The organism is Stieleria tagensis (assembly GCF_024129865.1).
Taxonomy (GTDB): Bacteria; Planctomycetota; Planctomycetia; order Pirellulales; family Pirellulaceae; genus Stieleria; species Stieleria tagensis.
Window position 1 is genome coordinate 1 of record NZ_JAMYFE010000073.1, and the last position, 57671, is coordinate 57671.

The 57671-nt window shown below is 56.3% G+C and carries 37 protein-coding genes (1 of these 37 running past the window's edge); 22 read left to right on the plus strand and 15 right to left on the minus strand.

The annotated features are described in order from the left end of the window. Positions 1 to 97: 97 nt before the first annotated feature. The 7 genes from NHH03_RS17815 to NHH03_RS17845 all read right to left on the minus strand — a co-directional run bounded on the left by NHH03_RS17815 (position 98) and on the right by NHH03_RS17845 (position 9375). Positions 98 to 367, minus strand: coding sequence for a hypothetical protein (locus tag NHH03_RS17815; RefSeq protein ID WP_253158344.1), 270 nt, complete (start codon positions 365 to 367; stop codon positions 98 to 100). Positions 368 to 438: 71 nt separating this feature from the next. After that, entirely contained in the window at positions 439 to 3540 is a 3102-nt protein-coding gene (locus NHH03_RS17820) for a valine--tRNA ligase (RefSeq protein ID WP_253158345.1), read from the minus strand. A 3-nt stretch (positions 3541 to 3543) separates the two neighbouring features. Further along, a complete protein-coding gene (cimA, locus tag NHH03_RS17825; protein WP_253158346.1) occupies positions 3544 to 5139 on the minus strand; it encodes a citramalate synthase in 1596 nt (531 codons plus the stop codon). A 465-nt stretch (positions 5140 to 5604) separates the two neighbouring features. Next, positions 5605 to 6012, minus strand: a complete 408-nt coding sequence (locus NHH03_RS17830) for a hypothetical protein (RefSeq protein ID WP_253158347.1) — start codon at positions 6010 to 6012, stop codon at positions 5605 to 5607. A gap of 102 nt (positions 6013 to 6114) precedes the next feature. Further along, a complete protein-coding gene (locus NHH03_RS17835) occupies positions 6115 to 7425 on the minus strand; it encodes an ABC transporter permease (protein WP_253158348.1) in 1311 nt (436 codons plus the stop codon). Continuing rightward, positions 7425 to 9143 carry an efflux RND transporter periplasmic adaptor subunit gene (locus NHH03_RS17840; RefSeq protein ID WP_253158349.1) on the minus strand — a complete coding sequence of 573 codons (1719 nt, stop codon included), beginning with the start codon at positions 9141 to 9143 and terminating at the stop codon, positions 7425 to 7427. Before NHH03_RS17840 ends, NHH03_RS17835 begins: the two co-directional genes overlap by 1 nt. Before the next feature lie 40 nt (positions 9144 to 9183). Continuing rightward, a complete protein-coding gene (locus tag NHH03_RS17845) occupies positions 9184 to 9375 on the minus strand; it encodes a hypothetical protein (protein ID WP_253158350.1) in 192 nt (63 codons plus the stop codon). 299 nt (positions 9376 to 9674) lie between these two features. On the opposite strand from NHH03_RS17845, the gene zwf reads away from it, so the two are divergent. Continuing rightward, positions 9675 to 11132 carry a glucose-6-phosphate dehydrogenase gene (zwf, locus tag NHH03_RS17850; RefSeq protein ID WP_253158351.1) on the plus strand — a complete coding sequence of 486 codons (1458 nt, stop codon included), beginning with the start codon at positions 9675 to 9677 and terminating at the stop codon, positions 11130 to 11132. Positions 11133 to 11345: 213 nt separating this feature from the next. On the opposite strand, the gene NHH03_RS17855 is transcribed toward zwf, so the two are convergent. Then, complete coding sequence (locus NHH03_RS17855; RefSeq protein ID WP_253158352.1) at positions 11346 to 11576, minus strand: FmdB family zinc ribbon protein; 231 nt, start codon at positions 11574 to 11576, stop codon at positions 11346 to 11348. 277 nt (positions 11577 to 11853) lie between these two features. On the opposite strand from NHH03_RS17855, the gene NHH03_RS17860 reads away from it, so the two are divergent. Continuing rightward, positions 11854 to 12516 (plus strand): NAD(P)H-hydrate epimerase, encoded by a 663-nt coding sequence (locus tag NHH03_RS17860; protein ID WP_253158353.1) that lies wholly within the window; start codon positions 11854 to 11856, stop codon positions 12514 to 12516. A gap of 371 nt (positions 12517 to 12887) precedes the next feature. Continuing rightward, positions 12888 to 13856: an SMP-30/gluconolactonase/LRE family protein gene (locus NHH03_RS17865; RefSeq protein ID WP_253158354.1), complete on the plus strand. Its 969-nt coding sequence runs from the start codon at positions 12888 to 12890 to the stop codon at positions 13854 to 13856. A gap of 109 nt (positions 13857 to 13965) precedes the next feature. Here NHH03_RS17865 and NHH03_RS17870 read toward each other — a convergent pair whose 3' ends face one another. Both NHH03_RS17870 and hisA read right to left on the minus strand, forming a co-directional pair. Next, positions 13966 to 16035 (minus strand): prolyl oligopeptidase family serine peptidase, encoded by a 2070-nt coding sequence (locus tag NHH03_RS17870; RefSeq protein WP_253158355.1) that lies wholly within the window; start codon positions 16033 to 16035, stop codon positions 13966 to 13968. A gap of 1 nt (position 16036) precedes the next feature. Continuing rightward, entirely contained in the window at positions 16037 to 16765 is a 729-nt protein-coding gene (gene hisA, locus NHH03_RS17875) for a 1-(5-phosphoribosyl)-5-[(5-phosphoribosylamino)methylideneamino]imidazole-4-carboxamide isomerase (RefSeq protein WP_253158356.1), read from the minus strand. 235 nt (positions 16766 to 17000) lie between these two features. Here hisA and NHH03_RS17880 point away from each other — a divergent pair, with 235 nt between their 5' ends. The 5 genes from NHH03_RS17880 to NHH03_RS17900 all read left to right on the plus strand — a co-directional run bounded on the left by NHH03_RS17880 (position 17001) and on the right by NHH03_RS17900 (position 23030). Next, a complete protein-coding gene (locus NHH03_RS17880) occupies positions 17001 to 18089 on the plus strand; it encodes a LacI family DNA-binding transcriptional regulator (RefSeq protein ID WP_253158357.1) in 1089 nt (362 codons plus the stop codon). 238 nt (positions 18090 to 18327) lie between these two features. Beyond that, positions 18328 to 19347 (plus strand): ribokinase, encoded by a 1020-nt coding sequence (gene rbsK, locus NHH03_RS17885; RefSeq protein WP_253158358.1) that lies wholly within the window; start codon positions 18328 to 18330, stop codon positions 19345 to 19347. 247 nt (positions 19348 to 19594) lie between these two features. Continuing rightward, positions 19595 to 20557, plus strand: coding sequence for a sugar ABC transporter substrate-binding protein (locus tag NHH03_RS17890; RefSeq protein ID WP_253158359.1), 963 nt, complete (start codon positions 19595 to 19597; stop codon positions 20555 to 20557). Continuing rightward, entirely contained in the window at positions 20554 to 22077 is a 1524-nt protein-coding gene (locus NHH03_RS17895; protein WP_253158360.1) for a sugar ABC transporter ATP-binding protein, read from the plus strand. The genes NHH03_RS17890 and NHH03_RS17895 overlap by 4 nt, the downstream gene beginning before the upstream one ends. Positions 22078 to 22085: 8 nt before the next feature. Beyond that, positions 22086 to 23030: an ABC transporter permease gene (locus NHH03_RS17900; protein ID WP_253158361.1), complete on the plus strand. Its 945-nt coding sequence runs from the start codon at positions 22086 to 22088 to the stop codon at positions 23028 to 23030. 217 nt (positions 23031 to 23247) lie between these two features. Here NHH03_RS17900 and uvrA read toward each other — a convergent pair whose 3' ends face one another. Continuing rightward, on the minus strand, positions 23248 to 26175 hold the full coding sequence (gene uvrA / locus NHH03_RS17905; protein WP_390895589.1) for an excinuclease ABC subunit UvrA: 2928 nt from the start codon (positions 26173 to 26175) through the stop codon (positions 23248 to 23250). Between the two features lie 1468 nt (positions 26176 to 27643). Between uvrA and NHH03_RS17910 the strand changes: the two genes are divergently transcribed. From NHH03_RS17910 to NHH03_RS17960, 11 genes are all read left to right on the plus strand, one after another. Beyond that, complete coding sequence (locus NHH03_RS17910; RefSeq protein WP_253158363.1) at positions 27644 to 29404, plus strand: GspE/PulE family protein; 1761 nt, start codon at positions 27644 to 27646, stop codon at positions 29402 to 29404. Between the two features lie 521 nt (positions 29405 to 29925). After that, a complete protein-coding gene (locus NHH03_RS17915) occupies positions 29926 to 31047 on the plus strand; it encodes a type IV pilus twitching motility protein PilT (RefSeq protein WP_253158364.1) in 1122 nt (373 codons plus the stop codon). Positions 31048 to 31157: 110 nt separating this feature from the next. Further along, positions 31158 to 32870 carry a GspE/PulE family protein gene (locus NHH03_RS17920; RefSeq protein WP_253158365.1) on the plus strand — a complete coding sequence of 571 codons (1713 nt, stop codon included), beginning with the start codon at positions 31158 to 31160 and terminating at the stop codon, positions 32868 to 32870. Between the two features lie 103 nt (positions 32871 to 32973). Then, positions 32974 to 34416, plus strand: a complete 1443-nt coding sequence (locus NHH03_RS17925; protein WP_253158366.1) for a type II secretion system F family protein — start codon at positions 32974 to 32976, stop codon at positions 34414 to 34416. Positions 34417 to 34588: 172 nt separating this feature from the next. Continuing rightward, positions 34589 to 35803 carry a type II secretion system protein gene (locus NHH03_RS17930; RefSeq protein ID WP_253158367.1) on the plus strand — a complete coding sequence of 405 codons (1215 nt, stop codon included), beginning with the start codon at positions 34589 to 34591 and terminating at the stop codon, positions 35801 to 35803. A 78-nt stretch (positions 35804 to 35881) separates the two neighbouring features. Then, positions 35882 to 37357 carry a prepilin-type N-terminal cleavage/methylation domain-containing protein gene (locus NHH03_RS17935; RefSeq protein ID WP_261364341.1) on the plus strand — a complete coding sequence of 492 codons (1476 nt, stop codon included), beginning with the start codon at positions 35882 to 35884 and terminating at the stop codon, positions 37355 to 37357. Continuing rightward, positions 37357 to 38913, plus strand: a complete 1557-nt coding sequence (locus tag NHH03_RS17940; protein ID WP_253158369.1) for a pilus assembly FimT family protein — start codon at positions 37357 to 37359, stop codon at positions 38911 to 38913. Before NHH03_RS17935 ends, NHH03_RS17940 begins: the two co-directional genes overlap by 1 nt. Positions 38914 to 39011: 98 nt before the next feature. Beyond that, positions 39012 to 40469 carry a PulJ/GspJ family protein gene (locus tag NHH03_RS17945; RefSeq protein ID WP_253158370.1) on the plus strand — a complete coding sequence of 486 codons (1458 nt, stop codon included), beginning with the start codon at positions 39012 to 39014 and terminating at the stop codon, positions 40467 to 40469. Between the two features lie 349 nt (positions 40470 to 40818). Next, positions 40819 to 48078, plus strand: coding sequence for a hypothetical protein (locus NHH03_RS17950; protein ID WP_253158371.1), 7260 nt, complete (start codon positions 40819 to 40821; stop codon positions 48076 to 48078). Positions 48079 to 48157: 79 nt separating this feature from the next. Continuing rightward, positions 48158 to 50647, plus strand: a complete 2490-nt coding sequence (locus NHH03_RS17955) for a PulJ/GspJ family protein (protein ID WP_253158372.1) — start codon at positions 48158 to 48160, stop codon at positions 50645 to 50647. Positions 50648 to 50773: 126 nt separating this feature from the next. Next, positions 50774 to 51286, plus strand: a complete 513-nt coding sequence (locus NHH03_RS17960) for a hypothetical protein (RefSeq protein ID WP_253158373.1) — start codon at positions 50774 to 50776, stop codon at positions 51284 to 51286. Between the two features lie 203 nt (positions 51287 to 51489). Here NHH03_RS17960 and NHH03_RS17965 read toward each other — a convergent pair whose 3' ends face one another. The 3 genes from NHH03_RS17965 to purE all read right to left on the minus strand — a co-directional run bounded on the left by NHH03_RS17965 (position 51490) and on the right by purE (position 54086). Next, on the minus strand, positions 51490 to 52119 hold the full coding sequence (locus NHH03_RS17965; RefSeq protein ID WP_253158374.1) for a hypothetical protein: 630 nt from the start codon (positions 52117 to 52119) through the stop codon (positions 51490 to 51492). A gap of 279 nt (positions 52120 to 52398) precedes the next feature. Beyond that, positions 52399 to 53556 (minus strand): 5-(carboxyamino)imidazole ribonucleotide synthase, encoded by a 1158-nt coding sequence (locus NHH03_RS17970; protein WP_315861466.1) that lies wholly within the window; start codon positions 53554 to 53556, stop codon positions 52399 to 52401. A 5-nt stretch (positions 53557 to 53561) separates the two neighbouring features. Continuing rightward, positions 53562 to 54086, minus strand: a complete 525-nt coding sequence (gene purE, locus NHH03_RS17975; protein WP_253158375.1) for a 5-(carboxyamino)imidazole ribonucleotide mutase — start codon at positions 54084 to 54086, stop codon at positions 53562 to 53564. A 1097-nt stretch (positions 54087 to 55183) separates the two neighbouring features. Between purE and ubiE the strand changes: the two genes are divergently transcribed. Genes ubiE through NHH03_RS17990 form a run of 3 tightly spaced genes read left to right on the plus strand, consistent with a single transcriptional unit; the run spans position 55184 to position 57638 of the window. Beyond that, the gene (gene ubiE, locus NHH03_RS17980) at positions 55184 to 55990 is read left to right on the plus strand and encodes a bifunctional demethylmenaquinone methyltransferase/2-methoxy-6-polyprenyl-1,4-benzoquinol methylase UbiE (RefSeq protein WP_253158376.1); all 807 of its coding nucleotides are present in this window, start codon (positions 55184 to 55186) and stop codon (positions 55988 to 55990) included. Beyond that, the gene (locus NHH03_RS17985; protein ID WP_261364338.1) at positions 55987 to 56703 is read left to right on the plus strand and encodes a UbiX family flavin prenyltransferase; all 717 of its coding nucleotides are present in this window, start codon (positions 55987 to 55989) and stop codon (positions 56701 to 56703) included. The genes ubiE and NHH03_RS17985 overlap by 4 nt, the downstream gene beginning before the upstream one ends. Beyond that, on the plus strand, positions 56700 to 57638 hold the full coding sequence (locus NHH03_RS17990; protein WP_253158377.1) for a UbiA-like polyprenyltransferase: 939 nt from the start codon (positions 56700 to 56702) through the stop codon (positions 57636 to 57638). The genes NHH03_RS17985 and NHH03_RS17990 overlap by 4 nt, the downstream gene beginning before the upstream one ends. Positions 57639 to 57650: 12 nt before the next feature. Here the strand turns inward: NHH03_RS17990 and NHH03_RS17995 are convergent, their stop codons facing one another. Next, on the minus strand, positions 57651 to 57671 hold the final stretch of the coding sequence (locus NHH03_RS17995; RefSeq protein WP_253158378.1) for an NUDIX hydrolase. The gene runs 423 nt beyond the window's last position; the window shows 21 of its 444 coding nt (coding positions 424-444); its start codon lies beyond the right edge, outside the window; its stop codon occupies positions 57651 to 57653.

Sequence of the window (57671 nt, forward strand, 5' to 3'; positions counted from 1 at the left end):
CGAAGCTGCACGACCTCCCCGAGGGGTTGGGCGAGTGAATCGCAAGAACGCCGCTTCCAAACTCTCGCCGCGGTTGGCGCTGCTTTTTAGCCCTGCACTACCACTGCAGTTTCCAGGTGTCGGGGTGGGCATTTAAGTCATACCAGCCGTCAAAGTCGGCGAGACTTTCGCCGGCTGCGAGTTCGATCGCGCCTTGGTCGGCCAGCGAGTGAATGAATTCACCCAGCGATCGGCTTGATCCGAACTCCCAGGCCACCAATTCCTCTTTGCCATTTTCGGCAAAGTGATCGACCGCCAGTTCCAGTAGCACCCGGCAAACACCTTCGGCACCGACATGACCGCGCTGAGTGAGCGCGCGGTCTTTCATCGTGACACGGATCGTGTGGCGTACAAACTCCACCCGTTCGTCGTGGCCGGATTCAAACTCCGGTGCGTGATTTAGTTTGATGACACCTTCTCCTTGAGTTTGCCGATGTCGGCGGTGACGGTGTCACGTTGCTGGACCAACTCGGCCAGTGAACCGCGCTCATTTTCGACCACGTCGGCTGGCGCCCGAGCGACAAAGTTTTCGTTTGACAGCTTTGCTTCTTTACCGGTGATTTGTTTGTTCAACTGGTCCAACAGTTTTTCCAGTCGCGCCAATTCCGCTTCGACATCGATAAACTTTTCGAGGTCCAAGTGGACTTCGACGTCGATCGAGGGCAAGGCCAAGGGGGCATCGGTGGCAAAGCCCTGTGCGTCGGGGCCGATCGCGACAACGTCGGCACCGGTTAGCGCTTCGAAATAGGTCTTCATCGGATCCAGCAACGTTTGGCTGGATGGGCTGCAGCGGATGGCAACGGGCACGGTTTCGCGCGGCGGAATGTTCTGGCTGGAACGGATCCGGCGAATCGCACCGACGACTTCTTGGAATTCGGCGAACTGTCGCTCGATCGTTTCGTCATGGTGCTCGGGCACAGCGGTCGGCCAGTCGGCTGTCATCACAAAGGGCGATGCGGCGGTCGGTTCCAGCCCGCGCTCGGCAGCGAGTTGGCCCAGGTAGCCCCAAATCGATTCGGTCACGAACGGCATGATCGGATGCAACAGTCGTAGCAGGGTATCCAATCCGTGCGCGATCACATTTTGCGTCATCGCACGCTGTGATTCGTCGGCCAACCGCGGCTTTGCGATCTCCACGTAGAAGCTACAGAATTCGTTCCAAGCAAAGTCGTACAAGACTTTTGAGACGTCGGCGAATTTAAACTGTTCGATCCCCGCGGTGACTTGCTCGGTGACCGTTGCTAGTCGACTCAGCAACCAGCGGTCTTCGACCGGCAGGGATGCCACGTCGATCGGCTGGCTTTGGTAGTCTTCCAGATTCATCAACACAAATCGCGCGGCGTTCCACAGTTTGTTGACAAAGTTCCGGCTGGTCTCGAATTTTTCGCTGACCACTGCGGCTTTGGGATGCGCCGTGTCGGCGGCGTTTTCGGCCCACTGCGTCGAGAACGTTTTCTTGCAACCCGGACATTTCACGGTGGTTGCAGTTCGGTTCTTTTTGGTTTGGTCGATCAGTTTTTCACAGTGCGGGCATTCATACTGAACCGGCAATCGAACGTCTTGGGTTTCAGTCGCGATCCGCGCCAAACCAAACCGCAGCGAGTCGGGACCGAATTTGTCGATCACGTCGATCGGGTCAACGCCATTGCCTTTACTCTTGCTCATCCGTTCCCCGTTGCCATCCAAGATGGTCGGGTGAATGAACACTTCGTCAAACGGAACTTCGCCCAGATTGTTCAGACCCATCAACACCATGCGGGCAACCCACAGCGTGATGATGTCGCGCGAGGTGCAGAGGGTGGATGTGGGGTAGAAGTACTCCAGTTCTTTGGTTTGTTGCGGCCAACCAAGCGTGCTGTGTGGCCAGAGGGCGGACGAGAACCAGGTATCCAAGACATCGGGGTCACGCTGCAGTCCCAAGGCTTCGATCTGGGGTTCCAGCGGTGATTCTTCGTCTCTCAGGCAGACAAAAACGTCGAATCCAGCGGCTTGTCCTTCGTCATCGCCGGCGGCCTGGATTTTGGTCGACACGACATCCGGTCCGCCCAGCGCGGTGGCTTTTTCCGCAACCTGTTCGGCTTCGGATTGGCTGGTGAACGTTGCCGTCCAGATCGGAATTCGGTGTCCCCACCACAGTTGTCGACTGACCGGCCAGTCGCGTTTTTCACCCAGCCAATCCAGGTAGCCTTTGCGATACCGGGTTGGAAAGATTTTCACGCGTTGGTCGGACACGGCATCCATGGCCGATTGAGCCAACTGGTCCATGGCGACGAACCATTGGTCGGCCAAATAGGGTTCGATCGCGGTTTTGCTGCGGTCGGACAACGGCATCTCGATGTCACGGTCTTCCACGTCGCCCAGCAAGCCGGCTGCTTCCAAATCCTCAACGACTTGTTTTCGAGCCTGGGGGATCGTCAGCCCTTGATAGGCCGGCACGGTGGCATTCAGAGTGCCATCGGCGTTTAGCAGGTTGATCATCGGCAGCGATTGCCGCTTGCCGACTTCGTAGTCATTCGGATCGTGGGCCGGAGTGATTTTCACGCACCCGGAACCGAGTTCTGGTTTTGCCCAAACGTCGGTCACGAGCGGAATTTCTCGATTGGCCAGTGGCAGCATCAACTTCCGCCCATCGGCCGCCATGTCACGCAACTTTTCCAGTTTAGGCAACATCTCGCTGCGGCGTTTGGCGAGCGCATCCAGCTGGGCTTGAACGTCGGCATGTTCTTTCGTGCTCAACGAGCGACGTTTTTCGATCAGGTCCGCGGCGACTTTGTCCAAGGCGGCTGTCGGGTCGGGGTGCACCGCAACGGCGGTGTCACCAAGCATCGTTTCAGGGCGCGTGGTCGCGATTTCGACGAATTCCGGCTCGCCCGGTTTGGGGTCGATCACGGGATAGCGGAAGTGATAGAAGTGGCCTTTCTTGGTCACGTTTTCCACTTCGTCGTTGCTGACAGCTGTTTGCAAGAACGTGTCCCAGTTGACCAACCGTTTGCCACGGTAGATCAAGTCTTTTTGGAACAGATCGAAAAAGGTTGCGCGGACCGCTGCGCCACAGGTTTCGTCTAGCGTGAACCGCAGCCGCCGCCAGTCGCAGCTGCATCCCATGCGTTTCAGTTGACCCAGAATTCGTTTTTCGTACTGGTCTTTCCAGTCCCAGATCCGCTGCACCAACGCTTCGCGACCGATGTCGTGACGCGACAGGTTTTCCTGTTCCTTCAACCGTCGTTCGACGACGGCTTGGGTGGCGATGCCGGCGTGGTCGGTTCCCGGCAACCACAAGGCTTCGAAACCCTGCATCCGTTTGGTGCGAATCAAGATGTCTTGCAGGGTATTGTTCAACCCGTGCCCCAGGTGCAACGCGCCGGTCACATTGGGTGGTGGGATGACAATCGTGTAAGGCTTTTTATCCGGGCGAACTTCGGCGTTGTTACAACCGGCGTCGTCCCATTTGGCGACAATCTCGCCCGCCTCGGTGGCATAATCAAATCGAATCGGAATCATCTTTTAGGTGGCCGGTGTAACGTCGTCTTTGTGCAATTTGTATTCAAAGGAATCCACCAAGGCGTTGAAACTGGCCTCGATGATGTTGTCGCTGACGCCGATCGTCCCCCAGGACTCGTCTTTGTCACAGCTTTCAATGTTGACGCGGGTGCCCGCGGCAGTGCCGGCACCGTTGTCGACGACACGTACTTTGTAGTCGACCAGTCGCATGTCGCGCAGTTGAGGGTAGGACGGCAATAACGCAGCACGCAGTGCCGAATCGAGTGCATTGACCGGCCCGTGACCTTCGGCTGCATTAAAGCAGTCTTGGTCCCCGATCCGAATTTTCAGGATCGCTTCGGCATAAACGTCTTTCTCGTCCGCCGAGGTTTCGCCGGCAACGACGCGGTATTTTATCGGGCTAAAATGGGGCGCAAAGGATCCGACCACGCGTTTGATCAGCAGGTCAAACGAGCCGCCGGCATTTTCGAATTGGAAGCCTTGGTTTTCCAGACGCACGACTTCGGCCAAGATTTTGTCTTGAACCTCGCGATCGTCTTCGATGCTGTGGCGTGTCGCCACGGCAACAATGTTGCTGCGTCCCGAGAGCTCGCTGACCAAAATCCGTCGTTCGTTGCCGACCAGTGCGGGATCGATGTGCTCGTAGGTCGCCGCCGCTTTGTTGATCGCATGCACGTGCATTCCACCCTTGTGTGCGAATGCGCTTTGCCCGACGAATGCCTGGCCGCCACGCCATTGCAGGTTGGCGGTTTCGTAGACGAATCGGCTGAGTTCGGTCAGTGGCTGTAAACCGCGACCGTCTAGCACGGTGTAGCCCTGTTTTTTGAGCGCCAGATTGGCCATCACGGAAATCAAGTCGGCGTTGCCACAGCGTTCGCCGATCCCGTTGATCGTGCCTTGGACCTGTGTCGCGCCGGCGTCGACAGCGGCCAGCGAATTGGCGACAGCAAGTTCCCCATCGTTGTGGCAATGGATGCCGAAGGTCACGGCGGGGAAATCTCGCAGCGATTCAATCGCAGCCTGGGTGATTTGCGCGATCTGTTCTGGCAGGGAGCCGCCGTTGGTATCACACAGTGACATCACCGTCGCGCCGCCCTGGGCGGCGGCCCGCAACGTTTTCAGGGTGTATTCCGGGTTGGCAACGAAGCCGTCAAAAAAATGCTCGGCGTCGTAAATGACTTCACTGTGAGCGGCCAAAAATTCGACGCTTTCGCCGATCATCGCCAAGTTCTCTTCCAACGAAACCCGCAGGACTTCGGTGGCGTGGTAGTCCCAGGTCTTGCCGACGACCGTGATCACCGGGGTTTCCGCTTTGACCAGAGATTGCATTCCGGGGTCATCCGCCGCTTTGACGCTGCGGCGACGTGTCATCCCAAAGGCGCAAATCTTGGTTTTGCCCAAATCAAACTTGCGGATCTGTTCAAAAAACGCGACGTCTTTTTCATTGCTCAGCGGGTAGCCACCCTCGACAAAATCGATGCCCGTTTCCGCCAATCGGCGGGCAATTTGCAATTTGTCATTGAGCGAAAAACTAACGCCTTCGCCCTGTGAGCCGTCGCGCAGCGTGGTGTCGTAGATTTGGATCGGTGTAGAGGTCATGTCGGGCTTCATTTACGAAAAAACCCCCGAAGCCGGATAGCCACGGGGGAATGACAGGTCGATTTGCACAGGGATTTCAATCGGTGCGAAAGGTTTCAATTGCGTTGGCGAGAGAATAAGGGGTCACCCATCACCCGTCAATCACGCCCTCCGGCCGACCGAGTTGTCCGTCGGTCGCGGTGTTGGTGTGGAGGATTTATCCGACCAGTATTGATGTTTCGAAGTTGCGATTTTATGGCAACCCGACGCGTCGCGGGCTGTTGCTTTAATCTTCGAAGGCAAATTAGCGTGGGAATGGTAACCCGACGCGTGAGCGAGGGACTTCATCAGATCCCTCGCTCACGCGTCGGGTTGCGAAAAACCCATGCCTGACGCGAAATCGCGACTTCAAAAGCCACCCATCGGGTTACGAAAGACCAACGGCTCTGCCAAATACGAAAGCTTCAACGCGCCGTCTCGCCCCAGCTATTTTCCGCCAGGTGCTTTCAGATTCTGGGCGTGCTGGCCGTAGCGGGATCGCTGGGTCACCAACAGATTCCAGCCATAGACGGCCAGAAACGCCACGCAGATCGTCACCATCAAACAGACGATTCGGGTGTCGTGCAGGTTCACCGCGCCGGCGTGTCGCCACAGTGACAAGAAATGGGCCAGCTGGCCAAATCCAATCAGGCAGCCGATCGCGCCGATGGTGGCGGCCGATCCGAGTGCCTGGCGGCGGCGGTGTGGGTTCAACGCCACCACACCAAAAAACAGAATCGGGATGCCCAGCATCATCGGCAGAAACAATAGCGGTGCCTTCTCCAGCGATCCGAACAGCGCCATCGCGGTATCAATGCACAGCAATAGACCAGAGACAATGCCAAATCGAGCCATGTACGTTATCGACACTTATACGCTATCGAGACTTTCGAGGGATTCGACCAACCACCAATTCAATCTATCTATCAACTGCGTCAGATGTCAGGCCTATCCGCATCACTGTTTTCGCAGCGCTTCGATCGGACTCATCGATGCCGCTTTGTAGGCGGGATAAACGCCAAACACGATTCCGATTGCCACCGAGATACCGAATGCCAGACCGATCGAAACCAGGCTGGTATCGGTCTTCATTCCCACGGCCAGTGTCACTACGATCGGAATGCTGACACCCAAAACGATGCCAAAAACTCCGCCCATGGCCGATAAAACCGTGGTTTCCAACAAAAACTGGCGGATGATGTCACGCCGCTTGGCTCCGATCGCGCGGCGGATGCCGATCTCGCGGGTCCGTTCGGTGACAGTGGCCAGCATGATGTTCATGATGCCGATCCCACCGACCAGCAGAGAAATCCCGGCGATCGCCCCCAACACCATGTTCCAGATCCGTTTCTCATGCTCGGCTTGGGCCATCAGTTCGACCGGAACCAGCACCTGGTAATCCGCTTCGGGGTGTTTCTTTTCTAGCAAACCACGCACCATTCCGGCTGTTGCTACCACCCGATCGGTGGCCTCGTCACCTCCGGCGACCGCCAGCGTGACTTCGCTTAATTCCACACGCTCGTACTCGCGACTGCCGCGGGCACCTTTTCGCGACAGAAAACCGAATCTGGCGCGGCCGGTATCGAGAGGAATGAAGATGTCTTGGTTGGCATCGCTGCCCTCGGACTGTGACGCTGTGGCCAATCCACTGTCGCCGGCATCCAAAATCCCGACCACGCGGAACGCAATGCCATCGATCAGGATGGGTTCATCCAGTGGATCAGTAAACCCGAACAACTGCGACGCAGCCGACGCGGCTAGCACGCAAACGTTCGACATGGATTCCAGATCATGCGGCTGTAAGAAACGCCCGCGATGGACCGTCATGTTGCGGACGTCCTGCAGTCCTGGTGTCGTCGCCAACACCCTGGCTTGGTCGATTCGATTGCCCTGCCGGGCCACGTTTTGCAGTTTCATCATCACTGGCACCACGCGATCGTTGGTGGGGATCGATTCCAGTGATCGCAAATCGGCATAGGTCAATCCGAACGCGTTCACTTTGTAGCGGCTGTCGGTGACCATCGCAGGCTGCGTTCCTGATCCGGCATCGCGCCCGGTCTGGCCGCTTGGTTTGACCGTTCGCACGATCACGTTGTTGGCGCCTAGCTGGCGAATCCGATCCAGCGCGTCTTGTTTACTGCCTTCACCGATCGACAGCATCGCAATCACGGACGCCACACCCAAGATAGTGCCCAACAGTGTCAGTGTGCTGCGCATTTTATGCAGCAGCAGATTGCGAATGGCTAGCTTCAGTGTCGACCACCACATCAGGAATCGCCACTCAACAGTTCGTCGATGAAGCCGCGGGGGTTCAGGGTGACCGATTCACCGGTGTCCAAGCCGCCGACGACTTGCACGACCGAATCGTTTTCGCGTCCGATGTCGACCGGGCGTGGCACCAGTTGTTGATTCTGGTGAACAAGCACCCAGTTCTGGTCATTGCGTTCGATCACGGCTTGGCGCGGCACGGCCAGGGCGTCATCAATCGAATCGATCAGGATTTCCGTGACGGCGGTCATCCCAGGTTTCAACTGCTCGACTTTGTCGTCAATCGTCACGATCGTGCGATAGACTTTGGTATCGCTTCCCCGCCAGCCGTTTTGATCTGGCAGCACGGCGATCGAGTGCACCGTTCCGGTGTATTTCTTTTCCGGGAACGCGTCGACAGAAACCCGGGCTTTCATGCCGATTTGAATTTGGTCCATGTCCGATTCATGGACCGCGGTCTGGACCTGCATCTCTTGCAGCGACGGCAGCGACATCAGGTGTTGGCGATAGCGGACCGGCACACCCTCGCGGACTTCGTCGTTGGCATCCGAGGCATAGGCCACCATCCCCGCTTCGGGGGCGTAAACTTTACAGGCGGCCAGTTGTGTCTTGTAGCGTTCGAGTCGTTCCTCTTCCTTCTTCAGCGATTCGGTGCGGGCACGCAGGATCGCTTGCACCTGAGCCATTCGGGCTTCGTTGTTTCGCAGGGTTTGTTCGAGCGCTCGTTCAGCGGTCGCCATCTTGCCACGCAACGTCAGCAATTCCATCTCACGTTCGTAGTTCTCTTTCTTGGCCAACGTGGCGAGTGAGGTTTCCAATTTATTCAACTGGGCCGCGTATTTGCCTTCGGCCTGCAGGAACGCCAATTCGCTTTTGCGAAGTTCGTTGCGGTTGGCATAGCCCAGTTTGTACAGCGAATCGATTCCGCGGCGGTCATCGCGACGCAGTTCGAGCGTGGCCTGGGCTTCCAGGATCTGGTTATTCACATCGTCGATCGAACGCTTGATTTCCTCAACGGCCAACTTGTGCGTTCCGCTTTCCACATCGCTAAACATTTCCAATTCCAGTCGAGCGAGTTGGACCTTCAATCCGGCCTCCGCCTTGCTGGTTTCGTTTTGCACAATTTGGTTGCTGTAGTTCGCTTCGGCTTGGATTTTGGTCGACCGCGCGTCTTCAGTGTCCAAAATCTGTTCGTCATAAGCTTCACGCATCGGAGCGGACTCCATTTCGACCAACAAGTCGCCTTTTTCGACGCTGCTGCCGTTGGGGATGATCCACAAGATTGGCGTGCCGTTGATCCCGTCACGCTGCACGTCTTCCACCATGCAGTGGATTTCGCGATTGAGCTGACTTTCCAAATTGCCCCGCTCGATCACCGTGACCTCCATGTCTTGGCGGTCAACCAGGTGCAGTAAATCGGTCTGCTGAAAAGTTTTCTTGCCGTTTCCCGGCAATCCGAACCAGGCGGTCGCCAACACGCAAACCACCGCGATCGCACTGACGACCGGCAACCAGCGGCCGCTGCCAGGTTTGGCGGCTAACCGAAAGGGTCTGGATTTCAGCTTCACGGGCGGCTTGTCATAGTCGTCGGCCGGCCGCTGCGGCACGGCGTCGTGTGACTGATTTTGGGAATTGCTGCCGTGTTGGGGCGAAGGTGCGAGTGCGACTGAAGACGGCGTTTGGGTCGCTGGGCTTTCTGGTTCGAGCAGAGCGGACATGTGCTATCTCGGTAGGGCAAAGGCGGGAAGTTTCGCGTTGTCAATGCAGTAGCGACGTCGTCCGGTCCGCCAATGCAATCAATTGCAATGGCGATTGATGGGGCAGATCGCTGGGGATCACACCGGCAAACATGTCCACAACCCAAACGGTGGTTGAGATCGGGGCATATCCAGGGCCGGTCAAAATGCCGGAGCGACAAATCGTCAAAGGTGGGATGAATCGGTGGGACACCAGACGTTGGTGCCGACGTGTCTTCCGGCTCGCTTGAGCGTGCGGAATGGGGATCGTCGGCCGACGGTGCAACTGTAGTGTACTCGACTGTGCAGTGTCTGTCTGTATCGCCTAACTTGGCCTGCTGCTGCGATCCGAACAGCCGCTACGGATGTGTTGTGTGGATAAAACGGAACGCGCCGATCGTGGGCCCGGTGGTGAGTGCCCCTAGCGACCAATGGCCGAGCGGGCTACGCTTCGTCCAAGCGATGGCGGCTTCGCGAAATGACCCACTTCATGCTTGAAAATCGCCCGATTCAATGGCCTACACGATCGTAATTTTTGGCGCTTCTGGGGACCTTACCAGTCGCAAACTGATTCCCGCACTCTACAGCTTGTTCAAGAAAGACAAGCTGGACCAACTGGTTCGAATTGTGGGGGTTTCTCGATCGCCATTCGGGCACGATGAATATCGCCTGGCGCTGCGCGAAACGACGAAGAAATTTGCCGGAAAGTTGTTCGACGAAGCCAGTTGGGACGCTTTTTCCGAAAACATCTATTACCAGCCCGGCGATATCAAACAGTCCGCCGACTTTGACGCACTCGCGGGCTTTCTGAGTGAGATCGAAGAGGGCCAACCGGCTGGCCGTGTGTATTACCTGTCGACCATGCCGCAGTTGTACGAAGAAGCCATCGTGCAATTGGGGGGCGCCGGATTGGCGGACGACAGTGACGGTTTCCGCCGCGTGATCATCGAAAAACCGTTTGGCACCGATCTGGCAACCGCGCAGGCACTTAACGAATCGATCCACAAAGTCTTTCGCGAAGACCAGATCTATCGCATCGATCATTATCTGGGCAAAGAAACCGTCCAAAACATTTTTGCACTGCGATTTGCCAACTCTATCTTTGAACCCCTGTGGAATCGCAACTACGTCGACCACGTGCAAATCACGGTGGCCGAAGAAGTGGTGATCGGACGCCGCGCGGGCTACTACGACAGCGCCGGCATCCTGCGTGATATGTTCCAAAACCATATCCTGCAGCTGATGATGATCACCGCCATGGAACCCCCGGCGCGGTACGACGCTGCACTTGTCCGAGACGAAAAAGTCAAAGTGCTGCACAGTGTGCGGAAAATGACCGGCGCCGATTTTGCCTCCAATACCGTGCGTGGGCAGTACCATGGTTACCTGCAAGAGGAAGGCGTGCCGCCGGGCAGCCAAACCGAAACCTACGCCGCGCTGAAACTGTACTGTGACAACTGGCGCTGGAAAGGTGTTCCGTTCTACCTGCGCAGCGGCAAAGCCATGTCGTGCCGGACCACTCAAATTGTGATCCAATTCCGTCAGGTCCCGCACATCCTGTTCGGCGAAAAGACTCGCACCCCGGTTGGCAACCGATTGGTGATCCAAGTCCAACCGGCCGAGGGCATTCAGCTACACTTTGAAGCCAAGGTGCCGGAAAGCGAAATGAAAACGCGGACCAGCACGCTGGACTTTGATTTCAACGAAACCTCGGGCGGGACGATGCCCGATGCCTACCAGCGACTGCTGCTGGACGCGATCTTGGGTGACGCCAGTTTGTTTGCTCGCAGTGATGAAGTCGAACTGGCATGGGGGATCATCGATCCGATTCTGGCCGCCTGGCGCAGCCCAGCCGCGCCACAATTATTCCCCTATGAACCCGGTTTCTGGGGGCCTTCGGAAGCCAACGGCTGGATGGGCGACCAGAAACGCGAATGGTTCGACGTCTGCCCCGTCCTCACCAAAAGCTAGCAGTAGGCCAGGTGCAACCTGGCGATCTGTTTCGACAGCTGAGTTTCCAACGTCATAGCAAGCGGAAATCAGCCGAGTGCAGTCATGCAGGGTTGCGATGGGGCCGGACGCTACCACGAACCGGCTGATTCGGTGACTGGTGGGTGGATTTTCAGCGGGGGCAGGCGGAAATTTTGCCACTTCAAAAGGTGTCCGATGGCCCCGATGGGTTATCTAACCACAGGTGCCGCCGCCACAGCAGCGTGGCGCGCCGCATGATTCTCCGCGGGCAGCGACCGGCAACGACGACGAACCGCCTTTCATGCTGGGCGCCGACGGCGCGCTCATTAGCCGCGTCAATTGATCGTTACCACAATCAGGACAAACAGCAGGTTCCTCCGGCGACCGCACCAACAGTTCCACGCTGTGTTGGCACCCGGGACATTCGAATTCGTACAGCGGCATCGTCTCACCTTGGTAATCACTGTAAACAACCGCTACCTTTCAGCGGTAGCAACATTGCATTTTTAGCCGTTCGTCTTCCCCTGGCAAGCGCCCTCGGCCGGAAGTCTTAAAGTTGCGCTTTTTATCACAACCCGACGCGTGAGCGAGGGATTCTGGGTGTGAACGGGATCCCTCGTTGACGCGTCGGGTTACCAAAAACCAATGTCTGACGCGAAAGCGCTGGCTTCAAGAGCCCCGTCCAGCCACCTGCGACAGACACGCCTCCATGGTGAACCGAATGAAACGAGATCAAGTCCGACAAATCGACCAGATTGCGATCGACGAATTCGGTCTTAGCGGATTGGTGTTGATGGAAAACGCCGGTCGCGGCGCCGCCGATCGAATCGTGACGCATTACCCAGCGGAAAAGTCGGTCGGCATCCTGTGCGGAACCGGAAACAACGGTGGCGACGGCTATGTGATCGCCAGGCACTTGCAATGTTGTGGCATGGATGTCCGCATCATCTCCCTGGTCCCACTGGAAAAGCTCACGGGAGATGCTCGCAGCAATGCGGAAATTGCTCAGCGGGCTCAGTTGCCGATTGCAATCGCCAGCGGTGCCGGCGACCTGCGGAGTTGGATTCCAGCCAACCGGTTGGTGGTCGATTGCATGCTGGGAACCGGTGCTTCCGGAGCACCGCGTGGCCTATACGCGGATGCCGTCCGAATCGCCAACGGAAGTGATGTGAAACGGATCGCAATCGATCTGCCGACGGGCCTCGATTGCGACACCGGACAAGCTTACGAGCCGACCTTTCAGGCCGAGTTGACGGTGACCTTTGTGGCTGAGAAAGCCGGTTTTGCAAACGCAGCTGCCCGGTCCGTGTTGGGACGAGTCGAAACGGTCGGCATCGGAGTGCCTCAGATCCTGCTCGATCGCTTTGGCGTCAAACCCGCCTAGCGAACCACCAGACGCACGTTTCACATTGGCAGGTTGATCACAAACGCGACGCGGGAGTCTTGAAGCCAGCGTTTTTATGGTAACCCGACCGGGCTGTTGATTTAATTAGCCGGTCGCTAGTTGGTGTGGAGGATTTATCCGACCGGCCTGATTCTTCGCAGAAAACCCTCACCCGAGTCGGATAAATCCTCCACACCAGCGCCGTTGAAGTGACGCGTCGGGTTACCAAGAAGATCGATACCCCACGCAAAAACGCAGTTTCCAAACGGCCTGGGCAGGGGTGTTTTGATTTGCTGGGGTTCGCTGTAAGGTGCTGATCGCCGTACTTTTCCGATTCATCGACGATCAAACTAACATTCAAAGGTTCTGTCGTGGCCAACGTCATCGAAGCAACTCCGCTTAGCGTTCCCGATTCCGATGCGCTCCGTTTCTTGCCTGAAGGCCCCTACCAGATTGCTCCCGGCCAGTTCTCCTGGGTCGGCATTCAGCATGGCAGCGATGCCAACCACGGCAGCTTGAATCGCTACGATTTTCAAACCGGCCAAAACATTTCGATCGACCTGCCCGGTCGGCCCGGGTTTGCGTTCCCGTGCAGCCCCAATGCCGGCGCTGCCCTGGACCGATTCGTGGTTGGTTGCGAACGATCGCTAGGGTTCGTTGATCTGGAATCCAAACAATTCACACCGTTCTGTGAGGGTGTCGATGGCGATGTGACGGGAACGATTATCAACGACGGTTTGGTGATCGACGACAACCTGATTTTTGGGACCAAAGACTTGGAGTTTGCGACCAAAAAGGCGGGCCTGTATTTGTATCGCGGCCGGGATCAGAAATTGATTCGTTTGCGCGACGACCAGATTTGCAGCAACGGCAAAGCCACGTTATCGCAAGACGGTCAGTTGTGGTTAGTGGACATCGATTCGCCGACGCGACAGGTCGTGCGGTATCAACTGGACATCGACGGCGGTTCGCTGGGACCGGCCGAAGTCGTGTTGGATTTGACCGCGGATCCGGCCGTACCCGATGGAGCCATTTTGACGCCGGACGGCAGCGGATTGATCGTGTCGATGTTCTTGCCCCAGGCTGCCGCCTATGGGGAAACCCGACTGTACGATCTGACAACCGGCCAATGCCAAACCATCTGGCGGACGCCGCTATCCCCACAGAACACCTGCCCGGCATTGGTCGCCGAGAATGGGACGTTGAAGCTGGTGATCACAACCGCGGTTGAGAACATGACGGCTGATGATCAAGCGGTCTGCACCAACGCCGGACGTATCTTTGTCGCCGACAGTGGACTGGCCGTTGGTTCTTGGAACCCACCCCAGTACCGCGGCTGATCACGCCGGGTGTTTGTGTTGGTGTGGAGGATTTATCCGACCGGGTACTAAATCAAAACCGGCACAACAATCAGTCGGATAAATCCTCCACACCAACGCCGCAACAGGCTTATTCCGCGTTTGGCAGTTTCCATTGCTCGTCGAAAAATCCTTGCGCGGCGATCTCGCCGGCATAGATCGAGTCGTCTTCGCTGGTCACATCCAAGACTGCCCAATCGGGCAGCATCGCAATTTGGCGGGAATTGCTGACGTTGGAAAAATCGCGAAAGGTCATTCCACTGTTCACGACGATGTAACGCTGGGGATTCAGCGGGTTCGGGTAACAAAAAACGGGCGCATGTCGAACCGGATCAAATTTCTGGTCGCCGACTTGCAATGTTTCTCGCGTCCACTGAATCGGCAGTCGACCGGCAATGTCGAATAGAAAACGATTGCTGGAGAAATCGCCGAAACAGATCAGGTTGCAGGTTTCAATCTGGTCGTCGGTCAGATCTCGGTCCATCACCACCGTCACATCGCCTCGCATCAGTCGTGTCCAGCGCTGACGCGCGTACTGCGTTTCACGATCGATCCATCGCTGCACGCGGCCATGTCGCGCAGGTCGACTCGGCAGCACGATGACAAAGCGATCGCAGAACGCGTCGTCGATCGGCCCCTGCAATCCGGGTCGCTTACGCGGCACCCCGGCATCATCCGCTTCATCGACCGCCCATTGTCCTGCAGCGGTCTGCACCAATCGGCACTGGAATCCCCGCAGGTTTCCCGAATCTTGCACCTCAGACGTCTCGCCATCGATCGTGATCGTCACCGGGCCTTTGCGTCCGGGCCAACCAATATCGGAAAAATCAAGCTCCAGGTGGGTGATGCCGTCGGTTTCGATCGCCAGTGACTTTGCATTGTCATCCAAACGGGCTTTGACCGTTGACGCATTCCAGTGTTGTTGCAGTCCGGTGATGCGAATCCAATCGGCGACGTTGTATCGCAGTGTGTAGGTGACGAAATCGATGTCTTGCTTCGGACCGGATTCGCGCTCATCCGCCCATGCCGCGATTTGGGCGTCGATCGTCTGCTTCGACGACTCGTCGACTTTGTGTCCCATGTCTTTGCCAATCACATAGGGAAACTCAATTCCCATTGATTGGGCTCGCTCGACGACGCGATCCGCCGCCTGTTTTTGTTTATCGACCTCGCCGCTGTAAGCAATCGTTTTGGTCAGTCCAAGGTTTTTGGTCCAGGGCAACACGTCGTACCAACGCAGCAATTTCTTGGCCTCCGGCGTGATCTCAAACGGCGTCTGTTCGGTCCATCCCTGGTATTTCAATGTGTCAACAAACCCGGCTCCAGGATTGGCAGCCAACCAATGGCTCGGATCGTGGACCGCCAAGTGCCAACAACCGGCTCCTCCCATCGAAAAGCCACGGATCGAGACGCGAGTCTGGTCGATGGCAAACAAACGCTGCGCTTGCTCCATCGCTTCATAAACATCGGTTTCCCCAGCAAACTTGAACGCGTTGCAGTGCCGTCCAAATGGGTGCAGCACGAACGTTTCGTCGGGAGCGTACAAGCCGACTTTGCTCATTCGCTCGCTTAAAAATGGGATCTCCGTCTTGGTGTCGCCGCGACCGTGCAGCCAGACATCCATGCGATGTGGGTCCTGGACGGTAGCGAGCGTGAATCCGGCTGGAACCACAATGCCAAACGGCTGGACCGAATCGTCGATGCGGGACACAAATCCGCCGACCAGCGGTTGCGGCTCGGAATTTTTGGCCGGATCAAAACCCAGCAACTCCAACCCTCGCGTCCCCGCGCCGACTGCGTCCAGACGGCGCCGGGCTTCGTCCAACAATCGACCGGCGTGATCGATCTCGGACTGCTTGTAAAACAGGTTCTGGTGAAGCGCCAATCGAACCGCGCGGACCAAGACATCGATGTCACTTCGCCAGGCTGCCGAATCGGGGGAATGGGTGGCGGCGTTTTCAATCGCCGCGCTGATTTCATCCACACGTTGGGTCAGCGCCAGGCGTTGCTGTGCATCGATTTTTATTCCTGGTGGCGGTAGTTGTTTGAAACTCGAAGTGGGACTTTGGGCGGAAACATCGCTCAAAACGACCACCGACGGACACAACATTGATCCCAGCAACAATAGCAGCGTCAGCGATGAAAAACGTGGCAACGGCATCTTATTTGTCTCCGGCGATCTCAATGACTTCTTCCAATTGCATCACGCCATCATAAATGGAGCGACCGACAATTGCCGCCGGCATTTGCATCTGCACCAATTTGCGAACGTCGTCGTAGGTTGTCACACCGCCGCTGGCAACCAACGGGATATCGGTCGCCGCCGCCATCTGGGCGAGTCCTTCAAAATTAGGTCCGCTCATCATGCCATCACGCGCGATATCGGTATAGATAATCGCTGCGATGTTCTCTGTCCGGCCGCGTAGATCTTGTGCTAATTCGATCGCCGGCGTCGAACTGGTTTCCAACCAACCGTCGGTGGCGACCATCCCGTCGCGGGCATCAATCCCTGCAGCAAGTTGTTTGGGATAGGCGTCACACATCGATGCAAACCAATCGGGTTGCTTGAGCGCCGCCGAACCCACGACCAAACGGTTCAATCCCAGCCCCAACAGGGACTCAATCGCCGCTTCGTCACGAACGCCGCCACCCATTTGACAAGGCAGACCTGTCTCGGCGACGATCCTGGCAACGGCTTCGCGATTGGCCGTCGGATCATCGCCTTTGGCCGCATCCAAATCCACTAAATGCAACCGTTTGGCGCCGGCGGCTTGCCATCGTTTTGCAAATTCCACCGGGTCGTCGCCGAACACCGTTTTCTGGTTGTAATCGCCTTGGCGCAGACGGACGGGTTTTCCATGTCGAAGGTCGATTGCGGGCCAGATTTCCATATCGCTGGTAGGTTCCGGGTGAGAGTGTCGGTGGTGAACAGATCGGTGCACTGAATCGGGTATGCTAACGCGAGTTGGCCGCGCGCGTGCAAGCGTGTGCCGTCAGCCACAATGTATCGGCGACCGGGAAAGCCTTGCCAAGGGAGGCAACGATGGTAGACTCCGCACAAACGTTTGTGCACGTGGAAAACGGTCGCGACACTCGTTCCAGGATCACGCTAGGAAGTTGAATTTGATGCCGTCACCGGAGCCACTCAAGAGCGGGCCGATCACGTTGCGAATCGTCGCCGAAGCGGCTGGCGTTAGCATTTCGACGGCCTCACGCGCGCTCAACGGCCAAGCCCGCGAGTATCGCATCAGCAAAGCCACCGAGGAAGCGGTCCAGCGGGTCGCGGCGGAATTGGGGTTTCAACCCAGCCAGGTCGCTCGATCGCTGCGGCTAAAACGCAGTGGATTGGTGGGCGTGATCGTGCCGGACATTTCCAACCCCTTTTTCTCGGCCATCGCTCGCGAGGTCTCGCTGGGCGTCGAAGCGGCCGGCTATTCCGTTCTGCTGGGTGATAGCCGCGAAGAAACCACCATCGAAAAACGTTTGGTGGCTCAGTTACAGGCGCGACAGGTCGAAGCCCTGTTGGTTTGTCCAGTGGGATTGGAATCGCAGCACCTGGTCCAACTGGATCAATCGGGTTTGCCGGTGGTGGTCGCCGACCGGGTGTTCGAAGACATCCAATTATCCAGTGTCACCAGTGACAATGTGGCGGCCGGCCGGATTGCCACCCAAGTGCTGATTGATCATGGTCATCGCCATTTCGGAGTCGTGTCGGGAGTGCGGGAAAGTTTGCCGACGCGGCATCGATTGCAAGGCATTCGGCAAGCGATGCTGGCCAACGGTTTGGAATTGGACGCTTCATCGATTGCCGGTGATTCCTACACCAATGAAACAGGTTACCAATCCACACGGGAATTGCTCGGGCGCCATCCCGAAATCACGGCCTTGTTTGCGATGTGCGCACCGCTGGCCGCCGGGGTCCTGCGAGCCCTCTCGGATTTGGGCTATGCCATCCCCATGCAAATGTCGGTGGTGTCGATTGACGATCATCCCTTTGCCGAACTGATGAAAACACCGTTGACGGCTGCGGCGCAGAACATCGAGCAACTTGGTCGAGTCGCGGCGGAAGTCTTGCTGGAGCGACTGAAGCAAAAACGCGCCAAAGACAAAACGCTGTCCACCGGCCCTGGGCGCGGTCCAGTCTGTCATCAAGTCCCCGCGTCGTTGTTGGAGCGAGCTTCGGTTGCCGCACCGCGCCCGACCAGTGAGTTTTGAAGCCAGTGTGTTCGCGTCAGGCACTGGATTTTGGTAAGCGCGACGCGTGAGCGAGGGATCCCCCCAACACCCTAAATCCCTCGCTCACGCGTTTTGAAGTTGCGCTGACGCGTCGGGTTACCATAAAAGCGCAACTTCAAGACATGCCGTGTCGGCACTGAAATTGATTCTCTCGCGCACAACGCCGTGGTAGTCACTTTCGCACCAATCGTTCGTCTTCCCCAACCCTGTTAAACCGATGCCATCCGATCCCGCAATCCCTCCCGGCCAACCGATCGTCACGGTGCTTGGTTCGGTCAACATGGACCTGGTGATTCGTTGCCAGCGTTTGCCGGCGCCGGGGCAAACGGTGATGGCGCGTTCGATGATCGAAGTCCCCGGCGGAAAGGGGGCCAACCAAGCGGTTGCGGCGGTTCGCAGCGGTGGCAACGTACGGATGATTGGGCGCGTCGGCGATGACGGTTTTGCTCCCAAATTGATGCAGACATTAATCGACGAATCAGTTGATTGTCGGCGGTTGCTGGTGTCGGCAAACTGCGAATCCGGGCTGGCCCTGGTCGGTGTCGAAGACAGCGGAGAGAACTCCATCATCATTGTTCCCGGCGCCAATGCACGGGTCACCGCCCAAGATGTCCTTGAATCGAACGAATTGATCCAAACCAGCGCGGTGCTGATGGCTCAATTGGAAACGCCGACGGAGGCCGTGATTGCTGGGATTCGAATCGCTCGACAAGCGGGTGTAAAAGTGATGCTGGACCCGGCACCAGCCAGCGAGGTTTTGCCGCGTGAGCTGTTTGATGTGGATTTGATTTGCCCCAATGAAACGGAAGCCACCACGATCGTCGGCGGAACATTGGAAACAATCGATGACGCCGTCGTGGTTGCCAAAAAACTTCATGCCTTGGGACCCCGTGCGGTCGCGATCACCCTCGGTGCACGCGGCACGCTGCTCTATAATGGCAGCACCAGCGAATTGATCGAATCCATTCCCATCAAATGCGTCGACACCACGGCGGCCGGTGATGCCTTTGCCGGCGCGCTGGCGGTGCGCTGGGCGGAGACTGGCGACCTGGTGCAATCGATTCGCTGGGCCAATGTCGCCGGCGCCCTAGCAACCTCCAGTTTAGGGGCCCAACCCAGCCTGCCGACTCGCTCCCAAATCGATACCGCCATGGGCGTGAGCCCATGGGTGACCTCAAGCGATAGGCCGGAGGCCGACACAACCTCTGCCGGTGGCGTCAGCCACCGGAAAGAGTGACAATGAGATCGCAAGCCCCGGAGGGGCGACACAGATGGACAACTGTGTCGCCCCCTCCGGGGCTTGGCGGGTTCGTTAACCAACCCCTTTGGTGCCAAAGTAGATGGCATTGGACTGACGCCACCGGCAATTCATGTGTCGGCCTCCGGCCTGGAGGGGCCAATTCGACTGACCCCCTTTCCGTGGCCACTTGCGTCCGGTCCCTGCCCGTTCCTCCCGCTTCCGTTCCCTCCACGATAGGCTCACCATGCGCAGCGCCTGGTTTTCAATTGCTCTGTTAGTTTTGTTCGTTGGCTGTTCGTCCAAGTCGTCGACCGCGCCGACCGGTGGCGATCAAGACGCTTCCCCGGCGCGTCCCAAAGTCGCTCTGATTATGAAATCGTTGGCGAACGAATTTTTTTCTACGATGGCCGACGGCGCCAAGACGCATCAAAGCGAGCATGCCGATCAATACGATCTGGTGGTCAATGGGATCAAGGACGAGCGTGATTTGAGTCGTCAAGTTGCGTTGGTCGACGAGATGGTTGCCGCCGGGGTGAGTGCCATTGTGATCGCCCCGGCCGATTCCAAAGCCCTGGTGCCGGCACTGCGAAAGGCCAAGGAAAAGGGGGTGGTGGTCGTCAACATCGACAATCGACTGGATCGTGACGTGATGGAATCCGAATCGGTTCAGATCCCATTTGTCGGTCCCGACAACCGGGCCGGCGCCCAGAAGGTCGGCGACTTCCTGGCGACTCGGCTACAGAAAGGCGACAAAGTGGCGGTGTTGGAAGGCATTCGGACTTCGTTCAATGCCCAACAACGTCACGCAGGTTTTTTGGCGGCGATGAAGCAAGCCGGTGTGGAGGTGGTGTCCAGCCAGAGTGCCCAATGGGAAATGAGTCAAGCCAATACGATCGCCGCATCGATGTTGAGCGAACATCCGGAAATCAAAGCCATCCTGGCGGCCAACGATTCAATGGCGCTGGGGGCCATTGCCGCGGTCAAGTCTGCCGGGCGCGCCGATGACGTGTTGATCGTCGGTTTCGACAATATCTCTGCCGTCCAATCAGCCATCCGCGACGGCAAAGTATTGGCGACTGCGGATCAATATGGTGGCAAGCTAGCGGTGTTCGGAATCGAAACGGCGCTGCAACTGGTCAATGATCAATCGGCTGCGGCCGACGACGTCGAAACGCCTGTCGACCTTGTGACCGCTGAAACCCTGTGAGTGAATTGTTAGCGGTCACCGGGATGACCAAACGCTACGGCAGCGTCACGGTGCTGCGCGATGTGGCGTTTGATCTGAAAGCCGGTGAAATTCATGCGCTGTTGGGTGCCAATGGCGCCGGCAAAAGCACCCTTTGCAAGATGGTCGCCGGCCTGACCGATGTCAGCGGCGGACAGATGCAACTTGGCGGCGAACCCTACGCGCCTGCCGATAAACCGTCTGCCGAAACGGCGGGCGTCCAGATCGTGCAACAGGAATTGAACCTGATTCCGACCTTGAATGTCGCCGAAAACCTATTGCTGACTCGATTGCCGTCGCGCTTCGGGATCGTCCAGCACGGGGACTTGCACCGCCGCGCCCGAGCGGCACTCGATCGATTGGGATTGTCGGATATCCAGACGCATACCCAGGTCGGCCGGTTAGGTGTTGGCCGGCAACAGATGGTCGAAATCGCAACGGCATTGGATCGCCAGTGCCGTGTCTTGATTTTGGACGAACCGACCGCAGCACTTAGCGGTAGTGAAACCGAGCGGCTGTTCGAGCAACTGTTTCGATTGCGAGAACAGGGCGTCGGCATGATCTACATTTCGCACCGCTTGGACGAAGTCAAACGGATTGCCGACCGAACCACGGTGCTGCGCGACGGCAAATGGGTTTGCACCCAACCGACTCGGGAAATTTCGACCGACGACATGGTGGATCTAATGAGTGGTGGTGGGACCGGCATGGCCACAAAAACCGCCAGCGCCAGATGCCTCGGCCCAGCCGACGCGCCGGTATTGTCCGTCGATTCGTTGACCTGTGGCATCGTCCAAGATGTCTCGTTTGCGGTCCGAGCGGGTGAGACGTTTGGGATCACGGGATTGGTCGGATCCGGCCGCACCGAACTACTGCGAGCCATTTTCGGTGCTGATCCAGCCGATTCCGGCAGCGTCACCGTTGGCAACCGCGACGCAACACGGTTTTCGCACCCGGCTGATGCAGTCGTCGGTGGACTGGCGATGGTGACCGAGGACCGCAAGCAAAACGGATTGCTATTGGACCAATCGATTCGCAGCAACACCGCGATCAATTCACTCGCACCATTCTTTTCCCGCTGCGGAGTCGTCTTGCAACAGCGAGAGCGAACGGCCGCGCAGTCGATGTGCGAGCAGATGGACACTCGCTGTACCGGCATCGAGCAAATCGTCGGCACACTCAGCGGCGGCAACCAACAAAAGGTGGTGGTCGCAAAATGGTTGACCCGTGGCGCAGATGTGTTTTTGTTCGACGAACCCACACGTGGGATCGACGTCGCAGCGCGGCGCCGGATTTATGAAATGATCGATGCGCTGGCGTCCCAGGGCAAAGGCATTGTGATCGTCAGCAGCGATCTTGAAGAACTGTTTGAAACCTGTGACCGCATCGCCGTTTTATCAGCCGGGCGATTGGTCCGTACGTTTGATCGGTCCGGTTGGTCCGAAGACGCCATTTTGCAAGCCAGCTTTGAAGCCCACCGCAGCGACGCGGCGAGAACATGAAACACCAATTGACGCAATCTGTTTTACAGTACGCCGGACTCCTGGGAGTGCTGTTGCTATTGATCGCCGTGTTTTCATTGAGCAGTGAAAACTTTTTCCAGATGCAGACGCTGGTCACGATCGCCAATTCCAATCCCGATCTGATCTTTGTGTCGGTCGGGATGACGATGGTGTTGATCGTTGGCGGAATCGATCTGTCGGTCGGTTCGGTGCTCGCGCTCGGTTCGGCGGTCCTGGGCGTGTTGATGGTCCACTATGAATGGGGATTGTTGGCGGCCCTGCCGGTCTGTCTTTTGGCGACCGGATTGTGCGGATTGTTCAACGGCATGGTCTCGGTTTGGTTTTCGATCCCCTCGTTCATCGTCACACTGGGGATGTTGGAAATGGCTCGCGGCGGATCAAAGGTCCTGACCGATTCCCAATCGTTGTACATCGGTCGTTCGATCGAAGGATTCGGGGAACCGTTGCAGTCGATTTCGCTCTCACCCGCATTCCTAGTCGCTGTTGGCAGCGTCATCGTCGGCCAATTTTTGCTGACGAAAACGGTGTTTGGACGTTATCTGGTGGCCATCGGTACCAACGCCGAAGCGGTGCGGATGAGTGGAATCCGTACGGCGCCGATCACCGTGGCCGCGTTTGTCATTAGTGGCGTGCTGGTCGGGATGGCGGCGCTTGCGCAAACCAGTCGACTCTCCACAGCCGATCCCAATGCGGCGATCGGATTGGAACTCGCAGCCATCGCGGCCTGTGTGATCGGTGGCACCAGTTTGATGGGCGGTCGCGGCAGCGTGATCGCATCGTTTATCGGCGTGTTGATCATCGCCGTCCTGCAATCCGGACTCGCTCAACTGGGCGTCGAAGACGCGACCAAACAATTGATCACCGGCGCCGTCATCATCCTAGCCGTCCTTTTAGACGCCCTCCGCAGTCGGTTCGGAAAATCAGACGCGTAGATGGGTAGGAGTATGAGTGACAGAAAAATAGGGGGCAGAAAAATAGGTGTGGGTTACGTCCGCTGATTGCTTCATCGACTTTCTCGATCGAATTGGGTCAACGTCGCCCCACATCGCATCACCTTCCATACACTCCGATCTCAGCACTGAAATTTTTCTGCCACTTATTTTTCTGCCACTTATTTTTCTGTCACCCTCTTTCCCAACCAATCACTCTTCACTCTCCCCGACCCATTTCCGCCGCCAGCACCTGCCCCGTTTTACTCTCCGCTGTCTCAGCGAGTTGTTTGGGGGTGCCGATCGCGACGATGTTTCCGCCTTCGGCACCGGCACCGGGACCGAGATCGATCAGGTGGTCGGCGGACAGCATTAGCAGTGGATTGTGTTCGACGACCAACAGCGAGTGGCCATCGGCGATCAAGGCGTCAAAGCAGTCGACCAATCGAATCAGGTCGTCAAAGTGCAATCCCGTGGTGGGTTCATCCATCACGAACAGCGTGCGTTTGCGTTTGGCCCCTGCCAAGAAAGCGGCCAGTTTCAGACGCTGGCCTTCACCGCTGGAAAGCGTCGTCGCGGATTGGCCCAGCGCGATGTAGCCCAGTCCGACATCGATCATTCGTTTCAGTCTGGCTTGGACTTTGGTCGACCCGCGGAAAAAATCGTAGGCAGCATTGGCGCTCATAGCCAGCACTTCGGCCATGTTTCGATCGCGGTAGCGGACTTTCAAAATATCGTCCCGGTACCGTGATCCCCGGCACTGCGGACACTGCATCGAAACGTCCGCCAGGAACTGCATGTCGATCTGCAACACCCCCGCGCCTTCGCATTCCGGGCATTGGCCTTTGTCACTATTGAACGTGAAGTGGCTGGCCGTCAAACCGCGCGCCCGCGCCTCCACACTTTCTGCGAACACCTTGCGAATGGCGTCAAACGCTTTGATATAGGTCACCGGGCAACTGCGCGGCGAACGACTGATCGGTGACTGGTCCACCAACGCACAGTCTTGGATTTGCCCCAGACCGGTTAGCGATCGATAGGGAAGCGGGCTGGCGGCTTGGCCCAGTTTCTGTGCCTTGATCGCTTCGAACAGCGTGTCCTGAACCAGCGAGCTTTTTCCGCTGCCCGAGATCCCGGTCACCACGCATAGCACGCCCAGCGGAATGTCGACATCGACGTTCTGTAAATTGTTGCCGGTGGCACCGCTGAGTGTGATCTTGCCCTGCGGCGAGCGGGGTTGGTGGTGCCGCAGCGTTTGCCCGCGACGCCCCGACAGGTATTGCCCGGTCAAACTTTCGGCGTTTTTTAGCATTTGCTTGGGCGTGCCTTGGAACACAATTTCGCCGCCCCCGGCACCTGCCCCCGGTCCGATCTCCACGACTCGGTCCGCCGTCTCGATCATCGTTTCGTTGTGTTCGACAACGATCACGGTGTTTCCGCGGTCGCGCAACGAGCGGATCGACTGAGCCAATTGTGCCACGTCGGTTGGATGCAGTCCCGCCGTGGGTTCGTCCAACACATACAGCATGTTGACCAGGCTGCCGCCGAGCGCGCCGGTCAAGGCCACCCGCTGGGTCTCGCCACCGGACAGGGTTCTGAGTGGGCGGTTGAGTTGCAGATAGCCCAGTCCGACCGACTGCAGGTAACCGATTCGGTCGTCGACTTGGCGCAGTGGTTCGTTGGCAATCTGGCGAGTTCGTTGATCCAGCGGTGCGTCACGGAAAAACTGTGCCACTTGCCGTGCCGGCATCTGCAAAACGTCTGCGATCGAGTGACCCGCGATTTGATAGGCCAGCGCGGTCGGTTTGAACCGTTTGCCCTGGCAGGCATCACAGGTGCGATAGCTTCGATAGCGTGACGTAAAGACGCGGATGTGCATCTTGTACTTCTTGCGTTCCAGCCACGCGAAAAAACCATCGAGTCCGCCGAAGTCACGTTCCGGCACGCCGCGCTGAATCAACCGCAGGTGTTTCTTTTTCAGTTTGGAAAACGGCACGTCGGTCGGCAGGTCGTAGTCCGCCGCCAACGCTAACAACTCCTCCAATTCGTGCGCATACGACGGCGTGTTCCAAGGTGCGATGGCGCCTTGGGCCAATGTCAGGGTTTTGTCGGGCACCACCAAATCCATGTCGACGTCGACCAGTTCACCAAAGCCTTCGCAGGTTTCACAGGCGCCCAGCGGATTGTTGAAATTGAACAGTCGCGGCACCGGGTCGGGGAAATCCAGGTCACAGCGGTCGCAGCGGCGCTGGTCGCTGATCAATCGCCGCAGCCAGCTACCGCCGTCGATCTGCACGCGATGCCCCTGGTGCAGGTCGGCCTGCTGTTGGTTGTCGGCGGACGATTCGCCCGTCGCCGCCGGATCGATCTCGGTCAGCACAACGGCTTTGCCATGCCCCTCGCCCATCGCCGTCTCCAGCGACTCGGTTAGCCGAGACAATTCCGTTGACGGTCCGATGCGGTCGACGATCACCACGCACTCGATTCCCTTGCGACCGATTTTCTTGGCCAGCGCAGCGCGGTCGGCATCGGACAGGTGAAACGATTGTTCGCCGACCACCAGTCGCAGGTAGCCTTCCTGTTGCAGCCCCATCAAGATTTCGCTGCCCGCGGCGCGATCGGGCAACCAGACTGGGAATCCGATCATCGCCCGCTTTTGGATCAGCGCCAGTTCATCCGCGATCACGGCGGGGTCGTCGGCAACCACCGGTTGTCCACATTGCGTGCACAGCAGCGTGGCGCATTTGGAAAACAGCAATCGCAAGTGGTCCGCGATCTCCGTCGTCGTGCCGACGGTGCTGCGGTTTGTTTTCGATCCGCCGGCACGCGTGACCGCGACCGCCGGTGGGATGCCGTCGATCGAGTCGCAATCGGGTTTGTCCAAACGCTGCAGAAATTGTCTTGTGTAGGCCGAGAAGCTCTCGATGTAACATCGCTGGCCTTCGGCATACAGCGTGTCGAGCGCCAGCGAACTCTTGCCGCTGCCGGAAAGCCCACAAAAGGCGATCAGTTTGCCGCGCGGCAGATCCAAGTCGACATTTTGTAGATTGTGGACTCGGCAACCGCGAATCGAAATGTTGGCGGTCGAAGACGGAGCGGAGGGGGACAAGCGGCAGATCTCAACATCAGAAAGAAAGCAATCAAGCATAATCCAGCACCCAATCCTATCGCCAGTCACCGTTGGTGTGGAGGATTCATCCGACCCGGGCCGGTCGGAACCCTGGCGGGATCCGCTACGGGGCGCTCCGATCGTAGCTGGACCGGCCACGGTTCAGATTTCCTGTGATCTCGCGGGCGGTCGGAACCCTCGGCGGGATCCGCTACGGGGCGCTCCGATCGTAGCTGGACCGGCCACGGTTCAGATCTCCTGTGATCTCACGGGCGGTCGGAACCCTGGCGGGATCCGCTACGGGGACGCTCCGATCGTAGCTGGACCGGCCACGGTTCAGATCTCCTGTGCACTCGCGGCCAGTCGGAACCCTCGGCGGGATCCGCTACGGAGGCGCTCTGATCGTAGCTGGACCGTCCACGGTTCAGATCTCCTGTGCACTCGCGAGCAGTCGGAACCCTGGCGGGATCCGCTACGGGGCGCTTTGATCGTAGCTGGACCGGCCACGGTTCAGATCTCTTGTGATCTCGCGAGCGGTCGGAACCCTCGGCGGGATCCGCTACGGGGGCGCTCTGATCGTAGCTGGACCGGCCACGGTTCGGATCTCCTGTGCACTCGCGGGCGGTCGGAACCCTGGCGGGATCCGCTACGGGGCGCTCTGATCGTAGCTGGACCGGCCACGGTTCAGATCTCCTGTGATCTTCGGCCAGTCGGAACCCTGGCGGGATCCGCTACGGGGGCGCTCTGATCGTAGCTGGACCGGCCACGGTTCAGATCTCCTGTGATCTCGCGAGCGGTCGGAACCCTGGCGGGATCCGCTACGGGACGCTCTGATCGTAGCTGGACCGGCCACGGTTCAGATCTCCTGTGATCTTCGGCCGGTCGGAACTCTGGCGGGATCCGATACGGGGGCGCTCCGATCGTAGCTGGACCGGCCACGGTTCAGATCTTCTGTGATCTCGCCGGCGGTCGGAACCCTGGCGGGATCCGCTACGGGGACGCTCCGATCGTAGCTGGACCGGCCACGGTTCAGATCTCCTATGATCTCGTGAGCGGTCGGAACCCTGGCGGGATCCGCTACGGGGCGCTTTGATCGTAGCTGGACCGGCCACGGTTCAGATCTCCTGTGATCTTCGGCCAGTCGGAACCCTGGCGGGATCCGCTACGGGGCGCTCTGATCGTAGCTGGACCGGCCACGGTTCAGATCTCTTGTGCACTCGCCGGCGGTCGGAACCCTCGGCGGGATCCGCTACGGGGGCGCTCAGTCCGATTCATTTTGCGGGTCGGGTAAATTCTCCACACCAACCTCCAGCCGGTCCGGTGAATCCTCCACACCTGCGTCTGTGACGGCTGAATTCTCGCAAGACGCTGGAAGTTTTGCTTGTCGATGACCGAAATCGGTTAACGGATGGTATCCTGTTGGATGAGCCGGATAGATAAATGAATCGGATTCATCCCCCGCTCCCTAGTCAATCGTTCGAGTCCCCCCGTCATCAAAGGCGTGTTCATGAGCCAAGCCATGCAAGAATTCACCGATTTGCTGCTCCGCAAGGGCGTTATCAGCTTGGACCAGCTTTCGGAAGCCGAGCAGGTTTCCAAGGACACGTCCAAAGATGTCGGCGAGATTCTGGTGCAGATGGAATATGCGACTCCGGAAGAAGTCGCGATGGCGATGGCCGAATTCCATAAAATCCCCTACGTCGACCTTCGCGAAGAACGGATTGCCGACGAAGTCATCGAGTTGGTGCCTGAGTCGGTCGCCCGGGAAAACATGGTCTTGCCGTTCAGTGAAGAAGACGGGGCGCTGCGGATTTTGATCGCTGACCCGTTCGATTTGGAGACGATCGAAAAACTTCGGTTCATTCTCAATCGCAAAATCGAGACCGCTTTGGCGCCGAAAGAGGCCATTCAGGGGGCGATCAACCAGTACTACGGTCAGGTCGAAGGGGAATCGGCTGACTCGATGCTGCAAGAATTCACCGACACGGCCATCGACTTCACCGAGACCGAGTCTGGCGACAGTGCCGAAGGCCACGAGGACACCGACGACAGTAGCGCGCCGGTCATTCGTCTGGTCAACCTGATGATCCAGGAAGCCGTCCAGTTGCGGGCCAGTGACATCCATGTCGAACCGTTTGAGGATCGGGTGCGGATTCGCTATCGCATCGATGGCGTCTGTGTGGAACGCGAAAGCGCCCCACGACGGATGCTGGCCGCCTTGATCGCGCGGATCAAAATTCTGTCCAAAATCGACATTTCCGAAAAGCGGCGGCCAACCGACGGACGGATCAAAATCACGGTGGGTGACAAACAGCTCGATTTGCGGGTGAGTATCATCCCCACCAACCACGGCCAGTCCTGTGTGATGCGGCTGTTGGACAAAGACAACATCAAAGTGGGGGTGCGTCAGCTGGGGCTCAACCAGCGTGACTACCGGACCTTCAACTCGCTGATCCGACGCCCCAACGGGATCATCCTGGTCACCGGACCGACCGGATCCGGAAAGACGACGACCCTGTACGCCTCGCTCAACGCGCTGAACCGCCCGGACCGCAAGGTCATCACCGCCGAGGACCCCGTCGAGTACTACCTGCCGGGCATCAACCAGGTCGAAGTTCGCCACTCGATCGGCCTCGACTTCTCCCGCATCATCCGCTCGATGTTGCGTCAGGCACCCAACATCATCTTGGTCGGGGAGATGCGAGATCACGAGACCGCATCGATGGGAATCCAGGCCTCACTGACTGGACACCTGGTTTTCAGTACTCTACACACGAACGATGCGCCCAGTTCTATTAGCCGAATGGTGGACATTGGTGTACCCGGCTATATGGTGGCCAGTTCGGTGATTGCGGTGCTGGCCCAGCGGTTGGTGCGGACGATTTGCCCGCGCTGCAAGGTTCGCTATCAACCCAGCGAGAGCATCATCGCCGACTCGATGCTGCCACCCGAAATGGTGGCCCAGGCTGAGTTCTCTCGCGGCAAGGGTTGTCCCTACTGTGCGCGCTCGGGTTATCGCGGGCGGATCGGCATTTACGAGCTGATGGTGATCAACAGCAGACTGCGTGAATTGATGTTCAAGGGAGCGAACACCAATGAGATCCGTGTCGAAGCGATAAATAGTGGTATGTCAACACTTTACGCCGATGGCATGCTGAAGGTCATCCGCGGAATCACGACCTTTGAAGAGGTCTATCGGGTGGCCAAGCAGACCGAGCAAGAGCCGCTGGCGCTCAGCCACTTGGTCAAGGACATGGACTCGCTGTAGGCCGCCTGGCGGTGCCGAAAAATTGCCGCGAAATGCTTGCGCCAAGCGTTTCGCTGCGGTTGCATTGCGGTCACCACGCGACGCCGGGGACAGACCCTGGCCAACCACTGAAATGCTGTCAAAATCAGCTGTGGCCGCTGCACTCGCAGCCCGCCCCAGCTAGCGGCGGCTTCCAGGCCTCTCACGTTCGTCCGGGGGGCAGGTTGAGGAAAGTTCCGCTTCAAAGGCGAAGTTTTTTGAAGTTCTGCAGCTTGCAGTCCATAATGACAGCACTCCCAGGAATTCCCGGCCATGCTGTACGCGGCAAACCGGGCTCAGGGGAAGCCGATTCAATGATTGACGGATTTCACCCTCCTATCCAAGGAGGGTCGGGCTGTAAGCCCGGGGAGGTTTCCCAAACCCTCTCCGGGCCTGAGAGCCCGACTCTCGCTGCGGGAGAGTGAAGCCAACACCCAGCAACTTCAAAACACTGACAATGGGCTCGCCAAGCCCGAACGATTTCACATTGAGGTGAATCTCCGATGGCAACCGTACTGATCGACAAATTGCTGCAAGCAGCCATCAAGCAAGGCGTAAGCGATATTCACATCGTCGTCGGCCAACCGCCGGTATTCCGCCTGCATGGTCGCATGCGCAAGTTGGAGACCAAGACGCTCGAGGGCGAAGACGCGGTTGCGTTGATGAAATCGATCACGCCGGAACGCTGCCAGCGGGAATTGCAGGAGAACGGTAGTACCGACTTTGGTTTTGCGTTTGGCGAACAGGCTCGTTTCCGGGTCTCGGTGTTCAAGCAACGTGGCTTCATTTCGATGGTGCTGCGGCAGATTCCCAACGACAAATTGACGCCCGAGCAACTGGGGCTTCCCGAAGTGGTGGTGAAACTTGTTCATCGCCCGCGTGGGTTGTTCTTGGTCACCGGACCGACGGGGTCGGGTAAATCGACGACGTTGGCCAGTCTAATTAACTTGCTGAACGAAACGATCGACCACCACATCATCACGATCGAGGACCCGATCGAGTTTTATCACGACCACAAGATGAGCACGATCAACCAACGCGAAGTCGGCGTGGACGTGCCAAGTTTCTCCGAGGCCATTCGACGTGCTCTGCGGCAGGACCCGGACGTGATCCTGGTCGGCGAGTTGCGGGATTTGGAAACCATCGAAGCGGCGATCAGTGCGGCGGAAACCGGGCACGTCGTGTTTGGCACCCTGCACACCAACAGTGCTCAAGGAACGGTCAACCGGATTATTGACGCGTTCCCGGGCAACCTGCAGGACCAGATCCGGACCCAGCTTGCCAGCACGCTGATCGGTGTGGTCGCGCAAACTCTGTTACCGAAAATCGGTGGCGGTCGAGTCGCGGCGTACGAAGTGTTGGTGGTCACGCCCGGCGTGGCCAACTTGATTCGCGAAAACAAGACCTTCCGAATTAGCAGTGCCATGCAGACCGGTGCCAAGTTCGGCATGCAGCTGATGGACGACGCGCTGTTCAATCACTGGAAAGCCGAAAAGGTCTCGATCGAAGACGTTTTGGCCAAAGCACACCGGCCTGACGATTTGGCCAAACGCATTGTTCAGTCACGTCGTGGGCTGGACGATTCCGGGGCACCACTGGACGAAAACGAATCCGCCTCGACTTAGCGTAGTGGATCGCTCCGCCGATCCAGCTCTCCCCCAATCCAGAGTTGGATCGACGGAGCGATCCACTACGTTCAACTTATCCGCCTCCTCCTCATCTAACTCACACTTCCATGGCATCACGTCGCATCGGACAAATCCTGGTCGACCTTGGCTTCCTGACCGACGAACAGCGCGAGGTTGTTCTGGAGGAACTGGAACAACAGCCCGGTGCGATGTTCGGCAAGGTCGCCGAGGACATGCAGCTGATCACCGAAGATCAGTTGGTCCAGGCGTTGGCCGAGCAGATGGGCATGCAAACGATCTCGCTGGAAGATATCCAGCTGGCGCCGGAGTTGTTGGAGAAGATCTCGGAGACGATGGCGCAGTTGTATCGTGTGATTCCGATTCGATTCGAAGGCAACACGTTGACCGTCGCCACCTGTGACCCACAAAACCTGAGCGTTCAAGACGAGCTGCGAACATTCCTGGGTTACAACATCGAAGTCCTGGTGGCGACCGAGCACGACATCAACCAAACCATCGGACGCTACTACGACAGCGAATCCGAAAGCGTCGAAAAACTGGTCGCCGAACTGGCCGAGGACGAAGAACTAAAAGCCGCCGTGTCGGCGCTGGACAGCGAAAAATTCAACATCACCGATGCCGAGGCGTTGGCCGATTCGGCGCCGGTTCGCAAACTGTTGAACATGGTGCTGTTGTTGGCGATTAAAGACCACGCCAGCGACATTCACTTGGAACCGTTTGAAGACGAATTCCGCATTCGGATCAAGGCCGAAGGCGTGTTGTACGAAATGGTGCCGCCGCCACGTCACTTGGCGTTTGCGATCACCACGCGAATCAAGGTGATGGCCGATTTGGACATCGCCGAACGGCGAATGCCGCAAGACGGTCGGATCGAATTGATGGTCGGTGGCCACCCGGTCGACCTTCGCGTCAGTGTCTTGCCGACGATCTTTGGCGAGAGCGTTGTCATGCGGGTGTTGGACCGATCGGTCGTCAACCTGTCGCTGGAAAACGTCGGCATGGACGATGAAACCATGGCCACGTTCCGCAAAGCGATCGATCGCCCCAACGGCATCATTTTGGTTACCGGGCCGACCGGTAGCGGCAAGACGACGACGCTGTATTCGTCGCTGTATGAAATGAACGACATCAAGGACAAATTGATCACCACCGAAGACCCGGTGGAGTACGACATCGACGGCATCATCCAGATTCCGATCGACTCTGACGCCGGCGTCACCTTTGCCAGTTGCTTGCGGGCGATCCTGCGGCAAGACCCCGACATCATTCTGGTCGGCGAGATCCGTGACTTGGAAACCGCCGAGATCGCGATCCAGGCCGCGTTGACCGGTCACTTGGTGTTCAGCACGCTGCACACCAACAGTGCCCCGGCCACTGTCACACGACTGCAAGACATGGGCATCCCGGCGTTCATGACCTGTGCCACCGTCGAAGCCATTTTGGCACAGCGACTGGTGCGGCGGATCTGCACCAAGTGCCGCGAAGAAACCAAAGCCAACTTGGATTTGATCTACGAACTGGGCATGACCAAGGACGACGTGGCCGGGAAAAAGTTCTTCAAGGGTTCCGGCTGCGATCAGTGCAATAACACCGGTTACAAAGGCCGGATCGCGCTGTTCGAACTGATGCTGCTAAACGACAAAATTCGCGAGATGATCATGGAGAATGCCTCCACCGATGAACTTCGCGACGAAGCCCAACGCAATGGGATGACATCGCTGCGGGACGCCGGGATGACCATGGCCTATGACGGCATCACGACGCTGGACGAAGTCGTCCGCGAAACGGTTGCCGAGTAATTCAGAAACACACACATTCGTTCACTTTTTTAGACGGTGATCGCACCCGATTCGCAACCAGCGAACGCCCGGTGTGAACACCTACCGCCGAGGGCTACTCGAGATGCCTACTTATCAATTCGAAGCGATGGACGCGGCCGGGCAAGAGATCCGGGACGAGATCGATGCTGCCAGCGAAGAAGAGGCGCAAACCACGATTCGCCAGATGGGATACTTCGTCACGAAGATCTCCGTCAAAAAGCAGGCGGCATCAGCCAAAGGCGGCAAGAAAGGTAAAAAGCGAGGCTTTGCGATCGGTGGCGCCAAAACAAAACACATCTGCGCGTTCACGCGTCAGTTGTCGATTTTGCAAGACGCCGGGTTGCCGATTCTACGCTCACTGAAAATTTTGGAAGGCAACCAGAAACCCGGCAAACTGAAGTTCGGGTTGATGGACGTGTGTGATGAAATCGAAGGCGGTTCGACGCTCAGTGAAGCGATGTCGAAATCGCCCAAGATCTTCAGTCGCTTGTATGTCAACATGATCAAGGCCGGTGAGGCCGGTGGTGCGTTGGAGACGATTCTGCAGCGTCTGGCCGAGTTCCTCGAGCGCTCGGAATCACTCAAGCGAAAAGTCAAAGGGGCGTTGATCTATCCGATCGTGGTGGCGGTTGTCGCGATCTTGATCTTGGCCGGGATCATGATCTTCATCGTGCCCACGTTTGAAGAGATGTTCGAAGAGTTCGAATTGAAACTGCCCGCGCCGACGCTGCTGTTGATCGCGATGAGTAACTACCTGGCCAGCTATTGGTGGTTGCTGATCGTGATGCCGATCATTTTCCTGTTGTTCATCAAACTGATTCGCAAGTTCCGACACGGGCGAGTCGGTTTTGACATGTTCATTTTGAAGGTGCCGGTGTTCGGCGGATTGATCGAAAAGAACATTTTGGCACGGACCACACGAACACTCGGGACCTTGGTCAGTAGCGGTGTGCCGATTCTGGAAGCGATGAATATCACCCGCGAAACCGCTGGCAACGCGGTGTTCGAAAAATTGTTCACGAAAGTCAACGAGGCGGTGCGTGAAGGGGAAGTGATCAGTAAGCCGTTGCGAGAGGAAAGTCAGTTGGGTTTCCACCCGATGGCCGTGTTCTTCTTTGCCCTGTTTGGTGCCTTCCCAGGATTGCTGCTGTTGTCGGTCGCGGTCACCAGTCGCGGAACCAAATTGGATGACGGGGTGATGGTCCAGCAATTGACCTTCATCGCCGCCTATGCGATCGGTTTGGGCGCGGTCGGTGCGGGACTGTTTTACGCAATGAAAATCAAGACACGCATTGTCAACGACCTGGTCGTCAACATGGTCGACGTCGGCGAAGAGACCGGCGAGCTGGACACCATGTTGTACAAGGTTGCTGACCAGTATGACGAAGAAGTACGAACGATGACCGACGGTCTGACCGCGTTGATCGAGCCTTTGATGATTGTGTTCCTAGGGGTCACCGTGGGCTTTATCGTGATCAGTTTGTTCATGCCGTTGATCTCATTGATCACCAGTCTGTCGAACTAATCGACACCTGATACCGTGGGACAGGCCTGTCAGCCTGTCCGAACCTAAAACCCTCATCCGACCAAGTCGTCCGAAGTGTTTCGCGAGTGAGCAAACTCGCGAGACGCCGAAAACGCGAACAGCCAACCGCCGGCCCCTGAGGCCGTCGCCAGTAAACGAGCGGAATTGACCGATGAATCCAATCAACAAACGAATCGCCCAGCGACCCTCCCCCAGCGGCTTCACGCTAGTGGAATTGCTAGTCGTGATCACCATCATCGGCGCCATCGCCGGCCTCTCCATCCCCGCCATCGGCATCGTGATGAAGTCCGTCCGCCGCTCCGCCATGAAAGCCGAGCTGACGAACATCGAAGGCGCGATCGATAACTACTACACCAAGTACGGCGACTATCCACCAGACTTCTCAGAATGGAATATCGTCAAACGGCACTACCTTAAAATCTTCCCCGACGTCGCATCGAGTGAGCTCACACTGTTGTACCGCCTTTGTGACGACCTGGCGGATGACGACGCGAATCGATTGACAGCGACGACTTCGTTCAGTCCAGCTGTAATGGATCGCGCCGAAGTGTTGGTCTGGTCGTTGGGCGGATTCAGTTCGGACCCTCAGTATCCATTTACTGGCGCAGGGGGGCCACTCGCACTGCTCGATCCTAATGGCGATCGGACTGATCCAATGAACGTTGAATACAATCCGACTCGGAATTCACCTGAAATTGAATTCCAGCCGGAACGCCTTTCGATCGCAACTCCAGCCGGTACCGCAGCGCGAACCTACGCCAATCGATATTCCAGTGACGATGACGATGACACCATCAATTTGATGGACCCGTTTCCCAATTACTCGCTGCGTGAAGGCGCGAGTCCTATCGTGTACTTCGATTCACGTACATATGCATACAACGCAACGGCAGCTGTCCCCAGCCCTGCAGGCTTCAATGGGTATGTGCGAATGACCTCTGATGGCGCACTTGGATTTGATGGTGTTCGCCCTGTCTTTTCTGCAAACCCAGGGTTTGTTCCGACACCACCTGCAACCTACGGATCCGCGAGTGCCGCACTCACAGGCTGGCAGTTTGAAAACCCACAAACATATCAGCTGCTAGCACCCGGGCTTGATGGACTATTTGGTGACATGACGGATAACGATAGCAATGCGATCCCAAATGATGCTGTTCCTGTCTACTTCCAATCAAATGGAAACATGGTTGTAGCAAACGCTGCCGGTACGGTTCCTGCGTTGCCGGTTCCCAATGGTTTGCTGCATCCTAGCGTGAGCCGATTCGACGTGACGGGAGTGTCTGCGGCTCTATCTAAGTCCGATAACCCGTTCCGCGACAACATGGCAAATTTCATCAGTGGAACGTTCGAGGACCAATTGCCGTAGTTCGTTAAATGGCCTCGTGTTTCATCGATTGCCAGGTTGCATCTGGCCTACTTATCTCCCTTGTCAGCACAATTCACCATGCACACTGAAAACCAAGCGAAGCGAACATCGCCATGCGTGACATCTCGTCGCGCATCGGGGTTCACGTTGGTCGAGCTGCTCGTCGTGTTGACGGTCATGGTGGCGTTGGGTGGCATGTTGACCTTGGCATTGGCATCGGCCACGACCGATGCCCGCATCAAACGCACGCAAGCCGATGTATTGACTATCGGGCAGTTGTTGCAATCGCGCGTCAATGAAGTCTCGTTGGCTCCAGTCAATTTAATTTATGGCAGGAGCGGGATTGAGTTAGTGCGAACGAACCAGGTAACGTTACAAGGGCTTGGTGGGCCTGGCACTGCGGGAATCACTACCAATGCACAGCGGGTTTCGTTTATGGCAAATGAGCGAGCTCGGTTGATCCTATATGCTCGTCGCGATATGGCGAGATTGGTCCTTCCCGAATGCCAGGCAGACCTGTTTTATCCACCGGCGAGTTTGCAATTTCGCTCCTATCATCAAACCTCCGCTGGTACGGGAGGCTGGGTTGCAAATGTTGCCCAAGTCAATCCACCTCCACAGTGGAACCGAATGCGTAGACTGGCAGGGCTCTACACATCAGGCGACATTGACGCAGAGTACAACGTCGCAAATGGCGTAAATGGTGCGACCAGCCCCGCCACGAATCCTGAGTTCGGTGCAATTGCCGAAGCTGGAGCGGCTGCATTTGAAGCCATCCTTAAGCAAGACGTAACGCAACCTTGGTCTGCACCTGCTCCACGTCCTCAAAGTAGGTGGACGCGCCAATACGAATCATCTGAATGCCTGTATTTAATCTTGGCCACCACGGATTTGTTTGGTCAACGCGCGATCGATAAAATTCCACAGAGCCAGATTGAAGATACTGATAACGATGGGATTCCGGAAATCCTGGATGCTTGGGGTAACCCTTATGAATACATTCGCAACCCCATCGGATATAAGAATCCAGCAATCAAGAATTATGACCCAGGTGGTGCGACCCCCGCAGACCAGTTTCCGTTCGATCCAGATCCGTTTGATTTCTTGGCGGCTGACCTACGGTACAACGCCGGAACTCATCCCGCGCCGCTGCCGGCCGGTATTTCTGAGGCAGCCTACTATCCAATTTTCCTGCCACCCTTGGTGATTAGTGCAGGTCGTGATGGAGAGTTCGGAATTAGGCTGAGCTTTGTCGATTCGGATGGTGATGGGGCCGCGGATGAAGGGGTGAATGACTCATATAGTTCTTCAGCCGTCCAGTATCCAGGTTCTGGCGGTAACCGTTTTTTGCCAGTCTATTTCGGTGTGCCAGTTGTTCGGTTTCCCGATCCTTTCTTCAACGTAAATTCGGTGTCTGCCGCTGGGACGGGATTATATGAGTTCTCAATCGATGGCATTGCACAAGCAAAACAGGATGGTGGCCTTGGCGCAATTCTAGATCCAACGCTCGGGCTGCACGCTGATAATATTTCGTCGCTTGACGCGGGATTCTAATGCATAAGATCACTCATCACAGTCGAAAGGCACATGCGAGCACTTGTACTGCTCATTCGCGCCGAGGTGCGTTCACGTTGGTGGAGTTGTTGATTGCGATTACTATCGCATCAGCGCTGACCGCAATTGCATTGCCGACGTTGAAGGACAGCATGCGGCAGAACACTCTCAGTCGTTGTGCTTCGCTCGTAAAAGGTGCGTTTATCAATGCGAGATCTCAAGCGATTCGCTCCGGACGCCCGTTTGGGGTCGTCGTGGAGCGACGGAGGCATGAAATTGGTTCAGGAGCCGCTGATTCACTTGACTTTACTGTCGCAAACTATTCGACGCGTTTGTATTACGTGCAATCACCTATCGAATACCGAGGTGATTTTGATGACGCAGTGCTATATCCAATCTTCGTTGATAGCGATACCACATCTGACACTGATCCAGTGGTGCCTTCCTTTTTTGTACCGCAATCGTCAGCGGGTTTGCTATTTGCGGCTGCCAATCCGAACACTGGAGTTGGGAATTCGACTGCAGCGAAACAGTTGATAAATTTGGGGACGCGTTTTGCTGTCGCAGGCGAGTCCTATCAGTTTCGCATTACAGGATTGGTACAACTGACGCTTACCGGTACCGGGCTGACTAATCTGGGGGGAAACCAGGTCGCTTATCATCCGCAAATTCCAGCTGGTGCTGGCGTGCTCGTTAGTTTTGATTATCAGGATTTTTCGCCCCAGCAGCCTGCGCTTCCAGGAATCCTGTTTAATACCCAGTCACCAAATCCAATTCCGAATCCACTGCCACCAGGGCAGACAGCGCTTCAATATGCCTGCACCCTATCTACATTCCCAGCGGGAATCGCAGCGTATCAATCACATAAATTTAAGTTTCGAACGAATCCGATCAAGGCTCCTCTGGCGCCAGTGAATCTGATCGGGAAATCGATCATCGACTTGTCTGTTTCCGGAACTGGTACAAATCCTATTGCATTCAATGCTCAGGAAATAGTGGATCAATTGCCGGCGACGGACATTCCTCCGGTAGACGCTGGTCTGTCTTTAAACGACGTGATTGTAATGTTTGCAGCTGATGGGAAGCTTGATGGTGTTTTCTACGATCAACGCAGTGTCACCGGTGGTGCAGGTTCAGCGAGGATCTCCGGTTTTGCGTATCAGCGCTTTGCACCATCCGCCTCGGTTTCATTCAATGTGGGATTTATTGATGGAATTCTCGATAACGTTGATGACATGGCGCGGTATCCCGAAAACGTGCCGGGCACGGATTACCAAATCAATCCCGGCGATCCTGGGTTCGTACAACCAGCACCACCCGCGGCATTAGTGGTTTCCAAGGTGCCGAACTTTGCGAACACCGACTGTGCTTGGGTAAGCGTCCAGCCGTTAAGCGGTAACGTGAGGCTTGAAGGTGTCGCGTCACAGCCTGCAGTTTCGCGTTTGAATAGTTATTACGGATTCGCGCCTGCGGCTGGTAGTCAAACCGCTCGCAACGTTGTTAGAAGTCGTATGCATCAGTCGCGACGCTTGTCATCCGCAGGAGCAGTGCAGTGAGTCAACAAAGCAATCTACGACTTCGGATAAGAAACTTCTGGTTAGGGTCGGATGCTACGCGTGCGTTTCGCACACGACCGCGGGGCGGGCTTTCGATTATGGAAGTTCTATTCGCAATCGCCGTACTGACCATCGGTCTTCTCGGTGTTGCTTCTATCTTGCCGGTCGCAACAAACAATGCTTCGATGGTGTTGCAGACCGATCGTGCAGTTGAAGAAATTAATAACCGAATTGCAACCGACCTTGCACAATTAACTGGTGCATTCGAGGACGTTAATGTCGCAAACAATTCAGCGACAAATTTCGCAGCGACTTCTTTGCGAGTTGATGAAGTTGACACGGCGAGATTTGGTACCTACTTGGCTGGCTACGAGAAATTGCTTCCAAATGGGGATGTGAACCAACCGAGTTTGCCGGAGGCATTTTGCATCGACCCTTGGTTTCTATCCGCTGCGGGGACATTGCGAGATGACAGCACCAGCAACACTGATGATCGCAACGGATACGATCGCACGATGTTTCCTTGTTATGATCCACGGTTGCATCCAATCAGCCAATCTCCAACTGACGAAATTGCCCAGTCTCTCGGTGGGGGATTGACGAAAGTCGTAAATTCACCTCGTTTCACGCGAATCGGACTTTCGCCCGAAAATTCGAATCTGATTTCTGCGATGAATGCCCAGGCGGAGGCGCGTCCTAGCGATGATTTTTCATTGGTTTCGCCCAAAGACAGCACTTTCGGTCCGGGGCTGTTTATTCAGCGTAGCGGTAACGGTGCCTTATCGCCTGCTAAAGAAACGGTCAGTTCCCGCTTCTCATCGTTTGTCATGATGGCTCGCAGTTCGGTCGGCAGTAGCATTTTTAATACTGCTGTTGTTACGATGCTCGATCGCAATATCGTGACGGTGCCTGGAGGAGAATATAACGGTCACATTGTCCTACCAGCTGGCCAGGTCGCAGCGCATAACATGCGTCCGTACACTGCCTGGCTGCCCGATGACCCTGCATTTCCTGGTTCCTTTCCGAAGGATGCAGACCAGATTTATCCAGATGAGATGCTGGGATATGTGACGTATGCGCCGCGTCCGCTGTCGGGCGGGGGCGGGGGGGAGTTTCAGTTTCGTACCAATCGTCATGTTAGGCCTTCCGTGTCCAGCGGCGATTGGTTGCTTTTGATGAGGAGAGAATATACCAGGGCGCCAGGTTCACCAATTGTTCCGGGCGCTCTTAAATATGCTTGGTATCGTGTCACCTCAGTTTCGAAGCCGCCCACATTGGGGCCTGGAACTCCTGCGACGTACTATGAGACTCAGGTCACGGTCCGCGGTCCTGATTGGCTTTTTCATCCCATTCAAAATCTCATTTTCGGCAATGCCGGGCCTCCTTATTTCGGCGGCCCCACGGCTCCGACCTGGGGCAGTCCACCTGCGTACTCGTATGACGCGATGCCGGCTCAGGGTGTGAATCCCACTGGATACAATCACTTCGACTATGGGACTGTTGTCGTATTAATGCCTAATGTCATTAGTGTGAAACAGTTTCAAACGCAGCTTTAGCAGAGTTTAATTTTTTACTTACGATTATTAAGTGCGTTATATGCTCAATCGAGCATGGTTATGCAAGATGTATAAGTCGCATCAGAAGCGGCTTAGCCTTAACAGTATGAAACTGGCTACGTAAAGCGACAGGAAACTGTCGTGACTTTTCACCAAATTGCAGACTGGCATTTGCGCCGGGCAATGTGCCCGATTTGAACGCAGACGCCAACTCGCAGGAGCGAGCGATTCAATGAGTACCTGTCTTCCCCAACGGCCGATTGGCTTTGCCAGTCCCGACGATGTAGCGCCGACATCTGTCAACCTCCGAGCCGCTCGGAGCGGAGTCGTGTTGCTAATCGTTCTAGGCATGCTTTCGCTGTTCACTGTGTTGGTGGTGAGTTTTGTAGTCTTCAGTTCTCAGGTTGCAGACTCGTCGGCAGCCAGCCAAGAAAGACGGCTTTCGGAAATTCTTCCGAAGCCACCGATCGACAGCGCAGTATTGCAGTTGGTTACCGGAACAAGTGATTCCCGAAGCGCTGCGTTTGGCGCAAGTTTGATGGAAGACTTTTACGGTGTTGACGGACGTTTGATGCGGGTTGGGCATCGTCGTGCGAATCCTAATACAAAAGCCGCTCCAAACGGTGGACGTGGATCGCTGCTCTTACCGCTGGACGCTTTAGGGAAACCGCAGTCTACGCTTTTTCGCTTTCCAACAAACATGGCATTTTGGCATGCCGACGGCGCCGTAGCAGATCTTTCCGCGCCGTTGACGGGACTCACTCCGCTAACTGAATTTGCGTCACTTCTGCCCTATCTTGACGACACTTTGGCCGGGCGAATCGTGACGTTCGCTCGCGGTCCGTTGAGGAACCGTTCGTTTCGGCTCATTCGCTCGTTCGGAATCACCAATGGAACGACAGACGCGGGCCTGACTGCTACGCAGCCATCAGAATATGCAATTGCCGGTAGCTTTGTCATTGACCTCTCAGAAATGGGAGACGAATTTGTCGAGATTGATGGCGTTCCTGAGCCGCTTTACCTTGTAGCCGCCACCACTCCGAATCGCTTACTTTATGATGTCGGGCCCGATGGCGCGCCTGGGCGTGCAGGGGTTAGTGATGATGGTATTGGGGGCGTTGATGATGACGAGGAACTGGGCTGGCCGGGAAGTGATGACATTGGTTTTCCTTTTGTACTCAACGGTGCTGTCTTCAATGGTTTGGGTGTTAATCCATCTGGTCGAACGGGAGTGACTCATACCGCTGGCGGCACAGCACCTGATACGCTAGCTGAGATTGAGTTCACCTTGAATTCCAGATTGACTGGATCGGCGTATCAAGGTGGGAATCAGTTGCCCGAGTTCGACGAATCATGGGATGCTCCTGATTGGGAAAATATTTTCCTTGCATGGCAACCGAGCGACCATCGGCGTGCAGTGAACTCGAATATCTACGCTGGAGTGAACGGCGTACGCCTGAATCAACAACTCGGCCAGCACATCATCCCCTCGTTTCATCGTCCAGCAATCATCAACTACTTGATGAATGCGCCGATCCGGATACCTGGGGACCAATTGGATCCGACATCTACGTTACCTGCTCCCGCCGCTCAATATACGGAAAGAACTTTTTCTGACATCAAGATTGCTGCGCTTGCCGGGACGGAGTTGCCTGACGATATCACTCGGCTCCGTTTTCTTGTCACAAGAATTCGTCGTGCCACTGTCCGCCCGTTGAATTTCCCTCACGAATATGGCACAGCCGCCACTAGTGACCTAGACCAGGATGGAGATCCGTATGATGGAGCTCCTTTCTTTAGCGGATCAAATCAGGTCCCAATTCTGAACCAGACAATCGACATTTCCGCAAACCTCGCAACGATTGTTCTTCAAGTTGAGGAGCTTGCCCATTGGCTGATCAATGGACCGTGGGATGTCGACAATGATGGTGATGGTTTACCAGATAGTGTTTGGGTTGACCTGAACCTTCCGGTCGTAAACGGGCCAAATGGCAAATTGCTCAAGCCAATGGTTGCGCCATTGATTGAAGATCTTGACGGTAAGATCAACGTTAACTTTTCGGGAAACTACAACCAGCTGATCAATCAGCAGTACACGGTAGGACCGATTAATTATGGGACCAACCCAGCACAGTATCTGAATGCAAATACTGCTCTCGGTTCGTTCGGATTCGGCGGAGGCGTAGGCCCTGCTGAGATTGATTTCTCGCATCTGTTTGCATTTGAGTCATCACCCCGGCCAGGGTTTGTTGGGCCTTTGCCAACAGCACAAACAGACAACGTTCGTCAAATCGATGAAATTCTATTGACGCGCTACGGGAATTTGATGAATACCCGGTATGGTGGAGCTGTTTACAACTATGCGTCGTCATATCCCTATGTGGCGACCTCACCCATTTTTCGGATTCCTTCGACGGGGCCACCAGCGAATTTTCCTCAAAATATCTATCCTTACACGATTCCGTATGCGAACCCGTTGCCCGCAGCAGTTCGTCCTACGCGATTTCTAACCTACCCAGGTGCAGGAAATCGTTTGCAGCCTGCTGAGACGGCAGATTCACTCGCCCGTATTCCGTTTCCTTCACGATCGATTGATCATACCCCCGGCTCGTTTGCGGGCAGGCCTGTCGACATTTCTGGAACAGAGCGTGTCGTTAAAGATCAGTACGGATCACATCGAATCAATAGTCCTTTGAGATCAGCTGATGTGGTGAATCACCCGTACGAGTTTGGTGCAACTGAAATTCGAGGGGATGATGCACCATTCTCTGCCGCTGAATATGTTGACCTAGTCTCCGGTGGACCTTTGGCGGGCAGACTTGCCCAATTGCTTGGCGATGCTGCTGATCGAAATGAAGCTCTCGCACGAATCATTACGACTGACAGTCGGAGTGTGGATTCGCCAGAGATGCCAGGCTTCAATAGTGCACTCCATTTGTTCGCTCGGCGTTTTGCTGATGAACCGTCCGCCGATCCTGCCGTGGGAATACAGTCGACTTTATTAAGTCGGATGCTGGCGGTTGAACTACGAAAAGGCAGTAAGCTGAACCTGAATCGGCAGCTAGGAAACATTCAAGACGACAACACTAATGGTTTGGGCGATGAGACGTTGGAGGTTCGTTCGGTCTTAAGGCAAACCGGTGGTACTCCAGCTGCATTTGAGCGAAATGCAGCAAATAATCGGCGGTCGTTGGAGTCGGCGTTTCCAGAGGTTGCGGGTAGGTTCCCTGCTGGAGCAACTAACGCACACTATGGGCCAACAAGCCTTTACGTTGCTCCGGGTATGCCTGCAACTGATGCGATTCCTGATTTTGACGGAATTGATTTGAACGGTGACGGCGACCTAAATGATTTCGGTATCGGCGAAGGCACGGATATCGACGGGGATGGCGAAGCGGACGCGATTGCTTCTGGCTCTGAGCTATTAGCAAGGCACCTGTACTGTTTGATGTTTGCTTTGATCACTGGTGATATCGATGCAAGTGGGGAATTGGTACCGAGTTACCCGTATCCAGCTGGCTTGCGAGATGCCAGTGTCACAGTGGACACGCGTAATCGCTATGTCGCTCGACAAATTGCACAGTGGGCAGCTAATGCAGTCGATTACCGCGACACAGATGCAAAGTTTACGCGACTGCGATATGACCCGAACCCGTTTGACTCAGATGGATTCAGTTTGGCGGTAGCTGCGGCAAATGAAGTTTGGGGTATGGAACGCCCTGAATTGCAAATCACTGAGACGTTTGCAATGCATGACAAACGGATGAAAAGAAATCTGATCAAACAGCTTGATCCGGGTGATCCTTCATTGAGTCTTGATGGCCAATTGGTTCGAGACGATGATACCGACACTGCTGCTGTAGAGTCTGACAGTGACATGGATCAATTTAGGATTCCGCAGGGTAGTGCATTCATTGAACTACAGGCATTGGCACCGCCAATCGATTTGGCAAATGCAGGGGCATCGCAACCCAGCCTGCCACGTGAACTCTATACCGCGAATAACGAGTTAGATCTGGAAAGGATCGTCGGAACCGGAAATGCAGCAAGTCCCGTTTGGCGGATCGCGGTTGGGCAATACCACAGTGGTGACCACAACAAGAGTTCCCGTTGGGTATTCGATGCGGATCGGTTGGTTGACCTCAGCGATCCAGGTACGGGACCAGATTCGGCGGACTATTTGAATGCCACAATCGATTGGACTGCGGGCGACCAAACTGCAGCGCGCAATCAATGGAACTTTGGGATGCGCCACGGAGCGGATGTCCGAGGATTGCGTTTAGATACAAATGCTGATGGAATCGTTGAAGAGTATGTTGTCTTGGGAGATGACGATTTTAATCCAACCAACGACGCAACCAATGACACCTTAGTCCGCCTTGAGCGATTTGTTTGGTTTGCTCCGTTGCCTCCTAGTCCAACGCTCAACGTGATCGATCCAACTCCCGCCACGGGGTTGGCAATCCCTAACAACAGCGGGATGCGGCCCGATAACGTTTATTTCAATAAACCAGACCAAACCGCTGCGGCCAACCCTGTACTGAACGTGCCAGCACGTTTGCTGCCAGGTCAGTTTGCGGTTGTCGCACCACGAATCACCACCCATTTCGGCCAGAAGTCGACGTCAGCGAGGGACGCTGGGCCAGGGGCAGCTGCCGGACCAGATTCATTCCCTTACGAACCTTCTGAACAACGAATTGAACTTGCACAACAGACGGTGCCAGGTATTCGGTTCAAGCTGAATTATTACAACAACGATACAGTTGCTACGAACCCCCGGATTCCACGTTATGAAGATGACGATCCGGCTGCGTATCGTGTAAACCATGTGTTGCCAATTGTTTGTCAATCGCTGTATCCAAATGAGATTGCTGGATACGTAGCCGATCCGATGGCTTGGGACTGGGTTGACTATGCTGGTGTCGCCAACGACCAAAAAGTCGATATGGGGTTCAATATTAGCGAGCCACTACCTGGCGATCAGTATTATCGGGCGCCACAATATCGCATTCAGGATGGATCACGAGTTGCCGAGTATCCGTTAGTTGACGGATACCGAGATTATGCAAATGCTACTTCTCCACAGGACCCAGCTGGTGGTCTGCATGATGACGTTCCATTCGATCATCGTGTAACGGCACCTCTGACCCGAAGCACAACAGCGACGGGCGATTTGGCTGCGATCGGGACGCACCAAGAGGCCGCAACAATCTTTGTTCAGCGTCTGGCGGATCCGACGGTTCCATGGCACCCGAAAAACAACCCGTACGTCACCATTGATTTTATGCCGATGGATTTGACTACGTTCAATGGTGAAGAGGACGTGCGCGAACAGGTTGTCAGGCAGGTCGTGATGGGGGGGGCTCCCGTTCCTGTCACCGAAGAATTGGATGATGTCAAAACAGACTGGAATACTCCCGCTGCAGGTACTGAAAACGGTTTCACTCCAATGGTGCGTCTGGATTCGCGTCGGAAAATTCCTGACCTTACCAAAGATCGTGGGCTGTCAACCGTGATCCCTGGCCAAACTGTTCGTGAGATGGCCGCTCACCGTACAGCTCTGACAATGACGACTAGTGTTCTGCGGGAAACAACTCCGACACGTGCCGGCATCCCCACTGGTCCGATTGCGACGGAACCCTACTGGGCATTTGAACTTGGAGCTATGTGGGACGAGAACAAGGCTGAACTTGACGCCGTCCTGTTGAACACTGCTTATGCGAGTCCAATCCCCGGAGGCAATGCTGCGAGTATTCCGGTTCAAGGAAACGATGCCTCGAGTGTGCTATCGCTTGACATCAAGACCAGGCCATTTCGCCAGTCACTCGGTTTCGTGAACCGTGAGTTTGGAGTTCCCACGAGTTCTGATTCTCTACGCGTCGGAACGTTTGGAATTGGGTCACCGGAATATGTGGTCATGCTTTCGATTCCTTGGATGAATCGAGAATACCAATCTCCAATGGACCTCATGAATGTGCCGGCTGTCTCACGGACTCGGCTGCTTGCAACATTTAATCCTTCTTCGGTCATTGAAAACAATGCGTTGCGAGAAGTCCCGCTGGACGTTTGGGAATCTTTTGAAGATTTACGTGGAAGTGGAAGTGGGATCCAATCGTCGCATTTGTTGCGGTTTGATGCGAAGCAAACTTCCTATCGAACGGAAGATGGAGACGGTCAATACGGAGTGAATAATCGACAACGTTTAGGCATTAGTGAAAACGTCACCTCTAATTTTGAGTCGCTTACAGGTGGCACACCTGGTTTTGAACAGATCTTTGACTTTGTCGATGTCGGTCCCGTTTGGTTCGATAGTCAACGCTGGTTGGATCCGTCAACGGTTCAATTCCAGCAAGATCAAGGTGTGGGGCCGGGCATCAATCAAAGAAGAGATATATTTAACCGAGTCGTTGAGACGCTTCAGCCACCAAATAATTTTGTTGGAAAGCATCGAACCCCAGGGAAGATCAATCTAAACACAATGCCGGACTATATCCGAAAAGGTGCGTCCTTTTCATTCAATCAAAATGAATTTCTGGACGGTCCCAATACCTTGGAAAACTCCGAAACTCCTGATACAGGACCAAGTCCAACAGGACAGACCATCGGCTTTCGGCCACAGAATGATTCTGTCCGAGGTGATGGGGTTACGACCCAATATGGCCAGTCCCAGTTGTTTGGAAACGGATCTGTCTTTCGTTCATTTGCCTCTAAACACTCTACAGCCTACGAATTGGACACAGATTGGCAGTCGCCAACAACGCTTGGAAGTCCAAATTGGTATGACCAATTTGTTGACACTCCATTTGGGATGGGATTCAAAGCATTCATTGAGTCACGGCGTGGCTACCACGCCACGGTTCCCGCTTCAACTACAAATCCAAATGGATTTTTTGGGGGGAACCCAACTCTTGACTATCGCTATCCAACTCGTTTCGCTGGCGTGTTTGGTCCGGCTCAGGGCAGTCAGACACCTTCCATCCAGCGTTTTATGCGGGTACTGGACCGCTCGCAAAGCACGCAGCCATCCTCAGCGCCTAGTAATCTTCCGAGAGGAGTTCCGCGACGTACCCGTGACATGTCCATTCTACGTCCCCATCCGGACTTTGACTTGCGTCTGATGGATGATACTCAGAGAACGAGCGTCCAAGCTCAAGCAGGAACAACGTTCTCAGTCAGACCAGAGAATAACCAGACCGGAATACTCACGTCGCCAGCACCACCAACGATGCCTAGCACTGCGGTTTCGACAGAGCTCGAAGGGCTAGTCGTACCAATGGTGAATACGGGTTTATTTGAGCGTCCGCAGGCCGAACTGCACCGAAATCGACGAAATCTCGATCGAGATTCGTATTTCAAGTATCGGGACGCGGGGCGCCTCGCAAACATGACGACCAACCACAGTAATGTTTTCATGTTGCGTTTGACCCTCGGGTATTTTGAGGTGGATGCGACAACGGGAGCGGTCGGGGCAGAACATATTTCTGACACCGGTGAACCGGAACGAAACCGGGCTACCTTCATAATTGATCGCACGATCCCGATTGGATTCATGCGAGGTATGAACATGAATACCGAAGAGACGATCTTGTATTCAGAAGTCGAGGAGTGATCGTTTTGAGTGCACGACATGGCATTGGCGTATTGCTGGTGCAGCAATCACCATCAGCAACTCCTACTTTTTTCTACTCATGAACCAGCACAACTACTCAAAACGACAGACTCGGAAACTCGGGTTTACCATTCTGGAAGTGTTGATCGCATTAACAGCATCCTTGTTATTGATGCTGGGGCTTGCGCGAGCTTACAAGCTGCTCGGCGACAAGGTAACCGAACGGCAGTCGGAAATGGATCTCAGTAGTCGTTTGCGTGACGTTGTGATCCGTTTGCGAGATGAGCTGCGGTCTGCCACCTGCGAGATGAATCCGCCTGCAAAGTATTCTGCTGCTGAGGGGTACTTGGTATACCACGAAGGTCCGTTCACAGATTCGACTACGATTCTGGGGGGAGTGAGTAATCCAGTTCCTAGGGATACTATTTATTTCCCAGACAGTCGGTATGGAGATATCGATGATTATTTGGCATTTACCTCGCGCGCTCAAGACAGTTCACCGTTCCTGGGATTTATCCCTCAAGGAGTGCTCGACGCGGTCCGTTTCATGAACGGTCGAATGTCAGGGGCCGAACAAACGGCCTACAACGCGACCGTTGGGACTCAGCTCGTTCCGTTTTATTCTGACGTTGCCGAGATAGCTTATTGGGTCTCGCCCGAATGGGCTCGGAATCCCGACGGCACTCTGGTTTACGAATCGCAGGTGGCAGATGGCGGAGGTAATTTTTCGCGGCACCCTGTATTTATTGATCGCAATGACGATCTGTTGCCGGACAAACTCAATCTTCATCGTCGAGTGCTGCTGGTCCGACCTGATTTAAATGTCACTCCCGCAGAAATGAGCATCGCTAATTCAGCGACAGTGCCGACGCCGACTCCGGCGACCTGGAACATTCCAACAGTTCCCTTTTTGGTGCGTACCGCAGGTGGACTGCGAGTGTTTCCACTTTCAGATGTCGCTGCCACTAGTCCAGCACTTTTCCCCGGGAATAATTCACTGGTTGCGCCTGGGCTTTGGATGGACATGACTAACGCTGCCCCACAGTTCACGGCGGCACCACACTGGATGACTGGAGTAGCACGGATCCAACAGATTATGGATCTGTCACTTAGTCGCGTAACCGACTCTTGGAGTGTGCCAGAAGTGGATCCCACGATTCCGGCAACGTATGGGATGCCTACGGCGATCTTGAAAGCCAATTCACTGGCTGACTTAACGCGGCCAGAGAATCGATTTGCTCACGTTCGGATTCCCCACCAAGTCATTTCGGGAAGTCCAGGTTCTTCGATGCCGCAAATTGCATTGTGTCCGCCGCACCCCTATTTGATCGCCAGGGAATCATCACCGGCTAGCTTAGCTGACACTACAAATCCGCTAACGCAGGTGGCAACCGCGCCAACAACCTTTCCGCATCAGGCGGATGCAGTGGTCGGCTCAGCCCCTGGTGGTTCTCCCTATGTGAACCGCTACGGTCGTTTCACCATGAAAACATTTTTGCGCCCTGAATTCAATCTGGCCGATAGGGTCACAGATACCGGCGCTGGCGGAACATCGGCCTCGCTGTCCGTGAATCGCGGCGGAACGGATGTGATCGCAACCGATGTTGTTGGGTTCAATGTTCAAATATTTGATTCGACGGCGCCTAAATTCATCTGGACTGGTAGTCAAAACGGTGTCCCTGGAGGAGTAGGCGATGACGACGGCGATACGGTGATCGACAATGAAACCGAACTAGGGTGGCCCGGGTCTGATGACGAGCCAGTGAGTCCGAACAGCCTTCGACTAGATGAAGTACTGATCAATAACGGGACTCGCACTGCAACCGTTTGGAATCAGACTCCCGTTTCGGAATTTTTTGTAGTTGAGAGAGGAGATTTTGTTGACCTTGGTTACACGCGTTTAGCTGGCGGACCGATGCGTGGTCTGTTCCAATTTGATGAATCTGGAGGTCAGATCAATACGCCGGCTGCACGTCTTGAGGATTTCAGTAGTTCCTTCAGTGGGTTGAATGGCTCGTCACCAACAGTTGTGCTGCAACCATCAGGGGCGACTCGAAACTCAATGTTTCCCATTTCCTGGGAGCAGAGTGGAAGAATGATTGTCCGTACGATCGGAGATGGACGTCTTTCTTCTTACTATCAACCTGTCTACGACACTTGGACCGATAGCTATTCGACAGATTCCTTCGATCAAGAGGGTTTAGGAGTGGGTTCCGGTACGCCTTTCGGCTACGCAATTGAGGTGGCGGGCGTGACGACAGGAATAGGAGCATTGAATGAGACTAGATCGACTCAAGCCAATCCTTCCAACACGACCCCTGGAAATCACAGTGATCCTCGGAATGTGGTAATCCGTCGCTGGACATCGCTTGACGGTTCTTTGGGCATCTCTGGAGAGTTTGCCGGTGAAAGTGCTGGGAGTTCACAGATTGTTCCCCAGGGATCTGACACTCCGATTCAGATTACTCCGCCGGTTCCAGAAAAACTCCGTGCGATCAAAATCAGTATTCGGTTGAATGATTTTGCTGCCGAGACGATTCGGCAGCAGACGGTGATTCAGGAGTTTTAAGTTACTGCTGGTGTGGAGGATTTATCCGACTGCTTGTTTGGGGGCGGTTGAGGTGGTTGTGGGATTTAGATGAAGACGTGGTGGAGAGTCGGATGAATCCTCCACACCAACCAAGTGGGGATGGGGATGCGTTGGTGCTTGATTCTTGTTGCACTGTTGTTGGTGATCGGTGCGGGCGTTCGCTTGGCGACGCTGACGCTGGGGCGCCAGGCCTCGTCGTCGGCCGCTCCGGATCGCTCCGAGCTGCTGGCTCAATTGCGGACTGTCCAGCAGTCGCAGCACGGACCGCAGGCGGTCCTGGATGTCTCGTCTCAGCCCTGGTTTGCCACTCAGGGAATCCGCCAGCTCCAGCGGTTTGTGTTTGATCCCGAGGCCGCGGTCTACCTGGGCGTTGGCGATGACGGCGCACCCGGACAAGCGGGGCTGGATGATAACGCCAATGGCATTCCGGATGATCCCTCCGAAATCGGTGCCGTCGGCAGCGATGACACCTGTGTCAGTCCCGCCGACGACCACTATCTGGCCGTGCAACAGTCATCCCAATCCGTCGTCGTCTCCCGCGGCGCCTGGGTCGCGTCGAACGCCCCCAGCGAATCCGCCCGCTATCGAATCCCATCCCTGGGCTGGATCTTGCCCTGAAGTTGGTGTGGAGGATTTATCCGACGAGTTGAGACGTTGGTGTGGAGGATTTATCCGACTGCTTTTTTTTGAATGGGATGAGGTGGGATTTTGGAGAAGAGTGGGGGAGGGTCGGATGAATCCTCTACACCAGCGCAGACAGTCGGATGAATCCTCTACACCAGCGGGGGCAGTCGGATGAATCCTCCACACCAGCGCGGCGACTAGAGTTCGGGTGGATCCCAGTCGTTGCCGTAGTCATGGAGGGGATAGGATTTCCAAATTTGAAGTGCTTTGGCTCGCCCGATTCGGTCCAAGTACTCTTGGGCGCTACTGAATGGCCACTCAGTCCAACGCGCACAATAGCCGTGTCGGACGGGATTGTTCAGCACATAGTTGATTGACGCATAGAAGTGGCCTTCGGACTTCATCTCCGTCTCGGCAGCCTTGCACCACACCTTTCGGCCACGACAGTCCTCTTGGCCGTTCCACTCGAACGCAGTTCGACCGTGGAGCTGTTGCAGTTGCTGAAACAAGTGCATGAGATTCGGGCAATCTATCATCACATGATAATGGTTGGGCAACACAACCCAGGCATCGACCGTTCGGCAATTTGCGGCCAGGACATCGCACAATCGATTCGAGAAGTCCTGTAGACGTTCGAGCGAATGGCCGACATGGGGGCGGTGTTCAAAACAGGCCGCCGTGATCATGTAGCGATCCGTTCGGTCACTTTCAACATGACGCGGTGAGTGCAATGGATGTTGGATCGACTGGCGTTGTTCTAGGATTCGCGTTCGCTGCGCCGCGGATACTTTGCGCCAGCGGTACATCGGCGATGATTCGTTTCCCATTGCTGCCCTCACTGAAATGACCGCTACAACGTGTAGACGTCATTTTAAGGCATCCGGTTGTTCGACTCGGGGGGAGCCCAACCCATATGAGAGAATTTTTAGTGAGTTGGTGTGGAGGATTTATCCGACGTGGAGGGGTTTTTTACGCGCGGGCAGTCGGATGAATCCTCCACACCAGCGAAGACAGTCGGATAAATCCTCCACACCAGCGCGGGCAGTCGGATGAATCCTCCACACCAGCGCAGGCAGTCGGATGAATCCTCCACACCAGCGCGGGGGTTAGTGGAGGTGGGCGGCGGCTTGTTGGGCGTTTTTGATGGCGGCGGCCAGATCGCTGGCGGTGGCGGTTAGGTGGCCCATTTTGCGTGCCGGTTTGGCGTCGGTCTTGCCGTACAAATGCAGTGAGGCGTTGTCGATACCGAGGGCGCGATCCCAAGGGGGCGCGGCGCCGGTGGCCGGCCAAACGTCACCGAGTAGATTGACCATCGCGGCGGCGGCCACGCGCAGATCGGTGCAGCCGAGCGGCAGTCCACAAACTGCGCGGACGTGTTGTTGGAATTGGCTGGTGTAACACGCCTCGATCGTCAGGTGGCCACTGTTATGTGGCCGTGGCGCGATTTCATTGATCAGCAAACGTTCGCCGTCGACCACGAAAAATTCGACGCACAACACGCCGACCAAATCCAACCGCTCGGCGACCCGCGTCGCCACTGAAATGGCTTCCTCGCTCTGTTCGGGCGAAAGTGTGGCCGGACAACTGGAGACGTCCAGAATGTGATTTCGATGGCGATTTTCCAGCGGCGGAAAACAACGGATCTCGCCGTGACTGGAGCGGGCCACGATCACCGAGACCTCGCGGTCAAACGCAATGCATTGCTCGGCGATCCAGTCGCCGTCTTGATCCCAGGCGACCTGTTCTGCGTTGGCCGGATTTTGCAATCGATGTTGGCCTTTGCCGTCGTATCCACTGCGAACCGTTTTGACGATCACCGGCCACCCGTGTTGCTCGGCAAACGCGGTCACCGCGGCTGCCGAATCGACTGCGGCAAAGGGTGTGACCGCAAGCCCTGCATCTTGCAACGTTTGTTTCTCGATCAGCCGATCTTGTGCCGTCGCCAGGATGTCTGGCGACGGGTAGGTCGGCGTGAACTGGCTGCACCACTGGATCGTTTGTGCCGGAATGTTCTCGAATTCCAGCGTGATCACGTCGCACTGTTTGGCGAACTTGTCAACGACCTGGCGGTCCAACAGGTCACCGGTGACCACTCGCGGCGTGACCTGGGCCGCCGGATCGTCGGCCGATCCGGTGAACACCACCACGTGGTAACCCATTTGTGTCGCGGCGATGGCGAACATGCGGCCCAATTGGCCACCACCCACCATGCCGATCGTGGCCCCGGGCAGAATTGTCGCCGCTTGTGGTTCAATTTTCGACACGGTTATTACTCCAGCTCGGTTGCATCAAGTACCGCTTGCGTTTGGTCGGCCACAAACGCCTGCAGAGACTGGCGGATCGCAGGGTCACCGAGCGCCAAGATTCGGGCGGCCAGTAGCCCGGCATTCTTGGCTCCGCTGGCACCGATCGACATCGTCGCCACGGGGATGCCGCCGGGCATCTGCACGATCGACAACAGTGAATCCAGTCCATTGAGGGCACGGCTTTGCACGGGGACGCCGATCACCGGCAACGCCGTCTCCGAGGCCACCATGCCGGGCAGGTGAGCCGCCCCGCCGGCGCCAGCGATAATCACTTTCAAACCTCGATCAGCCGCCGATTGGGCATAAGCAAACATTCTGGCCGGCGTCCGATGAGCGCTGACGACCGTGCGTTCGTGTGCGATCCCCAGTCGTTTCAGGATCTCGCAAGCCGGGCGCATCGTTTCCCAGTCATTCTTGCTGCCCATAATGACACCGACCAGTGCGTCGGTTTTGGGAAACGTCGTGCCGTTAGAATCAGAAGCGGTCATGTTCGTGCGGAAAACGGGTGGGGAAGCAAAGTCGGATGAGGGCTTAGTTTTAGGTGGAAAAGCGCGAAATCGGAAGGCGGGCCGATCGAGCGGGAATGATTTCACGGCCCCGGGGATGACGGGCTGGGGATAAGGGGAGCCCGATTTTGAAAGGTGTAGACACCGATGCATCGTCGGAACCCTGGCGGGATCCGCTACGGGGGCGTTGTGGTCGTAGCTGGGCCGGCCACGGTTCAGAGGGGGTCGTGGTTTGCGGGTGGTCGGAACCCTGGCGGGATCCGCTACGGGGATGCTCTGGTCGTAGCTGGGCCGGCCACGGTTCAGAGGGGGGTGTGGTTTGTGGGTGGTCGGAACCCTGGCGGGATCCGCTACTGGGGATGCTCTGGTCGTAGCTGGGCCGGCCACGGTTCAGATGGGGTTGTGGTTCGCGGGTGGTCGGAACCCTGGCGGGATCCGCTACGGGGGCGTTGTGGTCGTAGCTGGGCCGGCCACGGTTCAGATGGGGTTTGTGGTTTGTGGGTGGTCGGAACCCTGGCGGGATCCGCTACGGGGGCGTTCTGGTCGTAGCTGGGCCGGCCACGGTTCAGAGGGGTTTGTGGTTTGCGGGTGGTCGGAACCCTGGCGGGATCCGCTACGGGGGCGTTGTGGTCGTAGCTGGGCCGGCCACGGTTCAAAATGGGTTTGTGGTTTGCGGGCGGTCGGAACCCTGGCGGGATCCGCTACGGGGGCGTTGTGGTCGTAGCTGGGCCGGCCACGGTTCAGAGGGGGTTTGTGGTTTGTGGGTGGTCGGAACCCTGGCGGGATCCGCTACGGGGATGCTCTGGTCGTAGCTGGGCCGGCCACGGTTCAGAGGGGTTTGTGGTTTGTGGGTGGTCGGAACCCTGGCGGGATCCGCTACGGGAGCGTTCTGGTCGTAGCTGGGCCGGCCACGGTTCAGATGGGATTGTGGTTTGCGGGCGGTCGGAACCCTGGCGGGATCCGCTACGGGGATGCTGATGGTGGCTGCGGTGTCCTTCCCAAACTGCTACGGTCATGCCAGAAAAGGGATCGCGGCCGGCTGCGGTCGTTTCGTCGTTTCGCTGTTCCCCTCGCTTGCTATGAACGTCAACGCGCCTCAATCGCAACCCCCGACCACTCCACCGCACCAGCACCAGGCGTCGGCTGACGGAGTGCCATTGGACAAGAGCAATGCGCGGGTCAGCGAGATGTTTCGTCAGATCGCGCCTCGCTATGACCTGATGAATCACCTGTTGTCGCTGAATGTCGACAAGCATTGGCGGTCACAGGCCGTCAAACGCCTGCGACTGATCCCCAATGTTCCTGCCTTGGACGTTTGCACGGGGACTGGTGACCTGGCGATTGCGATTGCCAAACAGGCCCCCGCGGATGTCGACGTGGTGGGGAGCGATTTTTGTCATGCGATGTTGGAAATCGCGCGGGCCAAACGCGTACCGGGAACAGCCACCGCGGACATCGATTTTCTGGAAGCTGATTCGCAGCGGTTGCCGTTTGCCGCTGACACCTTCCAATGTGTGACTGTCGCGTTTGGGCTGCGCAATGTTGCAGACACCGATCAGGGGCTGCGAGAAATGACCCGGGTCTGTCGTCCGGGTGGCCAGGTGATGGTGTTGGAGTTTTCCAAGCCGACGCTATTCGGATTGCGGCAAACCTACAATTTCTATTTCAAGCACATCTTGCCGCGGGTCGGTCAATGGTTTGCGCGGAACAACAAGGACGCCTACGAATACCTGCCCGACTCGGTCAGCCGGTTTCCTGACGGCCAGGCGTTGGCGGATCGAATGTCGGCGATCGGATTGACGGATGTCAAATTCACTCCGCTGACGTTTGGCGTTTGTACCATTTACGAAGGCGTGAAAGCGTCGCTTCAGGAGGCGACCGAATGAGTGATTCACGGTCGCATTTAAAATCCAACCACGGTCGGGCCCTGCCAGATCCGGCAGGGCCCGACCCGGTCGTGTTGGGGATCACCGGTGCCAGCGGCGCGATGTATGCGATTCGTTTGATGCAGTCGCTATGCTTGGCGGAGATCGACGTCCACCTGACGATCAGCCCCAGTGGTGCGGCAGTGATTCGACAGGAAACCGGGTTGACGGTGGATTTGCAATCACCGGATTTGGTGCAATTGATTTCCCACGTTCCTGATTGGTCCAGTGATCGTCATCGCCAGTTGGTATCGGACATGGATTGGTCATCACCGGTATCGCGGTTTCGCTACCATAGGCACGACAATTTTTTGACCCCGATCGCCAGCGGATCGTTTCGCACGTCCGCCATGGTGGTGTGTCCTTGCAGCGGCAGCACGCTTAGCGGGATTGCTCGGGCGGCGGCCAGCAATCTGGTTCAACGCGCCGCGGAAGTGCATTTGAAAGAACATCGCAAGTTGGTTTTGGTTCCTCGGGAAACGCCGCTCAGTGTGTTACAGCTAGAAAACATGCATCGGTTGGCGGCGGCCGGCGCCGTGATTTTGCCGGCGATGCCCGGTTGGTATCACGGTGTGGAGTCGTTGGATTCCTTGTTGGATTTTGTGGTCAGTCGGATTCTGGACCAATTGAATCTGGACAATCAGCTGATCCAGCGCTGGGAGGGCCAGTCATGACCAGAGCGGAGACTGTCGCCGGGACCGCGAACCTGTCGGATTGGTTGGGTTTGATTCGTTTCAGTCACACGCTATTCGCGCTGCCGTTCGCGGCATTGGCGACGGTGATGGCGCTCGCGACGCCGCTGCCCGACGGCACGCTCGTGACAGCGCGAGCGTTGGATTTGCTGGGGATTTTATTGTGCATGGTGACCGCTCGCAGCGCTGCGATGGCGTTCAACCGCTTGGTCGATCACCGCATCGATGCGGCCAACCCCAGGACCCAAGGGCGTCATTTGCCGGCGGGAAAACTCTCGCGGCGTGGCGTCATGCTATTCACCGTCGCTTGCTGCGGGCTGTTCGTGGCGGCGACGTCATTGTTTCTGCCGAACTGGATTCCGTTGGCCGGGTCGGTGCCGGTGCTGTTGTTTCTGCTCGGCTACAGTCTGGCCAAACGGTTCACCAGCGCCGCTCATCTGTGGTTGGGCATTGCGCTCAGTCTGTCGCCGTTGTGTGCCTGGGTGGCAATCCGGGGGCCGGCGTCGATCGAAAACCCGTCCGACTTGGTGGCGCCGTTATTACTGGCGGCCGCCGTTGCGGCTTGGGTCACAGGGTTCGACATCATCTATGCCTGCCAGGACGCGACGTTCGATTCCGGGGCAGGGCTTCACAGCGTGCCCAGTCGGTTCGGCGTCGCCGGCGCCTTTCGCATCGCAGCGCTGGCGCATGGTGTGATGTTGTTCTTGTTGATCGCGCTGCCGATCCTGGCGCCCCAAGTCGGTTTTGGATGGCTGTATGCGATGGCGATCATCGGTATCGCCGGGCTGGTGGTTCGTCAGCACTGGCTGGTCCGTCCGGACGATTTGACCCGTGTCAACGAGGCGTTTTTCAATGCCAACGTGGCGATCAGCATGTTGCTATTGATCTGCGGAAGCATCGATTGTTGGTGGTTGTGAGACCGCTATGCGTTAGCACCAGTCGCAACCGAG

Bases quoted from the DNA above. Each gene is read 5' to 3' on its own strand.
- NHH03_RS17815 (WP_253158344.1), bottom strand. From the start codon at position 367: ATGAAAGACCGCGCGCTCACTCAGCGCGGTCATGTCGGTGCCGAAGGT.
- NHH03_RS17820 (WP_253158345.1), bottom strand. From the start codon at position 3,540: ATGATTCCGATTCGATTTGATTATGCCACCGAGGCGGGCGAGATTGTC.
- cimA (WP_253158346.1), bottom strand. From the start codon at position 5,139: ATGACCTCTACACCGATCCAAATCTACGACACCACGCTGCGCGACGGC.
- NHH03_RS17830 (WP_253158347.1), bottom strand. From the start codon at position 6,012: ATGGCTCGATTTGGCATTGTCTCTGGTCTATTGCTGTGCATTGATACC.
- NHH03_RS17835 (WP_253158348.1), bottom strand. From the start codon at position 7,425: ATGTGGTGGTCGACACTGAAGCTAGCCATTCGCAATCTGCTGCTGCAT.
- NHH03_RS17840 (WP_253158349.1), bottom strand. From the start codon at position 9,143: ATGTCCGCTCTGCTCGAACCAGAAAGCCCAGCGACCCAAACGCCGTCT.
- zwf (WP_253158351.1), top strand. From the start codon at position 9,675: ATGGCCTACACGATCGTAATTTTTGGCGCTTCTGGGGACCTTACCAGT.
- NHH03_RS17855 (WP_253158352.1), bottom strand. From the start codon at position 11,576: ATGCCGCTGTACGAATTCGAATGTCCCGGGTGCCAACACAGCGTGGAA.
- NHH03_RS17860 (WP_253158353.1), top strand. From the start codon at position 11,854: ATGAAACGAGATCAAGTCCGACAAATCGACCAGATTGCGATCGACGAA.
- NHH03_RS17870 (WP_253158355.1), bottom strand. From the start codon at position 16,035: ATGCCGTTGCCACGTTTTTCATCGCTGACGCTGCTATTGTTGCTGGGA.
- hisA (WP_253158356.1), bottom strand. From the start codon at position 16,765: ATGGAAATCTGGCCCGCAATCGACCTTCGACATGGAAAACCCGTCCGT.
- NHH03_RS17880 (WP_253158357.1), top strand. From the start codon at position 17,001: ATGCCGTCACCGGAGCCACTCAAGAGCGGGCCGATCACGTTGCGAATC.
- rbsK (WP_253158358.1), top strand. From the start codon at position 18,328: ATGCCATCCGATCCCGCAATCCCTCCCGGCCAACCGATCGTCACGGTG.
- NHH03_RS17890 (WP_253158359.1), top strand. From the start codon at position 19,595: ATGCGCAGCGCCTGGTTTTCAATTGCTCTGTTAGTTTTGTTCGTTGGC.
- uvrA (WP_390895589.1), bottom strand. From the start codon at position 26,175: ATGCTTGATTGCTTTCTTTCTGATGTTGAGATCTGCCGCTTGTCCCCC.
- NHH03_RS17910 (WP_253158363.1), top strand. From the start codon at position 27,644: ATGAGCCAAGCCATGCAAGAATTCACCGATTTGCTGCTCCGCAAGGGC.
- NHH03_RS17915 (WP_253158364.1), top strand. From the start codon at position 29,926: ATGGCAACCGTACTGATCGACAAATTGCTGCAAGCAGCCATCAAGCAA.
- NHH03_RS17920 (WP_253158365.1), top strand. From the start codon at position 31,158: ATGGCATCACGTCGCATCGGACAAATCCTGGTCGACCTTGGCTTCCTG.
- NHH03_RS17925 (WP_253158366.1), top strand. From the start codon at position 32,974: ATGCCTACTTATCAATTCGAAGCGATGGACGCGGCCGGGCAAGAGATC.
- NHH03_RS17930 (WP_253158367.1), top strand. From the start codon at position 34,589: ATGAATCCAATCAACAAACGAATCGCCCAGCGACCCTCCCCCAGCGGC.
- NHH03_RS17935 (WP_261364341.1), top strand. From the start codon at position 35,882: ATGCACACTGAAAACCAAGCGAAGCGAACATCGCCATGCGTGACATCT.
- NHH03_RS17940 (WP_253158369.1), top strand. From the start codon at position 37,357: ATGCATAAGATCACTCATCACAGTCGAAAGGCACATGCGAGCACTTGT.
- NHH03_RS17945 (WP_253158370.1), top strand. From the start codon at position 39,012: ATGGAAGTTCTATTCGCAATCGCCGTACTGACCATCGGTCTTCTCGGT.
- NHH03_RS17950 (WP_253158371.1), top strand. From the start codon at position 40,819: ATGCTTTCGCTGTTCACTGTGTTGGTGGTGAGTTTTGTAGTCTTCAGT.
- NHH03_RS17955 (WP_253158372.1), top strand. From the start codon at position 48,158: ATGAACCAGCACAACTACTCAAAACGACAGACTCGGAAACTCGGGTTT.
- NHH03_RS17960 (WP_253158373.1), top strand. From the start codon at position 50,774: ATGCGTTGGTGCTTGATTCTTGTTGCACTGTTGTTGGTGATCGGTGCG.
- NHH03_RS17965 (WP_253158374.1), bottom strand. From the start codon at position 52,119: ATGGGAAACGAATCATCGCCGATGTACCGCTGGCGCAAAGTATCCGCG.
- purE (WP_253158375.1), bottom strand. From the start codon at position 54,086: ATGACCGCTTCTGATTCTAACGGCACGACGTTTCCCAAAACCGACGCA.
- ubiE (WP_253158376.1), top strand. From the start codon at position 55,184: ATGAACGTCAACGCGCCTCAATCGCAACCCCCGACCACTCCACCGCAC.
- NHH03_RS17985 (WP_261364338.1), top strand. From the start codon at position 55,987: ATGAGTGATTCACGGTCGCATTTAAAATCCAACCACGGTCGGGCCCTG.
- NHH03_RS17990 (WP_253158377.1), top strand. From the start codon at position 56,700: ATGACCAGAGCGGAGACTGTCGCCGGGACCGCGAACCTGTCGGATTGG.